This window comes from Nocardioides lentus (genome assembly GCF_039529515.1).
GTDB classification, from domain to species: Bacteria; Actinomycetota; Actinomycetes; order Propionibacteriales; family Nocardioidaceae; genus Nocardioides; species Nocardioides lentus.
Genome location: NZ_BAAAMY010000007.1, coordinates 180,034 through 221,565, shown reverse-complemented (window position 1 = coordinate 221,565; position 41,532 = coordinate 180,034). Strand labels below are relative to the sequence as shown.

The 41,532-nt window shown below is 74.6% G+C and carries 32 protein-coding genes; 17 read left to right on the top strand and 15 right to left on the bottom strand.

Features of this window, described 5'->3' with window-relative positions; translation table 11 throughout:
- From ABD158_RS15395 to ABD158_RS15385, 3 genes are all read left to right on the top strand, one after another.
- Positions 1 to 1,329, top strand: a 1,329-nt coding sequence (locus tag ABD158_RS15395) for a GMC oxidoreductase (RefSeq protein WP_344008446.1), incomplete at its 5' end; no start/stop codon positions are given.
- Positions 1,330 to 1,515: 186 nt separating this feature from the next.
- Positions 1,516 to 3,102, top strand: coding sequence for a glutamine-hydrolyzing GMP synthase (gene guaA / locus ABD158_RS15390; RefSeq protein WP_344008445.1), 1,587 nt, complete (start codon positions 1,516 to 1,518; stop codon positions 3,100 to 3,102).
- A gap of 121 nt (positions 3,103 to 3,223) precedes the next feature.
- Positions 3,224 to 3,685 carry a hypothetical protein gene (locus ABD158_RS15385; RefSeq protein WP_344008444.1) on the top strand — a complete coding sequence of 154 codons (462 nt, stop codon included), beginning with the start codon at positions 3,224 to 3,226 and terminating at the stop codon, positions 3,683 to 3,685.
- A 25-nt stretch (positions 3,686 to 3,710) separates the two neighbouring features.
- Here ABD158_RS15385 and ABD158_RS15380 read toward each other — a convergent pair whose 3' ends face one another.
- From ABD158_RS15380 to ABD158_RS15370, 3 genes are read right to left on the bottom strand one after another with little or no spacing between them, the layout of a single operon-like run.
- Positions 3,711 to 4,901, bottom strand: coding sequence for a glycerate kinase family protein (locus ABD158_RS15380; protein ID WP_344008442.1), 1,191 nt, complete (start codon positions 4,899 to 4,901; stop codon positions 3,711 to 3,713).
- Positions 4,898 to 6,394 carry an ATP-binding protein gene (locus ABD158_RS15375; RefSeq protein ID WP_344008441.1) on the bottom strand — a complete coding sequence of 499 codons (1,497 nt, stop codon included), beginning with the start codon at positions 6,392 to 6,394 and terminating at the stop codon, positions 4,898 to 4,900. The genes ABD158_RS15380 and ABD158_RS15375 overlap by 4 nt, the downstream gene beginning before the upstream one ends.
- Positions 6,391 to 7,875, bottom strand: a complete 1,485-nt coding sequence (locus ABD158_RS15370) for an SLC13 family permease (protein ID WP_344008440.1) — start codon at positions 7,873 to 7,875, stop codon at positions 6,391 to 6,393. Before ABD158_RS15370 ends, ABD158_RS15375 begins: the two co-directional genes overlap by 4 nt.
- Before the next feature lie 175 nt (positions 7,876 to 8,050).
- Here ABD158_RS15370 and ABD158_RS15365 point away from each other — a divergent pair, with 175 nt between their 5' ends.
- Positions 8,051 to 9,130 carry a substrate-binding domain-containing protein gene (locus tag ABD158_RS15365; protein WP_344008438.1) on the top strand — a complete coding sequence of 360 codons (1,080 nt, stop codon included), beginning with the start codon at positions 8,051 to 8,053 and terminating at the stop codon, positions 9,128 to 9,130.
- 21 nt (positions 9,131 to 9,151) lie between these two features.
- Positions 9,152 to 10,471 (top strand): cytochrome P450, encoded by a 1,320-nt coding sequence (locus ABD158_RS15360; RefSeq protein ID WP_344008597.1) that lies wholly within the window; start codon positions 9,152 to 9,154, stop codon positions 10,469 to 10,471.
- Here ABD158_RS15360 and ABD158_RS15355 read toward each other — a convergent pair.
- From ABD158_RS15355 to ABD158_RS15345, 3 genes are all read right to left on the bottom strand, one after another.
- A complete protein-coding gene (locus ABD158_RS15355) occupies positions 10,468 to 12,987 on the bottom strand; it encodes a bifunctional FO biosynthesis protein CofGH (RefSeq protein ID WP_344008437.1) in 2,520 nt (839 codons plus the stop codon). The two genes, ABD158_RS15360 and ABD158_RS15355, sit on opposite strands and share 4 nt — an antisense overlap.
- 112 nt (positions 12,988 to 13,099) lie before the next feature.
- Positions 13,100 to 14,236 carry an acyl-CoA dehydrogenase family protein gene (locus tag ABD158_RS15350; RefSeq protein WP_344008436.1) on the bottom strand — a complete coding sequence of 379 codons (1,137 nt, stop codon included), beginning with the start codon at positions 14,234 to 14,236 and terminating at the stop codon, positions 13,100 to 13,102.
- A 62-nt stretch (positions 14,237 to 14,298) separates the two neighbouring features.
- Positions 14,299 to 15,564 carry a YeeE/YedE family protein gene (locus ABD158_RS15345; protein WP_344008435.1) on the bottom strand — a complete coding sequence of 422 codons (1,266 nt, stop codon included), beginning with the start codon at positions 15,562 to 15,564 and terminating at the stop codon, positions 14,299 to 14,301.
- Positions 15,565 to 15,661: 97 nt separating this feature from the next.
- Between ABD158_RS15345 and ABD158_RS15340 the strand changes: the two genes are divergently transcribed.
- Positions 15,662 to 15,940: a hypothetical protein gene (locus ABD158_RS15340; RefSeq protein ID WP_344008434.1), complete on the top strand. Its 279-nt coding sequence runs from the start codon at positions 15,662 to 15,664 to the stop codon at positions 15,938 to 15,940.
- 6 nt (positions 15,941 to 15,946) lie between these two features.
- Here ABD158_RS15340 and ABD158_RS15335 read toward each other — a convergent pair whose 3' ends face one another.
- From ABD158_RS15335 to ABD158_RS15320, 4 genes are all read right to left on the bottom strand, one after another.
- A complete protein-coding gene (locus ABD158_RS15335) occupies positions 15,947 to 16,528 on the bottom strand; it encodes a rhodanese-like domain-containing protein (RefSeq protein WP_344008433.1) in 582 nt (193 codons plus the stop codon).
- The gene (locus ABD158_RS15330; RefSeq protein WP_344008432.1) at positions 16,525 to 16,647 is read right to left on the bottom strand and encodes a hypothetical protein; all 123 of its coding nucleotides are present in this window, start codon (positions 16,645 to 16,647) and stop codon (positions 16,525 to 16,527) included. Before ABD158_RS15330 ends, ABD158_RS15335 begins: the two co-directional genes overlap by 4 nt.
- A 480-nt stretch (positions 16,648 to 17,127) precedes the next feature.
- Complete coding sequence (locus ABD158_RS15325) at positions 17,128 to 18,162, bottom strand: LLM class F420-dependent oxidoreductase (RefSeq protein ID WP_344008430.1); 1,035 nt, start codon at positions 18,160 to 18,162, stop codon at positions 17,128 to 17,130.
- Positions 18,159 to 20,384, bottom strand: a complete 2,226-nt coding sequence (locus ABD158_RS15320) for an acyltransferase family protein (RefSeq protein WP_344008428.1) — start codon at positions 20,382 to 20,384, stop codon at positions 18,159 to 18,161. The genes ABD158_RS15325 and ABD158_RS15320 overlap by 4 nt, the downstream gene beginning before the upstream one ends.
- Before the next feature lie 165 nt (positions 20,385 to 20,549).
- Here ABD158_RS15320 and ABD158_RS15315 point away from each other — a divergent pair, with 165 nt between their 5' ends.
- Positions 20,550 to 21,089, top strand: coding sequence for a hypothetical protein (locus ABD158_RS15315; protein WP_344008427.1), 540 nt, complete (start codon positions 20,550 to 20,552; stop codon positions 21,087 to 21,089).
- 199 nt (positions 21,090 to 21,288) lie between these two features.
- Here ABD158_RS15315 and ABD158_RS15310 read toward each other — a convergent pair whose 3' ends face one another.
- The gene (locus ABD158_RS15310; RefSeq protein ID WP_344008426.1) at positions 21,289 to 21,843 is read right to left on the bottom strand and encodes a YbaK/EbsC family protein; all 555 of its coding nucleotides are present in this window, start codon (positions 21,841 to 21,843) and stop codon (positions 21,289 to 21,291) included.
- A 66-nt stretch (positions 21,844 to 21,909) separates the two neighbouring features.
- Here ABD158_RS15310 and ABD158_RS15305 point away from each other — a divergent pair, with 66 nt between their 5' ends.
- Positions 21,910 to 23,001: a glycerophosphodiester phosphodiesterase family protein gene (locus tag ABD158_RS15305; protein WP_344008425.1), complete on the top strand. Its 1,092-nt coding sequence runs from the start codon at positions 21,910 to 21,912 to the stop codon at positions 22,999 to 23,001.
- A gap of 89 nt (positions 23,002 to 23,090) precedes the next feature.
- Positions 23,091 to 24,305 (top strand): glycerophosphodiester phosphodiesterase, encoded by a 1,215-nt coding sequence (locus ABD158_RS15300; RefSeq protein ID WP_344008424.1) that lies wholly within the window; start codon positions 23,091 to 23,093, stop codon positions 24,303 to 24,305.
- 279 nt (positions 24,306 to 24,584) lie between these two features.
- On the opposite strand, the gene ABD158_RS15295 is transcribed toward ABD158_RS15300, so the two are convergent.
- Positions 24,585 to 24,767 (bottom strand): PspC domain-containing protein, encoded by a 183-nt coding sequence (locus tag ABD158_RS15295; protein WP_344008423.1) that lies wholly within the window; start codon positions 24,765 to 24,767, stop codon positions 24,585 to 24,587.
- Positions 24,768 to 24,859: 92 nt separating this feature from the next.
- Here ABD158_RS15295 and ABD158_RS15290 point away from each other — a divergent pair, with 92 nt between their 5' ends.
- Genes ABD158_RS15290 through pcrA form a run of 5 tightly spaced genes read left to right on the top strand, consistent with a single transcriptional unit; the run spans position 24,860 to position 33,138 of the window.
- Positions 24,860 to 25,231 (top strand): hypothetical protein, encoded by a 372-nt coding sequence (locus tag ABD158_RS15290; protein WP_344008422.1) that lies wholly within the window; start codon positions 24,860 to 24,862, stop codon positions 25,229 to 25,231.
- Entirely contained in the window at positions 25,228 to 26,745 is a 1,518-nt protein-coding gene (locus ABD158_RS15285) for an aldehyde dehydrogenase family protein (RefSeq protein WP_344008421.1), read from the top strand. The genes ABD158_RS15290 and ABD158_RS15285 overlap by 4 nt, the downstream gene beginning before the upstream one ends.
- A complete protein-coding gene (gene betA / locus ABD158_RS15280) occupies positions 26,742 to 28,487 on the top strand; it encodes a choline dehydrogenase (protein ID WP_344008420.1) in 1,746 nt (581 codons plus the stop codon). Before ABD158_RS15285 ends, betA begins: the two co-directional genes overlap by 4 nt.
- A gap of 49 nt (positions 28,488 to 28,536) precedes the next feature.
- Positions 28,537 to 30,600, top strand: coding sequence for a choline BCCT transporter BetT (gene betT / locus ABD158_RS15275; protein ID WP_344008419.1), 2,064 nt, complete (start codon positions 28,537 to 28,539; stop codon positions 30,598 to 30,600).
- A gap of 51 nt (positions 30,601 to 30,651) precedes the next feature.
- Positions 30,652 to 33,138: a DNA helicase PcrA gene (gene pcrA, locus ABD158_RS15270; protein WP_344008418.1), complete on the top strand. Its 2,487-nt coding sequence runs from the start codon at positions 30,652 to 30,654 to the stop codon at positions 33,136 to 33,138.
- Between the two features lie 66 nt (positions 33,139 to 33,204).
- Here pcrA and ABD158_RS15265 read toward each other — a convergent pair whose 3' ends face one another.
- On the bottom strand, positions 33,205 to 34,584 hold the full coding sequence (locus ABD158_RS15265) for an NAD-dependent succinate-semialdehyde dehydrogenase (RefSeq protein WP_344008417.1): 1,380 nt from the start codon (positions 34,582 to 34,584) through the stop codon (positions 33,205 to 33,207).
- Between the two features lie 336 nt (positions 34,585 to 34,920).
- Positions 34,921 to 35,790, bottom strand: a complete 870-nt coding sequence (locus ABD158_RS15260) for a M23 family metallopeptidase (RefSeq protein WP_344008416.1) — start codon at positions 35,788 to 35,790, stop codon at positions 34,921 to 34,923.
- Positions 35,791 to 36,069: 279 nt separating this feature from the next.
- Here ABD158_RS15260 and sucC point away from each other — a divergent pair, with 279 nt between their 5' ends.
- Both sucC and sucD read left to right on the top strand, forming a co-directional pair.
- Complete coding sequence (sucC, locus tag ABD158_RS15255; RefSeq protein WP_344008415.1) at positions 36,070 to 37,236, top strand: ADP-forming succinate--CoA ligase subunit beta; 1,167 nt, start codon at positions 36,070 to 36,072, stop codon at positions 37,234 to 37,236.
- 13 nt (positions 37,237 to 37,249) lie between these two features.
- Positions 37,250 to 38,146, top strand: a complete 897-nt coding sequence (sucD, locus tag ABD158_RS15250; protein ID WP_344008414.1) for a succinate--CoA ligase subunit alpha — start codon at positions 37,250 to 37,252, stop codon at positions 38,144 to 38,146.
- A gap of 124 nt (positions 38,147 to 38,270) precedes the next feature.
- On the opposite strand, the gene ABD158_RS15245 is transcribed toward sucD, so the two are convergent.
- The gene (locus ABD158_RS15245) at positions 38,271 to 40,112 is read right to left on the bottom strand and encodes a sigma factor-like helix-turn-helix DNA-binding protein (protein ID WP_344008413.1); all 1,842 of its coding nucleotides are present in this window, start codon (positions 40,110 to 40,112) and stop codon (positions 38,271 to 38,273) included.
- Positions 40,113 to 40,216: 104 nt separating this feature from the next.
- On the opposite strand from ABD158_RS15245, the gene ABD158_RS15240 reads away from it, so the two are divergent.
- A complete protein-coding gene (locus tag ABD158_RS15240; RefSeq protein WP_344008412.1) occupies positions 40,217 to 41,482 on the top strand; it encodes a cell division protein PerM in 1,266 nt (421 codons plus the stop codon).
- Positions 41,483 to 41,532: the final 50 nt, after the last annotated feature.

The following is a 41,532-nucleotide window of genomic DNA, read 5'->3' as shown; positions in this document are numbered from 1 at the left end:
GTCATGAAGGACGTCGCCGAGGAGATGGGCGTGGGCCACACGTTCCGCCCCACCCCGGTCGGCGTCTACTTCGGCGAGGACCACCACGCGCCGGGCGAGCGGGTCGCCGACCCGTTCTTCGGGGGCGCGGGCCCCGACCGCAACGCCTGCCTGGAGTGCGGCGAGTGCATGACCGGGTGCCGCCACAACGCCAAGAACACCCTGGTCAAGAACTACCTGCACCTCGCCGAGGGCCTCGGTGCCGTCGTGCACCCGCTGACCACCGTCACGCGGATCCGCCCGCGGCCCGAGGCCGAGGGCGGCGGCTTCCGAGTCGACACCCGCTGGACGAAGGCCAAGCTGTCGCGGCGCTCGGCCGTGCGCACCTTCACGGCCCGCGAGGTGGTCGTCTCCGCCGCCGCGCTCGGCACCCAGAAGCTGCTCCACCGGCTCAAGGCGGACGGCGACCTGCCCCACGTCTCGGACCAGCTCGGCGTGCTGACCCGCACCAACTCCGAGGCGATCCTCGGCGCGATCGCCCCGCGCTCGACCACCGACTTCACCCGCGGTGTCGCGATCACCTCCTCGTTCCACCCCGACGACGACACCCACGTCGAGCCCTGCCGCTACGGTCGCGGGTCCAACGCGATGGCCCTGCTGCAGACCGTGCTCACCGACGGCGACGGACCCGGCAAGCGCTGGCGGGTGTGGATGACCGAGCTGGTCAGGCAGCGCCGCCACCTGCTGGGCATGTACGACGTGAAGCACTGGTCGGAGCGCACCGTCATCGCCCTGGTGATGCAGACCCTCGACAACTCGATCACCACCTCGGGTCGGCGCACGCCCTTCGGCTACCGACTGACCTCGCGGCAGGGCCACGGCGCGCCCAACCCGACGTACATCCCGGTGGCCAACGACGTCGTCCGGCGCATGGCGCGCCGGATCGGCGGCTTCGCCGGCGGCTCGATCGGCGAGCCGTTCGACAAGCCGATGACGGCCCACTTCATCGGCGGCTGCACGATCGGCGACAGCCCCGAGACCGGCGTGGTGGACCCCTACCACCGGGTCTTCGGCCACCCGGGGCTCCACGTGGTCGACGGCTCCACGATCTCGGCGAACCTCGGGGTGAACCCGTCGCTGACCATCACGGCCCAGGCGGAGCGGGCGATGTCGATGTGGCCCAACAAGGGCGAGGCGGACCCCCGCCCGGCGCCCGGGTCGTCGTACGTGCCGGTCGCCCCGGTCGCCCCGCGGTCGCCCGCCGTGCCCGAGGCGGCTCCCGGCGCCCTGCGGCTGCCCCTGGTCGAGGTGCGTCACGGCTCGCGCGACGGGGCCGGGCGGAGCGCGTAACCCCCTCGCCCCGCCGGTCGTTGACGTCGTGAGGGCCGACGGCGCGCACCACCCTCCCTGCCGGAGGCCCACGGTCGGGGGCCGCGAGGCCGCCCGACCCGCCAGGGCCCGGCCACCCTCCCTCCCCGGCCGGGCCCTGGCCCTGGCCCTGCGCCCGCCGCCCGCACGCGCCGATAGGGTTGGGCCGTGAGCGCACAGAGCCCGGAGGCGCACCACGACCTGGTGCTGGTGGTCGACTTCGGGGCGCAGTACGCCCAGCTGATCGCGAGGCGGGTCCGCGAGGCGCGGGTCTACTCCGAGATCGTGCCCCACACGATGCCGGTCGCCGACATGCTCGCGCGCCGCCCGAAGGCGATCATCCTGTCCGGCGGCCCCTCCTCGGTGTACGCCGAGGGCGCGCCGGGCCTGGACCCGACCCTGCTCACGGCGGGGCTGCCCGTCTTCGGCATGTGCTACGGCTTCCAGCTCATGGCCCGCGGCCTGGGCGGGGAGGTCGCCCCGACCGGCGCCCGCGAGTACGGCCGCACCGAGGTCCGCGTCGACGACCCCGGCACGCTGCTCGCCGACGTCCCGGCCGAGCACCGCGTGTGGATGTCGCACGGCGACTCCGTGGTCGCGGCCCCCGAGGGGTTCTCCGTGCTCGCCTCCACCGACGTCACCCCCGTGGCCGCGTTCGAGGACCTCACCCGCCGGCTGGCCGGCGTGCAGTGGCACCCCGAGGTCATGCACACCGAGCACGGCCAGCAGGTGCTCGAGCACTTCCTCCACGACATCGCCGGCTGCCGCCAGACCTGGACGATGCTCAACATCGTCGAGGAGCAGGTCGAGGCGATCCGCGCGCAGGTCGGCGAGGGTCGTGCGATCTGCGCGCTGTCCGGCGGGGTGGACTCCGCGGTGGCCGCCGCGATCGTGCAGCGCGCCATCGGCGACCGACTCACGTGCGTGTACGTCGACCACGGGATGATGCGCCTCGGCGAGACCGACCAGGTGCGGCGCGACTTCGAGGAGGTCTTCGACGAGCTCGACGTCGTCGACGCCGCCGACCAGTTCGTGGACGCCCTCGCCGGGGTCACCGAGCCCGAGGAGAAGCGCAAGATCATCGGGCGCGAGTTCATCCGCACCTTCGAGGCCGCCCAGGCCCGGGTCTTCGCCGACCTGGTGCCGACCTCGGGGGAGGGGGAGACGGCGTACCTCGTCCAGGGCACGCTCTACCCCGACGTCGTCGAGTCCGGCGGGGGCGCCGGCACCTCGACGATCAAGTCGCACCACAACGTCGGCGGCCTGCCCGACGACCTGACCTTCGCGCTCGTCGAGCCGCTGCGGGTGCTGTTCAAGGACGAGGTCCGCGCCGTCGGGGAGCAGCTCGGCCTGCCCTCGACCATGGTGTGGCGCCAGCCGTTCCCGGGCCCCGGCCTCGGGATCCGGATCATCGGCGAGGTCACCCGCGAGCGGCTCGACCTGCTGCGCCAGGCCGACGCCATCGCCCGCGAGGAGCTCACCCGCGCCGGCCTGGACCGCGACATCTGGCAGATGCCGGTCGTGCTGCTCGCCGACGTGCACTCGGTCGGCGTGCAGGGCGACGGCCGCACCTACGGCCACCCCGTCGTCATCCGGCCGGTCACCTCCGAGGACGCGATGACCGCCGACTGGGCGCGCCTGCCCTTCGACGTGCTGGAGCGGATCTCGACGCGGATCACGAACGAGGTCGAGGCCGTCAACCGGGTCGTGCTCGACGTGACCAGCAAGCCGCCGGGCACCATCGAGTGGGAGTGAGCGTCGCGGGCCGGGCGTGAGGCCCGGCCCCGCGACGAGCCGAGCCCGGCTCCTGGGGACGATGTCGGGCCCTGTGGAGGGACGCCGACGCCCGGCCGCGGATCGCGGCAGGCTCGCCGCCATGACCCACGACATCCCTGCCGACCGGCCCGCCGACGACGACCGTCCGGCGCCGCACCGTCCGTCGATCCGCACCCAGGCCGACCTCGAGGCGACCTGGCGCCGCCTGATGGAGCCGCTCGGCTTCTCCCGCCACAGCCTGTGGCTGATGCTCCTCGACGCCGACGGCCGGCCGGTGCCGAAGCTCGTCGAGATCGACGACGCGCACCGCGCCCCGGGGGAGGAGGACCTCGACGGGTTCGCCCACTTCGTGCTCGACCTCGTCACCGACCTGGTGCCCGGGGGTCGGCTCGCCGCGCTGCGCAGCCGCCCCGGGGTCGGCGGGCCGGACGCGGACGACCTCGGCTGGGCCCGGGTGCTCGTCGGTGCCTGCCGACGGGTCGGCGTCGCCACCGAGGTGGTGCACCTCGCCACCGACGTCGACCTCCTGCCGCTGCCCTACGACGTGCTCGCCGTCGCCTGAGTCGGCCGCCTGGACCCGCAGGGGCTCAGGCCTCGCCCTCCTGCCAGGCCAGGCGGCGCCCGACCAGCAGCAGGCGCATCGTCTGCTCCGCGGAGCTCGTCAGCGACTCCCGCACCTCGGCCAGGGCCTCGTCCAGCGACTGCGGCCGGGTGAGTATCGAGGCGTAGGCGTCCAGGCCGGCGTCCAGGGCGGCCTGCACCCCCTCGCCCACGGTGCCGGTCAGCGCCACCACGGGGATGTCGCGCGCCCCCGCGTGGCGCGCGACCTCGGCCGGCACCTTGCCGCGGGCGCTCTGCCGGTCGATCGCCCCCTCCGCGGTGAGCACGAGGTCGACCCGCTCGAGCAGTGCGTCGAAGTCGAGGTAGCGGGTGATCACGTCGAAGCGCGGGTGCAGCGTCGCGCCCAGGAGGGCGGAGGCCCCCGCGCCCAGGCCGCCGGAGGCGCCCGAGCCCGGGACCGTCGCGACGTCCACCCCGAGGTCGCGGGCGATGACCTCGGCGTAGCGCTCGAGCGCCTCCTCGAGGCGGGCGACGGTGGCCTCGTCGGCACCCTTCTGGGGTCCGAACACGCGCGCCACCCCCGACGGGCCGGTCAGCACGTTGTCCCAGTTGCACGCGACCTCGAGCTCGACCTCGGCCAGCCGCGGGTCCAGGCCGGAGACGTCGACGGCCGCCAGGCGGGCCAGCTCGCCGCCGCCGCGACCGAGCTCGACGCCCTCGGGGTCCCGCAGCCGCACCCCGAGGGCCTGGGCCATCCCGGCGCCGCCGTCGTTGGTGCCCGAGTCGCCGCAGCCGAGCAGGATCCTGCGGGCACCGGCGTCGAGGGCGGCCAGCAGCAGCTCGCCCACGCCGTACGTCGTGGTCGCGAGGGGGTCGCGGCGGTCCCGCGGGACGTGGCGCAGCCCGGCGGCCGAGGCCATCTCCAGCACGGCGGTGGTCACGGCGGGCCCGTCGTCGGCCGGGTCCGCGGCCAGCAGGCCGAAGTACGCCTCGACCGGCTCGCCGACGGGGCCGGTGACGGTGACGTCGTGCAGCGTGCCGCCGACGGTGCCGACGAGCGCGCGGGCGAAGCCCTCGCCGCCGTCGGGCACCGGAGCCTTGACGATCATGGCGTCGGGGACGGCCCGTCGTACGCCGGAGGCGACGCAGTCGGCGACCTCGTCGGCGTCCAGGCTCTCCTTGAAGCCCGAGGGGGCGATCAGCACGCGCAGTCTCATGGGGTGGTCCTCCTGGTCCGCCCGCCGGAGCGGGACGTCGGTCGTGGTGTGGGGGGCAGCAGCAGGCGCGCGACGGTGCCGCGGCCGCCGTCGCCGGCCTGCAGCTGCAGGCGTCCGCCGTGCTGCTCGGCGACGGCGGTCGCGAGGCGCAGCCCGACGCCGCGGGTCTCGTCGGGCCGGTCGGTGCCGTCGTGCAGCCAGGCGATGTCGGCGGGGGAGAACCCGGCGCCGTCGTCGGTGACCTCCAGCGCCACGCCGTCGGGGTGGGGCCGGGCGGCGAGGCCGAGGGACCCGCCGCGCTCGGGCAGGGCGTCGAGGGCGTTGCGGACCAGCTCGGACAGGGTCTCGCGCAGCCGGGCGCGGTCCGCGACCAGCGGGTCGGGGAGGTCCTCGACGCGGATCGCGATGCCGACGCCACGCCGCACGAGCTCGTCGGCCACCCGTCCCGCGACGTCGTGGAGGACCGCGACCGGGTCGACGACCGCGAGGTCGAGCTCGACCGGGTAGGTCAGCGCCCCCAGTCGCTCGACGGCCCGACGGGTCGACGCGACCCGCGCGGTCAGCTCGGCGGCGCGCGCCTCGTCGAGGTCGCCCGCGACGGCGGCCACCTGCTCGGCGAGGCCGTCGACCACCCGGGCCAGGACGAGTCGCGCGTCGTCGTGCTCACCCGGGTCCGGGGCACCCGGGGCACCCGGGGCCCCGCCGGGACCGGCGGACCGCTCGAGCTGCTCGGCGAGCCGGTTGAAGTCGCGGCTCAGGGTGCCGATCTCGTCGTCGGGGCCCTCGGGCAGCCGGACGTCGGTGCGTCCCCGGGCCAGCCCGGCCAGGCCCTCGTGCAGCTCGCGGACGGGCCGGAAGACGCCGCCGGCCAGGAAGGCGCCGATGAGCAGCAGCAGCGAGACGGTGCCGAGACCGGCCACGACCAGCGTCGTGCTGGCGGTGCCACGGGCCTCGGAGGCCGCGGCCCGGACCTCCTCGCGCTTGGCCTCGTCGCTGGCCACGGCGGCGTCGGTGACGGCGTCGAAGGGTTCGAAGGCCTCCTCCTCGACCCGTTCGAGCTCGGCGCGGGCCTCGGCGGTCCGGCCCTGCTCGACCAGGTCGAAGACCGTGTCGGCACTGTCGTCGAGCGCGGTCGCGGCCGCGCGGACCTCGGCGACCTCCCGCTCCTCCGCGGGGTCCTCGGCGAGCTCGGCCCAGTCGTCGAAGACGGCGTCGATGCCGGCCAGCCGGTCGGTGTAGTCGGCGCGGGCGTCGGGGTCGGAGCCGAGGACGGCGTCCGGCACCTCCTTGTAGGCCTCGAAGGTCAGCGCGCGCGCCTCCAGCAGCCGCAGGCTGCGCAGGTAGTGCCGCTCCTGCTCGTCGGCGGAGCCGCGCCACTGCGTGAGGGTGTAGCCGGTGACCCCGACGACGAGCAGCGCGATCACGCCGAGCGCGGTGAAGGTCGCGGTGAGCCGTCGCGACAGGCTGCCGCGGCCGCGGGCCCGGGGGCTCACAGCGCCATCCCCGTCCACTGCCACCACCCGAGGTAGAAGACGACCACGAGCACCACGTGCACCGGCAGCAGGACGGCCGAGAGCCGCATCAGGTCCGCGGGCTCGAAGGTGGGCTCCTCGAGCTCGGCGTAGAGCAGGAGGGCCTTGCTGCTCACCGCGAGCGTCAGGCAGTAGTCCATGCCGACGGTGCCGATGAACACGACCGCGGTCGGGTCGAGCTCGAGCGTCGCGGCGAGCGACAGGACGGCGGGCACGAGGGCGGCCGCGCGGGCCGCGTGGGACGTCATGTAGAGGTGCGAGGTCAGCGTCAGCAGCGAGAGGGTCACCAGCACGAGGAGCACGGAGTCGGTGCTGCCGATCCCGGAGAAGGCGAACAGGCGCTCCACGACCCAGCCCGCCGCCCCGGTGTCGACGAGCGCCTCGCCGAGCACCAGGGCGGCGCCCACGAACAGCACGAGGTTCCAGGAGACCGCGGCGACGCCGTCCTTCCAGGAGATCGCGCCCACGCCCGGGGCGGTGAGCACCACCGCGCCGGCGAGGGCCACGTAGGCGACCTCGAGTCCGTGGACCGACTCCGTCGACCACAGCCCCACCATCACCGCCGTGACCAGCAGCGTGCGGCGCTCGGCGCCGCTCAGGGCCCGGCGGGGGGCCCGCGGCAGCGACAGCGGGCTGCGCCGTACCTCGGCGCTCAGGAACATCCGGCCGATCGCCCAGCACGACACGACGCTCGCCGCCAGGCCGAAGGGGAAGCCCCACAGCAGCCACTGCGCGAACGAGATCGGCTCCCCGGTGACGTCGTCGAGCAGGTCGTTGGCGATCAGGTGGGACCCGGCGCCGACCAGGGTGCAGATCGTCGACACCAGGACGACGACCGGCACCAGCAGCGACAGGGCCCGGGTGACCGAGCGGTCGTCGACGGCGCGGGTGATCGCCCGGTGGACCGGCAGCACGACCGCCGCCCGGCCCGAGGTCGAGGGGATCAGGAGCGACAGCGGCACCAGCATCGCCGTGAGGGCCCAGGTCGCCCCGCCGACCGTGCGCACCCGCCCCGACATCGCGGAGGTCAGCCGGCCCGCGAGCCCGGTGGCGCGGATGGCGCCGCCCAGCACGAACGCGCCGACCATGAGCCAGACCACGTCGGCGGCCAGCGCCTCGAAGAGGTCCTCCTGCTCGGTGCCGCCCAGCGCGGTCAGCAGGACGGCGCTCGCCAGGGCGACCCAGGCGGCGGGCAGCCGCGTCGTCGACCACAGCACGACCGCCACGCCGAAGGCGAGCAGCGCGGCGCGGGCGTCGGCCTCGAGCGTGCGGGGGAGCTGCACGAGGACGACGAGGGCGACGAGGCACGCGACCGGGCGCACCGCGCCGTCGAGACGGGCCCGACGCGAGGGGGGCGGGGTCGGGGCGCGGCGCAGGGCGGCGAGCCCCGCGGAGGCGTCGCCGCGCGGCGTCGCCAGCTCGAAGATCTCGGGGGAGGGCATCGGGTCAACGTAGGTGAACGGCGAATGAACTCGCGCCCTGGAAGCGGTTGCATGAGAGGTCTCTCAGACTGCCGTCACGCGGCTCTCATCTGCCGGCCGGACCGGGCGCGCCCGCAGCGGTGTCGGGACGCACCGGCGGGCCGGCGCCGCGGGGCCGCGTGCCACCATGGCGCCCATGCGAGCCGACACCGACTCCGCACGGGCCCGACGCGGGTGGCGGACCGCCGCGGTCGGCGTGCTGGTCGCGGCGCTCGGCTCGGTGGGCACGGCGTGCTCGGTCGGCGGGGACGACGAGACCCCCCGACCCGTGGTCGCCTTCCTCGGCGGCGCCGATCCCGACGGGCGGCACTACGAGTCCGACGCGTCGGCGCTGCGCGAGGCCCTCCGCGCGGACTGCGAGGACTGCGAGTACGCCGCGCTCGACGCGGGCGGCGACGCGGACCTCCAGGCCGAGCAGATGACCGAGGTGCTCGAGGGCGGGGCCGACGTCGTCGTCCTCGAGGCCGTCGACGCCGAGCGCGGCGAGGAGCTGGTGACGCGGGCCGGGGACGTCCCGGTCGTCACGATGGACCGGTTCGTGCCGGGCGCCACGCACCACGTCGGCTACGACCCCGAGGCGGCCGCCCGGGTCCTCGCCCGCGCCACCCTGGAGCAGGCCGCCGTCGACGCGCCGGGGGTGCTCCTGCTCGGGGCCTCGCGGGGTGACCTGGCGGGCCGGGAGACGACCGCGGCCACCCGGCAGGCCCTCGTCGACGGTGGGGCCGAGGTGCTGGCCGAGGACGCCCCCGAGGCCGCGACGGCCGAGGAGGCGCGGCGGTGGGTCGCCGACGAGATCGGCCAGCGGCCCCCCGGGGCGGTCGCTGCCGTCGTGGCGGCCGACGAGACCCAGGCCGCCGGTGTGGCGGCGGCCTACGACGAGGCCGGGGTCGGGGTCGCCGACCGGCCCGCGGTCGTCGGGACCGGGGCCGACCTCGAGGCGCTGCGACGGCTGATCACCGACGAGCAGGCGGTCGCCCTGCACGAGCCCCGCGACGCCCTGGTGCGGCGGGTCGTCGCCACCGCGGCCGAGCTGCTGGAGGGGGCACCGGTGACCGACACGGTCGACGTCGAGGGCGTCCCGTCCTTCCTCGGGAGCCCCGAGTCGGTCACCCTGCGCACCCTCACGAGCGTCATGGTCCGCGACGGCGAGGTCACGACCGCCGAGCTCTGCGAGGGCGACACGGCGGACCCCTGCGCCCGTCTCGGCATCCGGTGAGGCGAGGATGGGCGCGTGACGATGCTGGCCGGGGCGACCCGCACTGCCGCCCGCATGGGTCGCGCGCCCGGTCTCGGGTGGGTCGCCGGGCTGGTGCGTCGCGGGGCCGTGGGCCTCGCGAGCCGCTCCGGGACCCTCGACCTGTCGCGGGTCGAGCAGGTCCCGGAGTCGCTGGCGTGGCCGCTGCGGCGTGAGGGGCTCGTGCCCTCCGAGCGGCTGCGGGCGCTCGGCGCCGAGGACCCGGTCCACCGGCTGACCTCCTTCGTCGGCATGCGCGTGTGGCTGGTCACCGGGCACGCCGAGTCGCGCGCGGTGCTGGCCGACGCCGGGTCGTACAGCACCGACATCCGGCCCTACGTCGGGCGGCGGGGGCGCACGGACGGCGACATCGGCGGGCTCGGGTTCACCGACCCGCCCGACCACACGCGCCTGCGCCGGATGCTGACCCCCGAGCTGACGATGCGCGCGCTGGGCCGGATGCGCCCGCTGGTGGAGTCCGTCGTCGAGCGCCAGCTCGACGAGGTCGCCGACGCGGCCCGCGGTGGGGGCGAGGTGGACCTCGTGCCGACCTTCGCGTTCCCGGTGCCGTTCCTCGTCATCTGCGACCTGCTCGGCCTGCCCGACCGGCGTCGCGAGGAGTTCCGCGCCCTCGGCAGCGCCCGGTTCGACGTCTCCGGCGGGGGCTACGGCACGTTCGGGGCCATCTCGGGGTCGCGGGAGTTCCTCCTCGAGGAGGTCCGCCGGCAGCGGGTCGAGCCCGGGCCGGGCCTCATCGGGCGGCTGCTGGCCGCCCACGGGGACGACGTCGACGACCGCGAGCTGGCCGGGCTCGCCGACGGGGTGTTCACCGGGGGCCTCGAGACCAGCGCGAGCATGCTGGCGCTCGGCGCGGCCGTGCTGCTCGAGGACCGCCCCACCTGGCGCGGCCTCGCCGCCGGCTCCACCCCGGTCGAGCCGGTCGTCGAGGAGCTGCTGCGGCTGCTGTCGGTCGTCCAGGTCGCGTTCCCCCGCTTCGTGCGTCGCGAGGCCGTGGTCGGCGGGGTGACGGTCCGGCCCGGCGACGTCGTGCTCGTCTCGCTGCCCGCGGCCGACCACGACGAGCGCCTGACCGGGCCCGGTGCCACCCGCTTCGACCCCGCCCGGGGCCCGGCGGCCCACCTGGCGTTCGGGCACGGGCTGCACCGGTGCGTCGGCGCGGAGCTGGCCCGCCTCGAGCTCCGCACGGCGTACGCCGGGCTGGCCGCCAGGTTCGGGGACCTGCGGCTCGTGGCGCCCCCCGAGGTCTCGGAGACGTCGCTGGTGCTCGGCGTCGACCGGGTGCTGGTGCGGACCGGGGCCTAGGCCGGCCCGTAGACGGTGTCCCGCTGGCGCAGCGGGCGCCCGATGCCCTCGGCGATGTCGGCGAGCTCGGCGACGGTCTTGGCCGAGCCGTGCTCGGAGCCGGCCATCCGCGAGATGGTCTCCTCCATCAGGGTGCCGCCGAGGTCGTCGGCGCCGCCGCGCAGCATGGCGCGGGTGCCCTCGACCCCGAGCTTGACCCAGCTGGTCTGCACGTGGTCGATCCGCCCGTGGAGCAGGATCCGGGCCATCGCGTGGACGGCACGGTTGTCGCGCATCGTCGGGCCCGGGCGGGCGACCCCGGCGAGGTAGATCGGCGCCGAGGTGTGCACGAAGGGCAGCGGCACGAACTCGGTGAAGCCCGCGACCCCGGCCTCGGTCGCCGTGTCCTGGATGCCGGCGATGGTGCGCAGGTGGCCGACCCAGTGGCGGGGGTGGTCGACGTGGCCGTACATCATCGTCGAGCTCGACCTGAGTCCCACCCGGTGCGCCGTGGTGACCACGTCGATCCAGGTCGCCGTGGGCAGCTTGCCCTTGGTCAGCACCCAGCGGACCTCGTCGTCGAGGATCTCCGCGGCCGTGCCGGGGATCGAGCCGAGGCCGGCCTCGCGGGTCTTGACGAGGAAGTCCTCGACGGACAGCCCGGTGCGTGCCGAGCCGTTGACCACCTCCATCGGGCTGAAGGCGTGCACGTGCATGCCGGGGACCCGCTGCTTCACGGCGGCCACCAGGTCGACGTACGCCGTGCCGGGCAGCTCGGGGTCGATGCCGCCCTGCATGCACACCTCGGTCGCGCCCAGCTCCCACGCCTCCTGCGCCCGGTCGGCGACCTGGGTCAGCGACAGCGAGAACGCGTCGGCGTCGGTCCGGCGCTGCGCGAAGGCGCAGAAGCGGCAGCCGACGTAGCAGACGTTGGTGAAGTTGATGTTGCGGTTGACGACGTAGGTGACCTCGTCGCCGACCACGTCGCGGCGCAGGTCGTCGGCCAGGCGGCAGACCTGCTCGAGCAGGTTGCCGTCGGCGGTGATCAGCTCCAGCGCCTGCGCGTCGGTGATCCCGGCGGGGTCCCGCTCGGCGGCGCGCAGGGCCGCGGCGCCCGGCAGGGCGCCGGTGGCGGACACGCCGGTCGCGATCCCGCCCGCGGCCTCGCGCACGGCGTCCCAGTCGCCGTACACGGAGTCGAAGTCGCCGCGGCGGTCCTCGGTGCGGCCCTCGATGTCGACGGCGGTGTGGAGGTCGGTGCGGCCGCTGGCGGCCAGGCCGCCGTCGGGCTCCTGCCAGGGCATCCCGACCGGTCGGGCCCCGGGTCGCGCGAGGCCGTCGGGTCCGGACAGCGCGGCGACGTGGCCCGCGAGCCGCGGGTCCAGCCAGGGCTCGCGGAGGTACTCGGGGTGCGCCGTCAGCCGGGCCCGCAGCTCGAGGCCGGCCTCGGCGGTGAGGGCGCGCAGGCGCTCGAGGGAGGGCCAGGGGCGCTCGGGGTTGACGTGGTCGGGCGTCAGCGGCGAGACCCCGCCCCAGTCGTCGACGCCGGCGTCGAGCAGCGCGCGGCACTCGGCGAGGTCGGTGAGGTTCGGCGGCGCCTGCACCCGCATCCGCGGGCCCAGCACGACGCGGGTGACGGCGATCGCGGCGCGGTACTCCTCGAGCGCCAGGTCGTCGGTGTGGCGCATCGCGGTGTCGGGCTTGGCGCGGAAGTTCTGGACGATGACCTCCTGCACGGCGCCGTGGGCGCGGGCCGCGGCGCGCAGCGCGAAGATCGTCTCGGCCCGCTCGGCGAGGGTCTCGCCGATGCCGACCAGCAGCCCCGTCGTGAAGGGGACGCCGAGGCGGCCCGCGTCGGTGAGCACCTGGAGCCGGAGCGCCGGGTCCTTGTCGGGGGAGCCGAAGTGCGCGAGCCCCTTCGTCGTATGCAGCCGCGTCGAGGTGGTCTCGAGCATCATGCCCATCGACGGGGCGACGGGCTTGAGGCGGTTCATCTCCTCCCAGCTCATGACGCCGGGGTTGAGGTGGGGCAGCAGGCCGGTCTCCTCCAGCACCTGCACCGCCAGCGCCCGCACGTAGGCGAGCGTCGAGTCGTAGCCCTGCTCGTCGAGCCACGCCCGCGCCTCGGGCCAGCGGTCCTCGGGCCGGTCGCCGAGGGTGAACAGCGCCTCCAGACAGCCGAGCTCGGCGCCCTGCCGGCAGATCTCGAGGATCTCGTCCGGCGACAGGTACGGCGCCCGCCCCTCCCGGGCCGCCTGGCCCGGGGTCTCGACGAAGGTGCAGTAGTGGCAGCGGTCCCGGCACAGGCGCGTGATCGGCACGAAGACCTTGGGGGAGTAGGTCACCACCGCCGGCCGTCCGGCCGCGACGAGCCCGGCGTCGCGGACCCGCGCCGCGGCCGCGCACAGCTCGTCGAGCTGCTCGCCGCGCGCCGCCAGCAGGGCGGTCGCCTCGGCCACGTCGAGGCTCGCGCCGCGACGCACCCGCGCGAGCGCCCGGCGTACCTGCTGGGGGGTGGGCTCTGCCTGCTGATCCACCGCCACAGCCTGTCACGCGGGGGGCTGGGCGCTCCACGGCAGGGACCACCGAACCCGTCCGTGGTGGATCGCTGCTCCCCGGAGACAGCGGCCCACCACGGACGGGGCGGGCTCAGAGGCCGAGGAAGCGGCCGACGATCTCCTTCTGGATCTCGGTGGTGCCGCCGTAGATGGTCTGGATGCGGGAGTCCAGGTAGGCCTTGGCGACGGGGTACTCGCTCATGTAGCCGTAGCCGCCGTGGAGCTGCACGGCACGGTCGGCGATCTTCGTCTGCAGCTCGGTGGTCCACCACTTCGCCATCGACGCGAGGCTGGTGTCGAGCTCGCCGGCGTTGTGGCGGCGCACGCAGTCCTCGACGAAGACGCGGGCGATGTGGGTCTCGGTGGCCATCTCGGCGACGGTGAAGCGGATGTGCTGCAGCTTGCCGATCGGCCGGCCGAAGGCCTCCCGCTCCTTCACGTAGCTCAGCGAGAGGTCGAGCAGCTTCTCGCACGCCGCGACGGCGATCATCGCGATCGAGAGCCGCTCCTGGGGGAGGTTCTCCATCAGGTGCACGAAGCCGCCGCCCTCGGTGCCGAGGAGGTTCTCCTTCGGCACCACCACGTCGTCGAACGACAGCTCGGCGGTGTCCTGGGCCTTGAGGCCGATCTTGTCGAGGTTGCGGCCCCGCTCGAAGCCCTCCGTGCCGCGCTCCACGACGAGGAGGCTGATGCCCTGGTGGCCGGCGTCCGGGTCGGTGCGCGCGACGACGATCACGAGGTCGGCGTTGATGCCGTTGCTGATGAAGGTCTTCGACCCGTTCAGCACCCAGTGGTCGCCCTTGTCGATCGCGTGGGTGCGGATGCCCTGCAGGTCGCTGCCGGCGCCCGGCTCCGTCATCGCGATCGCCGTGACGATCTCGCCGGAGACGCACCCGGGCAGCCAGCGCTGCTTCTGCTCCTCGGTGCCGAGCGCGGAGATGTAGGGGACGATGATGTCGGTGTGGACGGGGAAGCCCGGCCCGCTCGCCATCGCCCGGCCCATCTCCTCGGCCAGCACCAGGTTGTAGCGGAAGTCCTTCGCTCCGAGCCCGCCGTACTCCTCGGCGACGTCGAAGCAGAGCAGGCCCGCGTCGCCTGCCTTGCGCCACAGCTCGCGCGGCACGATGCCGGCGGCCTCCCACGCGGCGTGGTGGGGGACCACCTCGCGGTCCATGAACGCCCGCGCGGTCGACCGGAAGTCCTCGTGCTCCTGCTCCAGCAGCGTCATGGACGAACCGTGACACAACCACTGTCACGGTTCAAGGCTCAGTCGTCCGGCCGGACGCGGGCTCAGCAGACGGCGTCGGTCGGCCGCGGGTTGCGGAGCCCGAGCAGGGGACGGAGCGACAGGCCCACCACGGTGCCGCCGAGCGCCATCAGCCCCCACAGCCAGCCGTGCAGGCTGAAGGAGGCGATGCCGCCGAAGTAGGCGCCGATGTTGCAGCCGTAGGCGATGCGGGCGCCGTAGCCCATCATCACGCCGCCGACCAGCGCCCCGACGGCGAGCCGTCCCGGGATGCGGCGGTGCACGACGAACGCGCCGGCCAGTGACGAGGCCACGAGGGCCCCGAGGATGATCCCGAGGTCCATCACCGAGGTCTTCTCGGCGAGGACGCCGGCCTCGAACTTCGCGAGGTTGCCCGGGTCCTGCCAGAAGGGCCAGGCCAGCACGTCGACGCCCACCGCGTCGAGGAGCTTGCTGCCCCACAGGCTGAAGGCGAAGGTGATGCCCCACGCGCCGCCGGAGACCCAGAGGGTGAGCGCGTTGAGGGCGGCGAGCAGGAACGCGCCCACCCACAGCGGCCACGACCCGCGGACGGCCCGCGCCAGGCCGCGGCGCGCGACCGGTGCGCGGTCCACGGGGGGCGCGGGGCGACCTCGCCGGGCCACGGCGTACGTCGCGCCGACGATCGCGCCGACCGCGGCGATCGTGATCACCCACGCGCCGAGGTAGCCGAAGGGCTGCACGTCGGTCAGCGACACGCTGCCGGCGTCGGGCAGCCCGGTCCAGAACGTGAAGGTCCAGGCCCCGAGCGTGGAGCCGACGACGAACCCGCCGAGCGTGACGAGGATCGAGGTCTGCCCGGACCCCACGGCGAACAGGGTGCCCGAGGCGCACGAGCCCCCGAGCTGCATGCCCACGCCGAAGAGGAACGCACCGACGACGACGCCGAAGCCGATCGGGGCCAGCGACGGGGTGGGGGTGGCGCCCTGCCACCCGACCCCGGTGGCCAGGATGGGGGCAAACAGGGTCGCGGCGACGCCGATCATCAGCATGTGGGCGCGCAACCCGGCGCCCTGCCGCACCGCGACCAGCTGGCGCCACGCGGAGGTGAAGCCGAAGCGGGAGTGGAAGAGCACGAAGCCGAGCGCGAGCCCGATCGCGAACAGCACCGCGGGCACCTGGCCGGACCGGCTCCAGACCAGGGCCCCGAGCCCGGCCGCCGCGACGCCGCCGACCACGGCGACGCCCAGCCGGGGGGCCGGGGCCGCATCGGCCTCGGCGGCGCGACGGGCGGCCGGTCGGACGTCCGCCTGCAGGTGGGTCGGGCTCATCGCGTCCTTCCAGGAGTCGGGCAGTGAGGCGTGTCGGGCCTGCTGCGGGCCTGCTGCCGGCCTCCTGCGGGCCGAGCGGGCCGAGGGTCGTCGTCAGATGCTGCTTCGCGTCGGACGCGACCTCACGCAGCGCCTCGTCGTCGCCCGCCATCCCGATCATGTCGTCCGGGTCGAAGGCGTCGACCACGCAGGCGTCGTCGCCGGTGGCGCGGACGACGACGACGTTGCACGGCAGGACCGCGGCGATCGTCGGGTCGACCTCATGGTCGCGCGCAGGTCGATCTCGGTCAGGATGCCGGAACCGGCGTGGGCGAGCGAGGCGCGCACGGCGCCCAGGCCTCCTCGTACGGGAGGGCCACGGTCGTCGACAGGGTGAACCCGCTCATCGGGCGGCACCCGGGGCGAGGGCGTCGGTCAGGTGGGTCGTCGGCGCGGAGCCGCGACGGTTCCACGGCATCCGGGCGAGGGCGTTGCCCATGGCGCAGGTGTTGCTGAGGGCCGAGAAGGTCAGCCCGCCGCCGATGCCGCCGGCCACCCACTTGGCCCTCGGTGCGACGGTGCTCGCGAGGATCCCGGTGAGCACGATGCCGCCGGCCACGAGCCGGACCTGACGCTCGATCTCCCAGCTGCGGCGGCCCTGCTCGACCTCGCCGCCCTGCTCGCGCCAGGAGGAGAGGCCGCCGTCCAGCACGCGGACGCCCTCGACACCCGCGTCGGCGAGCACGGCCGCGGCGTCCCGGGCGCGCCCACCGGAGGCGCACACGACGACGACCTCGCGGTCCGGGGCGGGCAGCTCGTCGGCGGCGGCCCGCTGCCGCTTCAGCTCGTCGAGCGGCACGTTGACCGAGCCGGGCAGCCGCGCGCTCTCGAACTCGGCAGGGCTGCGGACGTCCAGCAGCAGCGGGCCCCCGGGGGTGCCGAGGGCGGCGGCCAGCTGGTCGGGGGCGACGGTGGGGGTGCTCATCGGGCGGTCTCCTCGGGGTTGTCGGTCGGGCTGGTGCGCCGCGTCGGGACGCCGGCCGCGACCGGGTCGTCCAGGCCGCCACCGTCGACGAGCGAGCGGCCCGTGCCGGTCCTGTCCATCACGGCGCCCCGGCGGCTCGGCGACCGGACGCGCGGTACACGACGTAACGCGCCTCGGGGTCCAGGGCTTCCACGTCCTCACGGAAGGTCGGGGTGGACAGGTCGACGTCGACGGGGGAATCACCCCGGATGCCGAGGTCGCGGTCGTCGGGCCGGGTCCGCTGGGCCAGGCGCTCGACCCCGCTCCATCACGTCGGCGACGTGGCCGGCCCGCGACGACCCCGCTCGGGATGGGCGAGGCCCACGAGGCCCACGAGGCCCACGAGGCTTACGAGGCCCACGAGGCCGACGGCACGGTGTGGTTCCGCGTCGCGGACCTCGCCTTCCCCACCACGCCCACCAGGCCGCCATGGTGCAGGCCGCGACCGGCGTCCGGCCGTGAGCGCGCTGCGTGGCCCTGGGGAGCCGGTGCTCCGAGCCGCGGAGGAGCGCTGCGGTTGCTGCGCCTCGGCTGAGCCGCCGGGCGGGCCGCCGGCCGTCTCAGGCCAGCCACTCCTTGACCTGTGACACCAGGCCCGGGTTGTCGCCGTCCGCGGCGACGGGGATGACGCTCAGCGTCGTCACGCCGGCCTCGGCGAACGCCGCGATCCGCTCCTTGACGTAGGACGCGGGGCCGACGAGGTTGGCCGCCCGCAGCCACTCGGTGGGCACCGCGGCCTCGGCCTCCTTCTTCTTGCCGTCCAGGTAGAGGTCCTGGATCTTCTCCGCCTGCTCCTCGTAGCCGTAGGCCCGGGCGACGTCGTTGTAGAAGTTCTTGCCGCGCGCGCCCATCCCGCCGACGTAGAGCGCGAACTGGGGGCGGGCGAAGTCGAGCAGGGAGTCGAGGTCCTCGCCGACCGACAGCATGCCGCCGGCGGTGACCTCCAGCGGGCCGAGCGCCGGGTCGCGTCGCGCGGCGCCCGCGCGCAGCGCGTCGCCCCAGACCCGGTCGGCGCGCTCGGGGTGGAAGAGCGTCGGGATCCAGCCGTCGGCGATCGCGGCGGTCTGCTCCACCGACTTCACGCCCAGCGAGGCGATCCAGATCGGCACGCTGTCGCGCTCGGGGTGGGTGAGCAGCTTGAGCGGCTTGCCGAGCCCCGTGCCCTGCCCCTCGGGCAGCGGCAGCGTGAAGAGGCCGTCGTGGGTGAGCACCTCGCGCCGCAGCCCGCGGCGCACGAGGTCGACGACCTCGGCCGTGCGGCGCAGCGGCTTGTCGTACGCGACGCCGTGGAAGCCCTCGATCACCTGGGGACCGCTGGCGCCGAGCCCGAGGATCGCGCGGCCGCCCGAGACGTTGTCGAGGCCCGCGACCGTCTGCAGCAGCGCGCTCGGGGTGCGGGAGTAGACGTTGAGGATGCCGGCGCCGATCTCGAGGGTCTCGGTCCGCGCGGCGAGGTAGCCCATCAGGGTGGGGGAGTCGAAGCCGTAGGCCTCCGGCACCCAGACCACGTCGAGCCCGGCCTGCTCCAGCGCCACCACCTCGTCGGCGGCCTGGCGCGGGTTGCCGGAGTACATCAGCTGCAGGCCGAGCTTCACGAGAGGTCCACCTTGTCGTCGAGGGCTTCGTCGAGCGCGCCGGTCAGCTGCTCGGAGTACGCGGTGGTGATGTGGCCGGAGTCGCGGTAGGTCACCGTGGAGCCGACCACGGCGGGGCACTCCCCGTCGTAGCACAGCCAGCTCTCCGGGTTCAGGTACGGCGTGCCGGTCGCCCAGGCCGCCTCCCGCGTGACCTCCGCGACGAGGCTGGTGCGCTCGATCGGCGTGCCGAGGCAGGTCCCGAGGTCGGGGTCGCCCGAGCTGAGGCACTCGGCGGGGTCGAGCGAGACCTGGGGCACGTCGCCCAGCACGAGCGTCGTCGCGCTGAGCGGCTGCAGGTCCTCGAGCCGCTCGGTGATGCCGTCGCTGAACTCGGCCACGACGCCCGCGGTGTCCTCGACGTACTCGTCGTCGACCCACAGGCCCTTCGGCGGCGCCGTGGTCGAGACGATCGTGAGGTCGGGCTCCAGCTCGGCGACCTGCTCGTCGACCCAGTCCTGGAACTCGGTGCAGGCCGGCCACGGGTCGGCGCTGCCCGCGACCGTGGTGGTCACCCGTGCGGCCGGGCAGCGCGGCTTGACCAGGAAGTACGCCTCGTAGCCCCGCTCGGCGGCGATCGCGTCGAGCGCCGGGATCCAGGCCCGGGCGTGGGAGTCGCCGGTGACGACCATGGTCCGCTCGCCGCCGACGTCCCCGCGGGGGCACAGCTCGCGCAGGCTGTCGTCGTTGTAGTCGCACGCCCCCACCCCGGCGATGTCGTCGCGCACGTCGAGGAGGTCGGGGGTCAGGTCCCCGGGCACCGGGGCGCCCTCGCGGGCCGCGGCCACGGAGGCCTTGACCAGGGCCCGGGCCTCCGCGTCGGCCGAGGGCTCGACCTCGCCCGGCGCCTCCGAGGGCTCGATGCCGTACCGGGTGGTGGTGATCGCGGGCGCGTCGGAGGCCTCCGAGGCCCACTGCAGGTAGGCCCACCCGCCGAGGCTGCTGGCGACGACCACCGCGACCGAGGTCGGGTAGAGCACCAGGCCGCGGGGGAGCCGGGCGCGCAGGCGACGCGGCGCGCCCTCGCGGCTGCGCTCGGCCAGCGGGGCGCGGAACGGCTGCTCCACGTAGCGGTAGGTGAGGGCGGCGAGCACGAACGTCGCGGCCACGGCGGCCAGGCTCTCGCCGAGCGTGAGGTCGCGGCCGAGGTTGGCGCTGGGGATGACCAGGAGCGGCCAGTGCCACAGGTAGAGCGAGTAGGACCAGTCGCCGACCACCCGCAGCGGCGCGATCCCGAGAGTCCGCGAGGGCCACGGGGGAGCCTCCCGCAGCCGGAGCCCCGCGATCAGCAGCAGCGCGGTGCCGAGCACCGGCGGCAGCGCCGCCAGCCCGGGGAAGGAGGTGCCGGTCGTGTAGGCGACGGCGGGCACGAGGATGCCGAGGAGACCCACGACCCCGAGCGCGGTGCGCGCCCGGGTGGTCAGCCGGTCGGCGATCGCGGGGCCGACCAGGGCGGCCATCGCGCCGACGCCGAGCTCCCAGATCCGGGCGGTGGTGGAGAAGTACGCCGCCTCCGGCTCGACCAGGGTCACCAGCACCGACCAGCCCAGGCTGAGGCCGGTCACGGCCGCCAGCATCCAGAACACGGTCAGGCGCGGCAGGCTGCGCCGGGCCCGGGGGCCGTGCCGGCGCTGGTGGAGCAGCAGCGCGCCCAGCACGAGCAGCGGCCACACGAGGTAGAACTGCTCCTCCACGCCCAGCGACCAGTAGTGCTGCAGCGGGCTCGGGGCGAGCCCCTCGGAGAAGTAGTCGGTGTCCGTGGCCGCGAAGCGCAGGTTGGCCGCGAACAGCCCGGCCCACACCGCGTCGACCAGCAGCGTCTGCAGGTCGACGAGGCTCAGCCAGACCAGCGAGGCCAGCACGGTCGCGACGATGACGACCGTCGCCGCGGGCAGGATCCGCCGCGCCCGGCGCACGTAGAAGACCCGCAGCGACAGCGTCCCCGTGCGGCTGACCTGGCGGAACAGCAGCCGGGAGATCAGGAAGCCGGAGATCACCAGGAACACGTCGACACCGAGGTAGCCGCCCGTGAACGGTCCGAGCCCGGCGTGCGCGGCGATCACCAGGAGCACGGCCAGGGCACGCAGACCCTGCACGTCGCCGCGCTGGGCTCGGGGCAGGGACGGACGCCGGGAGTCGCCGCGCGCGGCACCCCCGTCGTGCCGCACGTCGCTCGCGCCCACGTCTCGACCTGCTCTCGACCTGCTCCGGGCCCCCCGCCCGGGGTGTGTCCCGACGGATGCGTCAGGCCGGGGCCGAGTTTACCAACGACGCGGCGCCCCGCGGGCCGTACGGCGAGGGCCGCCCGCTCCGGGCCGCACCCGGCCCGGCGAGTAGCATCGCGGGTGATGACACAGGACTGGTGCGAGCTGTGCGAGCTGCCGCTGTCCCAGTGCCCCCACGGGGCACCCCCGCCGCCTCCGCCGGTCGCCCGGACGCCCCCACCCCGGCGTCCGGCGCCCCGCCCCGCGCGGGCGCCGAGCGCCCAGGCGCGGGACGCGGCCCCCGCCACCCGGGCGGTGACGCGCCGGGCCCCGGCCGCCCGTCGTACGCCGCCGGGGCGGACGCCCCAGGCCGACTTCCGGCCGGTCCTGCTGGCCGTCCTCGCCGAGCAGCCCGTGGCGGTCGAGCGGGACGAGGTCCTCGCCGAGGTCGAGCAGCGGATGACCTTCACCGACCAGGACCGGGGCATCACCGCCGACGGCGAGACCCGCTGGCGCCGCACCGCGCTCAAGGAGCGCAAGGCCATGGTCGACGACGGCCTCATGGACGCCGCCGGCCACGGCATGTGGCTCCTCAGCGCCCGCGGGCGTGACGAGGCCGCATCCCGGGCCGAGGCCGCCGAGGCCGCTGGGTCGGACGCCGGCACCGACGTCGACGACGAGTAGGACCCACGCGGGTGAAGCCGACACCGCCCTCAGGTGGGCGGTCGGCTCACCGGGTCTCGACGCGCCCACCTCAGGGTGGGCGGTCGGCTCACCGGGTCTCGACGCGCCCCTTGCGACCCTTCGACCGGCTCAGGACACCGCCTCGTTCCTCGGTCGCGGGGCTTGCTCGACCTTCGCTCGCGACGCCCGGCTTCGTTCCTCAGCCGGGCTGCTCGCTCGCCAGACCGTCGACGACCTCGGCGCCGGGCAGGTCGGCGAGCAGCTCCCCGGGCAGCAGCAGCTTGGAGCGGCGCAGGCCCGAGCCCAGCACCACCACGGGCACGCCGAGGACCCGCTCGTCCACGAGCAGCCGCCAGGTCGAGGGCAGGCCGAGGGGGGTGATCCCGCCGTGCTCCATGCCCGACTCGGCGACCGCGCGGTCCATCGGCAGGAAGCTCGCCTTGCGGACGTCCAGCACCCGCTTGACGACCGAGTTGACGTCGAGGCGGGTGTCGGCGCGCACCACGCAGGCCGCGACGCGCTCCTCGCCGGCGCGTCGGCCCGCGACCACGAGGCAGTTCGCGCCGACCTCCAGAGGCAGGTCGTAGGCCGCCGACATCGCCGCCGTGTCCGCGACGTCGGGGTCGATCTCGACGACCGCCGCACGCTCGGAGCCGGACCACCGCACCATCGCGGCGCCGACGGGGTCGGCCATCAACCCGGGGTGGTCGAGCACCGCGAGCGAGGTCAGGGCTCCGAGACGCGGAAGGCTCACCCGGCCATCATCCGCCATTCACACCAGCGTCATCGCGCGGCCTCACGTGGCGGCTCCCATGGTCGGGTGAGCCTGACCACCGAGCGTGCTCCCGACCCGCGTCCCGCCCCCACCCCGGCGACCTCGCTCGCGGGCCTCCGCGAGGACAGCCTCGAGGTCACCCCGGCCGTCGTCGCGCACCGCGGCGCCTCCGGCTACCGCCCCGAGCACACCCTCGAGGCCTACCGGACCGCCGTGCAGATGGGCGTCGACGACGTCGAGATGGACGTCGTCCTCACCGCCGACGGGGTGCTGCTGGCCCGTCACGAGAACGAGCTGTCGCTGTCCACCGACGTGGCCGAGCACCCGGCGTACGCTCATCGCCGCACCACGCGCGTCGTCGACGGCGAGGAGCAGACGGGCTGGTTCGCGGAGGACTTCACCGCCGAGGAGGTCCGGAGCCTGCGGGCGCGCGAGCGGACCCCGGAGCTGCGGCCCGACAGCGCCGCCTGGGACGGGCGCCTGCGGGTGCCGACCCTGGAGGAGGCCCTCACGGCGGTCGCGGACGAGTCGGCCCGCGCCGGCCGGGCCACCGGGGTGATGATCGAGCTCAAGCACTGCGCCCACCTGGCCGCCCGCGGCCTGTCCGTCGTCGAGCCGCTGCTCGAGCTCCTGGCGCGCCGCGGTCTCGACCACCCGCGCTCCCGCGTGCGGGTGATGTCGTTCGAGGTCGGCGTCCTGCGCGAGCTCGCCCCCCGCACCCGGCTGCCGCTGGTCCAGCTCGTCGACCGCCTGCACCGACGCCCCCCGGACCTCGCCGCCGCCGGCGAGGTCACGACGTACGCCGACCTGGTCTCGCCCGAGGGGCTGGCCGCCGTCGACGCGTACGCCGACGGCCTCGGCGTGCACAAGGAGGTCGTGCTGCCGCGCGACGAGGACGACGTGACCGTCGGGCCCTCCGACCTCGTCCGCGCCGCGCACCGCCGCTGGCTGACCGTCCACGTCTACACGCTGCGCGCGGAGAACCGGTTCCTGCCCACCGAGCTGCGCTCCGGTCCGGACCCCTCCGCGCCCGGCGACGTGCGCGCCGAGGCGCGCCTGCTTCTCGAGGCCGGCGTCGACGGGCTGATCTGCGACCAGCCCGAGGAGGCGCTCGCCGCCCGCGACCTGGTGGTCTGAGGCCCGGCACCCCACGTGTGGGCTCGGCGCCACCAGCCGGTCACCTGACGGCTGGACGGCGGTCACCTGGCCGGGGCACTGTGACGGCCATGACCTCTCGGGACCCCCTCCGCCGCCCCCGCTCCACCCGCACGACACGCCTCCGCCTGCTGGCCGGCTCGCTCGCCGCCGGGCTCGGCCTCGGCCTGCTGCCGGCCCTGGCCGGCGGCGCGATCGCCCCCGCGGGTGCCGCGCCGGAGCGGGAGCGCGGCGCCGCGGCCGCCTCGGCCGAGCGCGCGCAGGAGCGGCAGGTCCGCCGGCCGCTGGTCATCGGCCACCGCGGCGCCTCGGGCTACCGGCCCGAGCACACGCTCGCCTCCTACGAGCTCGCCATCCGCCTCGGTGCCGACTACGTCGAGCCCGACCTCGTGCCGACCAAGGACGGGGTGCTGGTCGCGCGCCACGAGAACGAGATCGGCGGCACCACCGACGTCGCCGAGCGGCCGGAGTTCGCCGACCGCCGCACGACGAAGACGATCGACGGCCGGGCGATCACGGGCTGGTTCACCGAGGACTTCACGCTCGCCGAGCTCCGCACGCTCCGCGCGAAGGAGCGCATCCCGGCCGTCCGGCCCGACAACACCCGCTACGACGGCCGCTTCCAGGTGCCGACGCTGGCCCAGGTGCTGCGCATGGTGCGGGACACCAACCGCGGCCCCGGCCGCGACGTCGGGGTCTACATCGAGACCAAGCACCCGACCTACTTCGACTCGCTCGGGCTGTCGATGGAGGAGCCGCTGGTGCGGACCCTGCGTCGCTTCGGCTTCGAGAAGCGCGGGTCGAAGGTCTTCCTGCAGTCCTTCGAGACCACCAACCTGCGCGACCTCGACCGGATGACCGACCTCCCGCTGGTGCAGCTGATGGACGCCACCGGCGCGCCGTACGACCTCGTCGTCGCCGGCGACCCCCGCACGTACGCCGACCTGACCGCGCGTCGCGAGCTGCGCGGCATCTCCCGCTACGCCGACGGCATCGGGCCCAACAAGGACCTGGTGATCCCGCGGGGCACCGACGGCTCGGCCCAGCGTCGCACGCCGCTCGTGGGCGACGCCCACGACTACGGCCTGCTGGTCCACCCGTTCACGATCCGCGACGAGAACCAGTTCATGGCCACCGACTTCCGGCGGGGCACCGACCCGAACGCGAAGGGCGAGGTGCGCGCGGAGATCACGGCCTTCCTCGACGCCGGGGTCGACGGGTTCTTCACCGACCACCCGGACTCGGGCGTCGACGCGCGCGACGCCTGGCTCGCCCGGGACCGCTGAGACCCGGCTCCGACGGCACAGGGCCCAGCCGCTGCCGGTGGTCGCTGCCGGTGGTCGCTGCCGGTGGTCGAGGTGCGACGAGCGCCGGCGAGGAGCCACGAGACCCGGTGGGCGTGGGGGCCGCCGGGTCTCGTGGCCCGTCCGCTCGTGCCTCGCGGGCGGGCACCTCGACCTCCGGGGCCGCGTCGCGGGCGGGCACTTCGACCTCCGGGGCCGCGTCGCGGGCGGGCACGTCGACCTCCGGGGCCGCGTCGCAGGCACCTCGACCCCCGGGGCGGGCTACTCCTTCGGCAGCACGACCCACAGGACGACGTACAGCACGGCGACGGTGCCGAGGCCGAACACGACGCCGAGCACCGTGGCCAGGCGGATGATGTTGACGCTGATGCCGGTGCGGGCGGCGATGCCGGAGCAGACCCCGGCGACCCACGCGGTGTCGGAGCGGCGGACGAGAGCAGCCATCTGATTCCCTCCCAGGAGATCGCGAGACCCCATCGTCGCAGGTGGGCCCACGGCCCGCCGGGCGCGAGGCGCGGCGTCGCTAGGGTGCGGGCGTGGAGACGCTTCGCCTCGTGCTGCTGTTCGTGCACATCCTCGGCTTCGCCGCCCTGATCGGCGGTCTCCTGGCCCAGGTGCGTGCGGAGGACAAACGCGTGCTCGGCCCGATGCGCGACGGGATCGGCACGGCGTTCGTCTCCGGCCTGCTGCTCGTCGGCGTCCTCGAGGCCGGCGACGGCGACGTCGACCACGTCAAGATCGGGATCAAGTTCGCCGTCGGTCTCGTGCTGCTGGTCCTCGTGATGGCCAACATGCGCAAGCCGTCCATCCCCGCCGGCCTCTACTGGGGCCTCCTGGCGCTGTCCGTGCTCAACGTGGCGGTCGCCGTCTTCGTCTCCCCGACCCACGTGAGCGAGGTGCCCGCATGAGCGAGCAGCCCACCATCGGCCACCTCGTCGGTGGCGTCCGTCGTCCCAGCGCCGACGGCGCCGTCCGCGAGATCCGCTGCCCCGCCGACGGCTCCCCGGTGACCACCGTCGCCGAGGGGACCGCCGCGGACGCCGAGGCCGCGGTCGTCGCCGCCCGCGACGCCTTCGACAACACCCACTGGCCCTGGACGCCGACCCCCGAGCGGGCGGCGATCCTGACCCGGGTCGCCGACCACCTCGAGCGCGACCTCGAGTCCGTGGCCCGCCTCGAGGCCCTCGACACCGGCAAGCGCATGGTCGAGGCCCGGATCGACATGGCGGACGTCGTCTCCGTGTTCCGTCACTTCGCCGCGCTGGGCCAGCAGGAGGCCGGACGTGTCGTCGACACCGGCGTCCCCGACATCTCCAGCCGGGTCGTCACCGAGCCCGTCGGCGTCTGCACCCTGATCACGCCCTGGAACTTCCCCCTGCTGCAGACCTCCTGGAAGGTCGCGCCGGCGCTCGTCGCGGGCAACACGTTCGTGCTGAAGCCCAGCGAGCTCACGCCGTCCACTGCCTCCTGGCTCGTGGACGCGCTCGCCGAGGCCGGCCTGCCCGACGGGGTCGCCAACCTGGTGCTGGGCGCGGGGGACCGGGTCGGCCCCACGCTGACCGAGCACCCCGGTGTCGACCTGGTCTCCTTCACCGGCGGCGTCGTCACCGGTCGTCGCGTGATGGCCGCCGCGGCACCGACGGTCAAGCGGGTCGCCCTCGAGCTCGGCGGCAAGAACCCCAACGTCGTCTTCGCCGACGCCGACCTCGAGACCGCCCTCGACATGGCGCTCACCGCCGTGTTCCTCGACTCCGGCCAGGTCTGCTCGGCCGGCGCACGGCTCATCGTGGAGGAGTCGATCCACGACGAGTTCGTCGACGAGCTCGTCCGCCGTGCCGGCGAGATCCGGCTGGGCGGCCCGGACGACGAGCACGCCGAGACCGGCCCGCTGATCAGCGCCGCGCACCGCGACAAGGTGGAGGCGTACGTCGCCGCGGGCGTCGCGGAGGGCGCGGTGCTGCGCGTCGGCGGCGAGCGGCCGACCGACCCGGCGCTCGCCGACGGCTTCTACTACCGCCCGACGGTGCTGGACGGCTGCTCCGCGGACATGTCCTGCGTGCAGGACGAGTCCTTCGGGCCCGTGCTGACCGTGGAGACGTTCGCCGGCGAAGACCGCGACGCCGCCGAGCAGGCGGCGGTGTCCCTCGCCAACGACACCATCTACGGCCTCGCCGGGGCCGTCTGGACCCGCGACGCCGGTCGTGCGGAGCGCGTCGCCGCCCGGCTGCGTCACGGCACGATCTGGATCAACGACTACCACCCCTACGTCCCCGCGGCGGAGTGGGGCGGCTACAAGCAGTCCGGCATCGGGCGCGAGCTCGGCCTCGCCGGTCTCGCCGAGTACCGCGAGACCAAGCACATCTGGCACCACACCCGACCCGCCCCCCAGGCGTGGTTCGGGGGACAGGAGGACGACGCATGAGCGAGCGCTTCGACTACGTGGTGGTGGGCGGCGGCTCCGCCGGCTGCGCCCTGGCCAACCGGCTCAGCGCCGACCCGGCGGTGAGCGTGCTGGTGCTGGAGGCCGGTCGCAGCGACCTGCGGATCGACCCGTTCATCCACATGCCGGCCGCGCTGCCCTACCCGATCGGCAACCGGCTCTACGACTGGAAGTACACCTCCGAGCCGGAGCCCCACATGGGCGGGCGCACCGTCTACCACGCCCGCGGCAAGGTGCTCGGCGGCTCGTCGTCCATCAACGGCATGATCTTCCAGCGCGGCAACCCGCTCGACTACGAGCGCTGGGCCGCCGACGACGGGATGTCGGAGTGGGACTACGCCCACTGCCTGCCCTACTTCAAGCGGATGGAGACCCGCCTGCTCGAGGACGGCACGTCCGGCGCCGACGCCTGGCGCGGCGGCTCCGGGCCGCTGGTCACCGAGAAGGGCCCGGCCACGCGCGCGATCTTCGGGGCCTTCTTCGAGGCCGTCCAGCAGGCCGGCTACCCGCTGACCGACGACGTCAACGGCTACCGGCAGGAGGGTTTCGCGCCCTTCGACCGCAACGTGCACCGGGGGCGTCGTCTCTCCGCGGCACGCGCCTACCTGCACCCCGTCCGCGGTCGCAAGAATCTGACGATCCGCACGCTGGCGCACGTCACCGGCCTGCGCACGACCGGCAGCGGCGACACGACCCGCGTCGTCGGGGTCGACTACGTCCGCGCCGGGCGTCGCGGCGCCCCGCGGTCGGTGGAGGCCGGCGAGGTCCTGCTCTGCGGGGGCGCCATCGGCTCGCCCCAGCTGCTGCAGCTGGCGGGCATCGGGCCGCGCGCGGTGCTCGAGGCCGCCGGTGTCCGCACCCTGGTCGACCTGCCCGGGGTGGGGGAGAACCTCCAGGACCACCTCGAGGTCTACCTGCAGCACGAGGCCAAGCAGCCCGTGTCGATCGCGCCCTGGCTCAAGCACCACCACAAGCCCCGCATCGGGGCGGAGTGGCTGTTCCTGCGCGGCGGCGTCGGGGCCTCCAACCACTTCGAGGCCGGGGGCTTCGTGCGGTCCAACGACCGGGTGGCGTACCCCAACCTGATGTTCCACTTCCTGCCCATCGCCATCCGCTACGACGGGTCGCAGCCCGCGGCGGAGCACGGCTACCAGGTGCACCTCGGCCCGATGTACTCCGACGTGCGCGGCCACCTGCGGATCCGCTCGGCCGACCCCTTCGAGCACCCCGCCCTGCAGTTCAACTACCTGTCGACCGAGACCGACCGCCGCGAGTGGATCGAGATGGTGCGCGCGGCGCGGCGGATCCTGTCCCAGCCGGCGTTCGCGGCGTTCAGCGCGGGGGAGATCTCGCCCGGGCCCTCGGTCGAGACGGACCAGGAGATCCTCGACTGGGTCGCGAAGGACGCCGAGACCGCCCTGCACCCCTCGTGCACGGCACGGATGGGCACCGACGACATGGCGGTGCTCGACCCGTCGTCGATGAAGGTGCACGGGGTCGACGGCGTGCGGGTCGTGGACGCCTCCTCGATGCCCTACGTCACCAACGGCAACATCTACGCGCCGGTGATGATGCTGGCCGAGAAGGCCGCCGACCTGATCGCCGGCCACACCCCACTGCCGCCCCTGGACGTGCCGTTCTACCGACACGGTTCGGACACGCCGCTTTGGCCTGAGGGCGATCCGCGCAATGATGCTGCGGCCCCCGGCACGGTCCGTCCCTGAACGCGGCCCCCAGCCGCCGTCGTCCCGGGAGCCCCCGAGGAGGAACCCGATGACCGACCTCGCCGCACCCGTGCCCGACGAGGCGACCCCGGTCGCCGGCTCGGAGCCGACCCTCAAGCTGCCGGTGTTCGTGACCTCGGCGGTCATCACGATCGCCGTCACCGTCTGGTGCGTGGTGGCTCCCGACCACGCCTACGCGACCCTGGGGTCGGTGGTCGGCTGGGTCTCCACCTGGTTCGGGTGGTACTACATCGCCCTCACCACCGCCGTGCTCGTGTTCGTCATCGGGCTCGGGGTCTCGCGGTTCGGCAGCATCCGACTCGGGCCCGAGCACTCCCGCCCGGAGTTCAGCACCGGCGCCTGGGCGGCCATGCTGTTCGCCGCCGGCATCGGGACCGACCTGATGTTCTACGCGGTCTACGAGCCCGTCACGCAGTACCTGACCCCTCCCTCCACGGCCTCCACGGCCCCCGAGTCGGTCGAGGCGGCCCGCGAGGCCACGGTCTGGACGCTGTTCCACTACGGCATCAGCGGCTGGGGCATGTACGCGCTCATGGGCATGGCGCTCGCGTTCTTCGCCTACCGGCTCGGGCTGCCGCTCGCGGTCCGCTCGGCGCTCTACCCGCTGCTCGGGAAGCGTGTCGACGGGCCGATCGGTCACGCCACCGACATCGCCGCGACCCTCGGCACGATCTTCGGGGTCGCGACCTCGCTCGGCATCGGGGTGGTGAGCCTGAACGTCGGCATGCAGCTCGTCTTCGGCGCCCCCCAGGGCCTCGCGGTCCAGGCGTCCCTGATCGTGCTGGCGGTGGCCGTGGCGGCGCTCTCGGCGGTCAGCGGCGTCGACAAGGGCATCAAGCGCATCTCGCAGCTGAACGTGCTGCTGGCGATCCTGCTGGCGGTCTTCGTGCTCGTGACGGGCCGGACGTCGTACCTGCTGAACTCGCTGGTCCTCAACGTCGGTGACTTCGTGCGGCTCTTCCCCGACATGACGATGCAGAACTTCGCCTACGAGGACACCGGCGACTGGATGAGCCTGTGGACGTTGTTCTTCTGGGCCTGGTGGATCGCCTGGGCCGCGTTCGTGGGCCTGTTCCTCGCCCGCATCTCGCGGGGGCGCACGATCCGACAGTTCGTGGCCGGGACGATGATCCTGCCGTTCTGCTACATCGTCATGTGGGTCACCATCTTCGGCAACGCGGCCCTGGACGAGATCCGCTCCGGCAACGCCGACTTCACCTCGGTGGCCTCGTCCGCGACGGGTCCCGACCAGGGCCTGTGGGCCCTGCTGCAGGAGTACCCGGCCTTCCCGGTCGTCGCGAGCCTGGCCATCTTCGTCGGCCTGCTGTTCTACGTCACCTCGGCCGACTCGGGCGCGCTGGTCATGGCCAACCTGTCCTCCAACCTCCCCACCGCGGAGACGGACGGCAAGCCGTGGCTGCGGATCTTCTGGGCGGCGGCGACCGGTGCGCTCACGCTGGCGATCCTCTCGGCGGGCAACATCTTCGCCCTGCAGTACGCCACCGTCATCGTGGGGCTGCCGTTCGCCTTCGTCATGGTCGCCGTGATGTGGGGCCTGTGGCGCGCGCTCAGCGTGGAGGGCCGGGTGGCCGAGAGCCGCGGCAGCGCCCTGAACGGCGCGCTGTCGGGACGCAGCTGGAACCACTCCGAGCGCGGCCAGAGCATCCCCTGGCAGGCGCGGGTGCGGCGGGTCATGAGCTTCCCCGCCCCCGGCGACGCGGCGCGCTTCGTCGAGGACGTCGCCTGCCCGGCCCTCGAGGAGGTCGCCGACGAGCTGATGCGCCAGGGGGTCCGCGCCGAGGTGGACTCCGGACCCCTGGACGGCGACCGACCCGCCGTGCGGCTGCTGGTGCCGGCCGGGGACCTGGTGCCCTTCGAGTACTGCCTGGTGCACGCGACCGCACCGGTGCCGGCGTACGGCGGTCGCGTCTCCCGCGGCGGGGACGTGTACTCCCGCCTCGAGGTGCACCTGCGTGACGGCGGGCGGGGCTACGACGTGCTGGGCTACACCAAGACCCAGCTGATCGACGACGTGCTGGACGCCTACGAGGCGCACCTGGAGTTCCTGCGGCTCGAGGGCGCCTCCTCCTGACCGGTTCCGCCGCGAGCGGCGTCGGAGGCGAAACGTAGGCTGGTCAGCCTCATGACGCTGCCTGACACCATCCCCGGCCTGGAGTACGACGAGCCGACCCGCGGGGCGCGCACCGAGCGCCCGCGGCCGGGTCGCGACCAGCTGCTGGAGGGCCTCAACCCGCCCCAGCGCGATGCCGTGGTGCACGCCGGGGCGCCCCTGCTGGTCGTGGCCGGCGCGGGGTCGGGCAAGACCCGGGTGCTGACCCGGCGGATCGCCTGGCTGATCTCGGAGCGGGGTGCCCACCCCGGCTCGATCCTGGCGATCACCTTCACCAACAAGGCCGCGGCCGAGATGAAGGAGCGGGTGGAGGAGCTCGTCGGGCGCCGGGCCCGGGTCATGTGGGTCTCGACCTTCCACTCCGCGTGCGTGCGGATCCTCCGCAAGGAGATCCACGTGCTCGGCTTCAAGTCGAACTTCTCGATCTACGACGCCGCCGACTCCCGCCGGCTAATGCAGCTGGTGTGCTCCGACCTCGAGCTCGACGTCAAGCGCTACCCGCCGCGGGCGGTGCTCAACTGGGTCTCCGACGCCAAGAACGAGCTGAAGGACCCCGAGGACGCTGCGAAGGACGCCCAGAACGGCCTCGAGGAGACCTACGCGAAGTGCTACGAGGTCTACCAGCGGCGCCTGCGCGAGGCGCACGCGCTGGACTTCGACGACCTGATCATGACCACGGTGCGGCTGCTGGCGGCGTACCCGGAGGTGCGGGAGACCTACCGTCGCCGCTTCCGCCACGTGCTGGTCGACGAGTACCAGGACACCAACCACGCCCAGTACGCGCTGATCGGCCAGCTCTGCGCGCCCTCCCCGGAGCTCGACGCCCCCGGCGAGGCGACCTCGACCAGCTCGGGGGAGCGGGTCGGTGCCAGCGAGCTGATGGTCGTCGGTGACGCGGACCAGTCCATCTACGCGTTCCGTGGCGCCGACATCCGCAACATCAACGACTTCGAGTCCGACTTTCCCGACGCCACCACGATCCTGCTGGAGCAGAACTACCGCTCCACGCAGACCATCCTCGAGGCCGCCAACGGCGTCATCGGCCACAACGAGGGCCGCCGGCCCAAGCGGCTGTGGTCGGACGCCGGCCAGGGCGAGAAGATCGTCGGCTACGTCGCCGACGACGAGCGCGACGAGGCCCGCTTCGTCTCCGAGGAGATCGACCGGCTCACCGACGCCGGCGAGGGCGACGAGAAGGTCCGGGCCGGCGACGTCGCGGTGTTCTACCGCACCAACGCGCAGAGCCGCGTCTTCGAGGAGGTGTTCATCCGCACCGGCCAGCCCTACAAGGTGGTCGGCGGCGTGCGCTTCTACGAGCGGCGCGAGGTGCGCGACGCGATCGCCTACCTGCGGACGCTGGCCAACCCCGCCGACGAGATCTCGCTGCGGCGCATCCTCAACGTGCCCAAGCGCGGGATCGGCGACCGCGCCGAGGCCTGCGTGCAGGCGTTCGCCGAGCGGGAGCGGCTGACCTTCTGGGAGGCGCTGCAGCGGGCCGACGAGGCCCCCGGCGTGGCCACCCGGTCGCTGAACTCGATCCGCGGCTTCGTGCGGATGACCGAGGAGCTGCTCGCGATGGTCGAGGCCGGCGAGCGCGCCGACGTCGTCCTCGAGTCGGTGCTCGCCCGGTCGGGCTACCTCGAGGAGCTCGAGGAGTCCGAGGACCCCCAGGACCACACGCGCGTGGAGAACCTCGCCGAGCTGGTCGCGGTGGCCCGCGAGTTCGCGGAGGACCCGGTCGCGGGCCCGTCCGCCGACCCCGCCGACGTGGAGGCCGGCGCCGTGGTGCCGACCCTCTCGGACTTCCTGGAGCGGGTCGCGCTGGTCGCCGACACCGACCAGATCCCCGACACCCCTGACCCCGAGGACGGGGAGGACCCGGGCCTGGTCACCCTGATGACCCTGCACACCGCGAAGGGCCTGGAGTTCCCGGTCGTCTTCCTCACCGGGATGGAGGACGGGATCTTCCCCCACATGCGCTCGCTGGGCGGGGACCGCGCCGAGCTCGAGGAGGAGCGACGCCTGGCGTACGTCGGGCTGACCCGTGCGCGGCAGCGGCTCTACCTCTCCCGCGCCGTGGTGCGCTCCGCGTGGGGGGCGCCGGCGCACAACCCGGCCTCGCGGTTCCTGGACGAGCTGCCCGGCGACCTCGTCGACTGGCGTCGTACCGAGGCGGCGCAGACGCAGTGGTCCCGGCCCGACCACGCGTGGTCCTCGCCCGCCGCGGACGGGCCGGGCCAGCGGCTGGGCGTGCCGACCGCCGCGGGGCGTCGCAACTTCTCCAGCGCGGCGGCCCGGGCCGACGCCGCCGCGAAGTCGCGCTCGGCGCGCGCCGTGCCGTCCCTCGACCCGGGCGACCGGGTGCTGCACGGGACCTTCGGCATGGGCACGGTGGTCTCCGTGGAGGGTGCCGCCGAGAAGTCGGTCGCCTCGATCGACTTCGGCTCCGAGGGCGTCAAGCGGCTGCTGCTGCGCTACGCCCCGGTCGAGAAGCTCTGAGCCGGCCCCGCACGCAGCGAGCCCGGCCCCGGTGACCCGGGGCCGGGCTCGACCTGCACGTGGGACTCAGCCCTTGGCGGCGGCCACGCGACGCAGGCGGGTGTTGACGAACTCGCCCATGCCCCAGCGGCCGAGCTCGCGACCGAAGCCGGAGCGCTTGACGCCGCCGAAGGGCAGGCCCGGCAGCGTCGTGCCGTGCTCGTTGACGTAGGCCATCCCGACCTCGAGGCGGTCGGCGACCTCGCGCGCACGGTCCAGGTCGGAGGACCAGACCGAGCCGGACAGCCCGAAGCTGGAGTCGTTGGCCAGCTCGACGGCCTCCTCGACGGAGTCCACGCCGTACACGACGGCGACGGGGCCGAAGATCTCCTCGGCGTAGGCGTCCATGTCCTTCGTGACGCCGGTCAGCACGGCGGGGCGCATGAACGCGCCGTCACCCTCGACGGCGTCGCCGCCGGTGTGCAGCGTCGCGCCCTGCTCGACCGCGCGCGCCACCTGGGCGACGACGGTGTCGCGGGCGGTGACCGACGACAGCGGGCCGACGCGGGTGTCGGGGTCGGTCGGGTCGCCGACGGCCGAGGACTCGAAGACGGACACCACGGTGCTCACGAAGCGGTCGAGGTGCGCGTTGTCGACGATCATGCGCTTGGGGGAGTTGCAGGCCTGGCCGGTGTTGCCGAGCCGCGCCTTGGCGGCACTCTTCGCGATGCGCTCCACGTCGTCGTCGAGGACGATGAGCGCGTCGGAGCCGCCCAGCTCGAGCACGGCCTTCTTGAGGTTGCGGCCGGCCACCTCGGCGACCGCCGCGCCGGCGCGCTCGCTGCCGGTCAGGGAGATGCCGCGGACGCGGGGGTCGGCGATCATCGTCGCGATCTGGTCGTTGGTCGCGAAGACGTTGACGTAGACGTCGGTGGGCACGCCCGCGGCGTGGAAGATCTCCGCCATCACCTCGGCGGAGGCGGCGCAGATCGGGGCGTGCTTGAGGACGATGGTGTTGCCGACCATCAGGTTGGGCGCGACGAAGCGGGCGACCTGGTAGTACGGGAAGTTCCACGGCATCACGCCGACGATGAGGCCGACGGGGACCGTCTCGACGACGGACTGCTCGGCGCCCTGCGGGTCGAGGACCTCCGCGGCCAGCAGGTCGGGGCCGTGCTCGGCGTACCAGCGGTAGATCATGGCGGCGAGCTTGACCTCGCCGGCGGCCTGGGCGACGGGCTTGCCCATCTCGACGGCGATCAGGCGGGACAGCTCCTCGGAGCGCTCCTCGTAGGCGTCGGCGACGCGGACCAGGACGGCGGCGCGGTCCGCGGCGGGGGTCGCCCGCCAGTCGGCGAACGCCCCGTCGGCGCGGTCGAGGACGTCGTCGACCTGGTCGTCGCGGAGCTCGGGGAACTCGCGCTCGGTGGCGCCGGTGGCGGGGTTGGTCGTGACGTAGGTGGTCATGCCTCGACGCTAACAGCGGGCCCTACGCCCGGGTCGGCGCGAGTTCCCCCGCCACGACGGTCGACTCGGCGCGAGCTCCCGCCCTACGAGGGTCGAGTCGGCGCGAGCTCCCGCCCTACGAGGGTCGAGTCGGCGCGAGTTCCCGCCCTACGAGGGTCGAGTCGGCGCGAGTTCCCGCCGTACGACGCACCGGGCCGGGAGTTCGTGCCGAGTCGGCCGGGAGCTCGTGACGGGTCGGCGCGAGTTCCCGCCGTACGACGCACCGGGCCGGGAGCTCGTGCCGAGTCGGCCAGGAACTGGCGCCGAGTCGGCCGGGAGGAGGCGCCGACTCGGCGGTCAGACCGTGACGCCGTTGGCGGCCAGGGCGGCCGCCGGGTCCACCGGGTCGCCCGCGCCGGGGCGGACCTCGAGGTGGAGGTGGGGACCGGTGCTGTTGCCGGTCGAGCCCACGGTGCCGATCGGGTCGCCCGAGGCGACGGTGTCGCCAACGCTGACGGTGATGGAGGTCTGGTGGCAGTACCAGATCTCCGTGCCGTCCTCGAGCGTGATGACGGTGCGGTTGCCGTAGGCGCCGTCGTAGCCGGCCTCGGTCACCGTGCCGCCGGCGGCCGCGACGATCTGCGTGCCCGTGGGCGCGGCGAAGTCGAGACCGGTGTGGTAGCCGGAGGAGTAGTAGGACCGGGCGAGGCCGAAGGTGTTGGTCAGGCGGTAGCCGGTGACCGGGAGGGTCCAGGAGTTCTCGGCGAGCTCGGTGGCCTGCTGCTGCGCCTGCGTGGCGAGCTCCTGGAGGGCCGCCTCGCGCTGCTGGGCCTGACGCTCCGCCTCGGCGACCTCCTTGTCCTCCGCGGCGTCGACGAGCGCGTCGCGGGCGGAGTCGCGGGACACCGCGGCCTGGCGCGAGCGCAGCAGGTCGCTGCTCGCCGTGCCGCTGGTGCCGCTCAGCGCGTTGGCCTGGGTGTACGGCGACGCGTCGGCGGCGACCTCCTCGGCCACGCCCAGGTCGCTCGCGGTCACGGCGCCGGCGGTGGAGACCGCGAGCGCGGCGACGCCGGCGAGCAGGGGCGCCGACGGCAGCATCCGCAGCGCACTGTGACGGGCCGGGTCGGTCGGGAGAGCCTTGCGCTTGCCGCCGGGGGAGGCGGCAGGCTGCGGGGTCGCCGAGACGGCGCGGCGGGGGCCGCGACGATCCGCTCGGTGGTTGCCCATGGGCGATTCCTCGCAGGGTGGGGTACAGGTCGGGGTGCGCGCCTCGGGGAAGGGGGGACGGCGACGGCCCACCGTAACGGAGTCGTCACGCCCCCTGAAATCCCCGGTGACGGTCATGTGGACGAACGACGACGGACACCGGCGGGTCACGCCGACGCCGCTGGGCGTGACGGAGCACACGCCCGGCGGGCATCGCCCCGCCATGGCCCGGCACGGCGCCGCGGGTCTAGGGTGCCGGGCGGACCAGATCGCACTCTCCCCACCTTGAGGACCCCAGACGTGGACTTGATGGAGTACCAGGCGAAGGAGCTCTTCGCCGCGCACGGAGTGCCGGTCACCGCCGGCGTCGTCGCCACCACACCCGAGGAGGCGCGCGCCGCTGCCGAGCAGCTCGGCGTCGTCGTCGTGAAGGCGCAGGTCAAGGCGGGCGGCCGCGGCAAGGCCGGCGGCGTCAAGCTGGCCAGGACGCCGGAGGAGGCCGAGCAGCACGCGTCGGCGATCCTCGGCATGGAGATCAAGGGCCTCACGGTCCACCGTGTGCTGATCGCGCCGGCCGCGAGCATCGAGGAGGAGTACTACTTCTCCTTCCTGCTCGACCGCGCCAACCGTCGCTACCTGTGCATCGCCAGCGTCGAGGGCGGGGTGGAGATCGAGGAGGTCGCCCAGACCAACCCCGACGCCGTGAAGCAGATCCCGATCGACCCGGGCACCGGCGTCGACGAGGCCAAGGCCCGCGAGATCGTCGCCGAGGCGGCGTTCCCCGAGGCGCTGCGCGACCAGGCCGTGCAGACCGTGCTCGCGCTGTGGCAGGTGTTCGTGTCCGAGGACGCGACCCTCGTCGAGGTCAACCCGCTGGCCCGTCTCGCGGGCGACAAGCTCGAGGCGCTCGACGGCAAGGTGTCGCTCGACGACAACGCCGACTTCCGCCACGAGACCCACGCGCAGTTCGAGGACGAGTCGTCCGCGGACCCGCTGGAGGCGAAGGCCAAGGAGAAGGGCCTCAACTACGTCAAGCTCGACGGCTCCGTCGGCATCATCGGCAACGGCGCGGGGCTCGTCATGAGCACGCTCGACGTCGTCGCGTACGCCGGGGAGGCGCACGGCGGGGTCACCCCGGCCAACTTCCTCGACATCGGCGGCGGCGCGTCCGCGCAGGTCATGGCCGACGGCCTCGACGTGATCCTCAACGACGCCCAGGTCAAGAGCGTGTTCGTCAACGTCTTCGGCGGCATCACGTCGTGCGACGCGGTCGCCAACGGCATCGTCGGCGCGCTGGACATCCTCGGCGACGACGCCACGAAGCCGCTCGTCGTGCGGCTGGACGGCAACAACGTCGACGAGGGTCGACGCATCCTCGACGAGCGCAACCACCCGCTGGTGACGCTCGTGGACACCATGGACGGCGCGGCCGACAAGGCCGCCGAGCTCGCGCACGCCGCGAAGTGAGGGCGTACACGACATGTCGATCTACCTGAACTCCGAGTCCAAGGTCATCGTCCAGGGCATCACCGGCGGCGAGGGCACCAAGCACACCGCGCTGATGCTGAAGGCCGGCACGCAGGTCGTGGGCGGCGTCAACGCCCGCAAGGCCGGCACGACGGTCTCCCACACCGACGCCTCCGGCGCGGCCGTGGAGCTGCCCGTGTTCGGCTCCGTGAAGGAGGCCATGGAGGCCACCGGCGCCGACGTGTCGGTCGCCTTCGTGCCGCCGGCGTTCACCAAGGACGCCTGCCTGGAGGCCATCGACGCGGGCATCGGCCTGCTCGTCGTCATCACCGAGGGCGTGCCGGTGCAGGACACCGCCGAGGTGTTCGCCTACCTCGAGGGCAAGTCCACCCGGATGATCGGCCCGAACTGCCCGGGCATCATCACGCCGGGCGAGGCGCTGGCCGGCATCACGCCCGCCACCATCGCGGGCAAGGGCCCGGTCGGGCTGGTCTCGAAGTCCGGCACGCTGACCTACCAGATGATGTTCGAGCTGCGGGACTTCGGCTTCTCGACCGCCATCGGCATCGGCGGCGACCCGGTGATCGGGACCACCCACATCGACGCCCTGGCGGCGTTCGAGGCGGACCCGGACACCGAGGCCATCGTGATGATCGGCGAGATCGGCGGCGACGCCGAGGAGCGGGCCGCCGACTACATCAAGGCCAACGTCACCAAGCCGGTCGTCGGCTACGTGGCCGGCTTCACCGCGCCCGAGGGCAAGACGATGGGCCACGCCGGCGCCATCGTCTCCGGCTCCTCGGGCACCGCGCAGGCCAAGAAGGAGGCCCTCGAGGCCGCCGGGGTCAAGGTCGGCAAGACGCCCTCCGAGACCGCCCGCCTGATGCGGGAGATCCTCCAGGCCCGCTGAGGCCGGGGCCACCGGCCCCGCTCCTCGTACGTCGGCCCGTCACCCACCCCGGTGGGCGGCGGGCCGTCGTCGTCCGCCCCCGACGCGCGTGCCTCGCGGGTGGACGACCGGCGGGGGTGCCGCCTCAGAGGCCGGGCGTGGCCGCGAGGCGGACCTGCGCGCGGGCGACGAGGTCGTTGAACGTGCCGGGATCGATGCCGACGCCGTCGGCGGGCACGAACCCGACCTGACCCACGGCCCTGCCGTTGCGGACCACGCCCATCAGGTACTCGACGGTGCGGTCCTCGGAGACCTCGACGGTGACCCGCCACACGGCACGCTCGCCGGCGGCGTCGCCCTCGTCGAGCAGGGGCTCCACCTCGGTGCCGAGGTCGTCGGACTCGCAGCCCGCCATCCGCTCGCGCACACCCGCGACGAACGCCGTGGCCCCGACGGCGCGCGGGAGCAGCCCCACGGTCTCGGTGAGGCCGAACTCCGCGGGCAGCTCGGCCTCCGGGACCACGAAGGTGCGGGTGCGGTCGTCGGTGACGGGGTCCGCCGCGAAGTCGGTCTCGTCGCAGCGGGTGGCGGCGAGGTTGACGGTCGCGGGCTGCGGGTCGGTGCCGACCCAGGGCTGGGCGAGGTCGCCGGCGGGGGGCAGGTCGAGGACCTCGAGCATGCCGGGGGTCCCGACCGGGAGCGGGTCGCGGGGCCGCGTCGAGGGCGGTCCGGCGCAGAGGCCGGCGCCGTCGGTGCCGCACACGGCGTTGACCGAGACCGCCAGCAAGGCCGTGAGGGGCTCGCGCGCCGGCGGCTCCTCGGTGCGCTCGGAGCGGACCAGGGTGCTGACCACCCGACCGGTGCGGGCCACGGCGACGGTGTGCGTCGTCACCGGGTCGTCCCAGGAGCGCAGCACGAACAGCGTGGCCTGCTCCCCGACGTCGACGACCTCCTCGGTCGCGAGGAGCTGCACCCGCGGCTCGGAGCAGCCCGCGAACCACCGCAGCGTCCGTCGGTACGCCGTGCGCGCCGCGTCGGCGTCGGCCGAGAGCTCCTGGACCTGGGTCAGGTCGGTGCGCGGGCCCCCCGCGCCCGCACCCTGCTCCTGGCCCCGCAGCCGGCGCACGAGCGCCTCCTCGCCCTCGGGGTCGGCGTACCGCTCGGCCTGGCAGGGCAGGACCAGGCCGTCGCCGGCGGTGTTGTCGGTGGTGTCGCGCACCCGCCACCGCAGGTCGGGGGCGAGCCGGGCGGCCTGGTCACGCGCGAGCATGCGCCGCGGGTCGAGGCCCGCGGCCCGCGTCGCGGGACCCTCACCGGCGGCGGGGGTGCCGGCGAGCCGCTCGGTCTGCAGCGAGGAGCGCAGGCCGCCGTCGTCGGTGACGACGACGCCGCTGGCCACCAGTGCGGCCGTCGTCAGCGCGGCGCCGGCCAGGACGTGCACGCGGCGCCGGGTCGCGCCGGCGCGCCGCACGATCGTCACCCGGGGCCAGGTGACGTCGCCGACGACCGCGTCGAGCGGCTCGAACAGGCTCCGCACGCTCGTCGAGGGCACCCCGCGCTGGAGCGACAGCTGGGCCGTGGCCGACTGCAGCTCCCGCTCGACCGTCGACGGCAGCAGCGCGAGCTCGCGGGCGACCTCGGGCAGCGACAGGGAGGCGAGGTGGCTGAGCACCAGCACCCGGCGCCGGGTCGGCGACAGCTTCTGCAGCGCGTCGAGGGTGCTGCGGACCTCCTCGGACAGGCCGCGCTCGCGGTGCCAGGGCCGGGTCGTGCTGCGACGCTGCGCGGAGGCCCACGCGTGGGGGCGGACCACCTGCTCGGGGTCCTCGGTGCGTCCGACCTTGCGCCAGCGGTGCCAGGCGGCGACGTAGGCGTCGCGGACGGCGCGACGGGACGCCGGGAGGTCGCCGGTCAGCGCCCACGTCTGCAGAAGGAGCCGCCGACGGCTCCCGACGTAGAAGGCGTCGAAGTCGTGCGGGGAGGTCATCGGAGGATCCACGGTAGCGAGCCGTCCCGCCCCGGGCGAACCGTGCGGGCGGCTGCGGCGTGGGTCCACCGGTCCCCGACCGCGGCGGGGGAGCATGGGTCCCCATGACGATCCTGCTGCCGCCCTCCGGCCGCACGGGTGAGCCGCCCTCCCCGGGCGCCGGCCCGACAGCGGGCGCACCCGCCCCGCGCCGCCGCGTCCCGCTGGCCGTGCTGGCGCCCCTCGGGGGCGTGCTCGCCGCGCTGACCACCCTCTCGGTGTGCCTGCTGCTCGGCCTCGCCGGCTGGTTCCTGGTCGACGCCGGCGCCCACGGCACCCCGGTCGACGCGCTGCGGGTCGGGGCCCTCGGCTGGCTGCTCGCCCACGGCTCCGGGGTGGGCGTGGCGGGCACCCAGGTCACCCTGGTGCCGCTCGGCCTCACGGTCCTCGCGGCCTGGGCGGGCTGGCGGACGGCCGTGCGGACCGGCGAGCGGCTCGCCGGTCACGGACCCGACGCCGACCGCCTCGGCGACGGCGAGCGCGACTGGACGGTGCCGGTGGGGGCCGCCCTGTTCGTCCTCGGCTACGTCGGGGTCGCGCTCGTGACCGTGCTGGCCGCCTCCGACCCCGTCGCGGGCCCCTCCGTCGCCCGCGCGCTGACCGGCGCGCTGCTCCTCGCGCTGGTCGTCGGCCCCGCCGGGCTCGCGGTCGGCTCCGGACGGGCCGCCGTCTGGGTCGGACGGCTCCCGTCCGCCGTGCCGGCCACGCTGGCCGCCTGCGCACGCACCGTGCTCGCGCTCACCGCCGCGTCGGTGCTGGTGGTCCTCGTGGCCCTCGTGCTGGGCGTCGACGACGTGGTCAACGTCTTCTCCCGTCTCCACACCGGGGCGGGCGAGGCGACCACGATGGTCGCGGCGTCGCTCGCGCTGCTGCCCAACGCCACGGCGTACGCCGCGTCGTGGCTGCTGGGTCCCGGGTTCGCGGTGGGCACGCAGACCGTGGTCTCGCCCGGCCTCGTCGTGCTCGGGCCCGTCCCGATGTTCCCCCTGCTCGGCGGGCTGCCCGACCCCGGGCCCACCCCCGACGGCCTCCTCGCCGTCCTGGCCGTCGGCCCGCTGCTCGCCGCGTGGGCGGTCGCCCGCACCCAGCGCCGGCACCCGACGCTGCGCTGGGACACCGGTGCGCTGCGGGGCTGCGCCGCGGGCGTGCTGGCCGCGGTCGTCCTCGCGGTCGTCGCGTGGCTGGCCGGCGGGGCGGTCGGCCCCGCGCGGATGTCGCTGGTCGGGCCCGACCCGCTCGGCGTGCTGCTCCACGCCGTGCCGGCCCTGGGTGTCGGCGGGCTCCTCGGCGGGCTGCTCGCCACCTGGCGCCAGCGCCGTACCGTCGCCTGAGCGCCGGCCGGGCCTCCGCGCGGGCGTCCGAGGGCATCCCGGGGGCCGTC

What these genes read in the sequence shown, in the direction of transcription:
- ABD158_RS15350 (WP_344008436.1), bottom strand. Translation starts at nt 14,236, where the DNA reads ATGACGCTGCTGGAGCAGGAGCACGAGGACTTCCGGTCGACCGCGCGG.
- ABD158_RS15370 (WP_344008440.1), bottom strand. Translation starts at nt 7,875, where the DNA reads ATGCCCTCCCCCGAGATCTTCGAGCTGGCGACGCCGCGCGGCGACGCC.
- ABD158_RS15335 (WP_344008433.1), bottom strand. Translation starts at nt 16,528, where the DNA reads ATGAGCACCCCCACCGTCGCCCCCGACCAGCTGGCCGCCGCCCTCGGC.
- betT (WP_344008419.1), top strand. Translation starts at nt 28,537, where the DNA reads ATGACCGACCTCGCCGCACCCGTGCCCGACGAGGCGACCCCGGTCGCC.
- ABD158_RS15315 (WP_344008427.1), top strand. Translation starts at nt 20,550, where the DNA reads ATGACACAGGACTGGTGCGAGCTGTGCGAGCTGCCGCTGTCCCAGTGC.
- ABD158_RS15260 (WP_344008416.1), bottom strand. Translation starts at nt 35,790, where the DNA reads ATGGGCAACCACCGAGCGGATCGTCGCGGCCCCCGCCGCGCCGTCTCG.
- ABD158_RS15245 (WP_344008413.1), bottom strand. Translation starts at nt 40,112, where the DNA reads ATGACCTCCCCGCACGACTTCGACGCCTTCTACGTCGGGAGCCGTCGG.
- pcrA (WP_344008418.1), top strand. Translation starts at nt 30,652, where the DNA reads ATGACGCTGCCTGACACCATCCCCGGCCTGGAGTACGACGAGCCGACC.
- ABD158_RS15265 (WP_344008417.1), bottom strand. Translation starts at nt 34,584, where the DNA reads ATGACCACCTACGTCACGACCAACCCCGCCACCGGCGCCACCGAGCGC.
- ABD158_RS15300 (WP_344008424.1), top strand. Translation starts at nt 23,091, where the DNA reads ATGACCTCTCGGGACCCCCTCCGCCGCCCCCGCTCCACCCGCACGACA.
- sucD (WP_344008414.1), top strand. Translation starts at nt 37,250, where the DNA reads ATGTCGATCTACCTGAACTCCGAGTCCAAGGTCATCGTCCAGGGCATC.
- ABD158_RS15385 (WP_344008444.1), top strand. Translation starts at nt 3,224, where the DNA reads ATGACCCACGACATCCCTGCCGACCGGCCCGCCGACGACGACCGTCCG.
- ABD158_RS15240 (WP_344008412.1), top strand. Translation starts at nt 40,217, where the DNA reads ATGACGATCCTGCTGCCGCCCTCCGGCCGCACGGGTGAGCCGCCCTCC.
- ABD158_RS15345 (WP_344008435.1), bottom strand. Translation starts at nt 15,564, where the DNA reads ATGAGCCCGACCCACCTGCAGGCGGACGTCCGACCGGCCGCCCGTCGC.
- ABD158_RS15330 (WP_344008432.1), bottom strand. Translation starts at nt 16,647, where the DNA reads ATGGACAGGACCGGCACGGGCCGCTCGCTCGTCGACGGTGGCGGCCTG.
- betA (WP_344008420.1), top strand. Translation starts at nt 26,742, where the DNA reads ATGAGCGAGCGCTTCGACTACGTGGTGGTGGGCGGCGGCTCCGCCGGC.
- ABD158_RS15380 (WP_344008442.1), bottom strand. Translation starts at nt 4,901, where the DNA reads ATGAGACTGCGCGTGCTGATCGCCCCCTCGGGCTTCAAGGAGAGCCTG.
- ABD158_RS15365 (WP_344008438.1), top strand. Translation starts at nt 8,051, where the DNA reads ATGCGAGCCGACACCGACTCCGCACGGGCCCGACGCGGGTGGCGGACC.
- ABD158_RS15360 (WP_344008597.1), top strand. Translation starts at nt 9,152, where the DNA reads ATGCTGGCCGGGGCGACCCGCACTGCCGCCCGCATGGGTCGCGCGCCC.
- ABD158_RS15285 (WP_344008421.1), top strand. Translation starts at nt 25,228, where the DNA reads ATGAGCGAGCAGCCCACCATCGGCCACCTCGTCGGTGGCGTCCGTCGT.
- ABD158_RS15295 (WP_344008423.1), bottom strand. Translation starts at nt 24,767, where the DNA reads ATGGCTGCTCTCGTCCGCCGCTCCGACACCGCGTGGGTCGCCGGGGTC.
- ABD158_RS15340 (WP_344008434.1), top strand. Translation starts at nt 15,662, where the DNA reads ATGCTGCTTCGCGTCGGACGCGACCTCACGCAGCGCCTCGTCGTCGCC.